At 64.2% G+C, this 55,473-nt stretch carries 56 protein-coding genes and 4 pseudogenes (2 of these 60 only partly in view); 6 read left to right on the top strand and 54 right to left on the bottom strand.

Features of this window, described 5'->3' with window-relative positions; genetic code table 11:
- The 33 genes from ACSFBC_RS25790 to ACSFBC_RS25630 all read right to left on the bottom strand — a co-directional run.
- A protein-coding gene (locus ACSFBC_RS25790; protein ID WP_435513175.1) for a Z1 domain-containing protein crosses the window boundary here: on the bottom strand, window positions 1-1,014 show its 5' portion. 1,002 nt of this gene lie to the left of the window's left edge; 1,014 of the gene's 2,016 nt are visible here — the first part of the coding sequence; the start codon lies at window positions 1,012-1,014; its stop codon lies beyond the left edge, outside the window.
- A 260-nt stretch (window positions 1,015-1,274) separates the two neighbouring features.
- A complete protein-coding gene (locus tag ACSFBC_RS25785) occupies window positions 1,275-2,801 on the bottom strand; it encodes an ATP-binding protein (RefSeq protein WP_435513174.1) in 1,527 nt (508 codons plus the stop codon).
- Between the two features lie 50 nt (window positions 2,802-2,851).
- Window positions 2,852-4,180: a DNA cytosine methyltransferase gene (locus ACSFBC_RS25780; RefSeq protein ID WP_435513173.1), complete on the bottom strand. Its 1,329-nt coding sequence runs from the start codon at window positions 4,178-4,180 to the stop codon at window positions 2,852-2,854.
- Between the two features lie 280 nt (window positions 4,181-4,460).
- A complete protein-coding gene (locus ACSFBC_RS25775) occupies window positions 4,461-4,733 on the bottom strand; it encodes a DUF2274 domain-containing protein (protein WP_435513172.1) in 273 nt (90 codons plus the stop codon).
- The gene (locus tag ACSFBC_RS25770; RefSeq protein ID WP_435513171.1) at window positions 4,730-5,995 is read right to left on the bottom strand and encodes a TraB/TrbI/VirB10 family type IV secretion system protein; all 1,266 of its coding nucleotides are present in this window, start codon (window positions 5,993-5,995) and stop codon (window positions 4,730-4,732) included. The genes ACSFBC_RS25775 and ACSFBC_RS25770 overlap by 4 nt, the downstream gene beginning before the upstream one ends.
- Window positions 5,992-7,020: a P-type conjugative transfer protein TrbG gene (trbG, locus tag ACSFBC_RS25765; protein WP_435513170.1), complete on the bottom strand. Its 1,029-nt coding sequence runs from the start codon at window positions 7,018-7,020 to the stop codon at window positions 5,992-5,994. Before trbG ends, ACSFBC_RS25770 begins: the two co-directional genes overlap by 4 nt.
- A complete protein-coding gene (trbF, locus tag ACSFBC_RS25760; RefSeq protein WP_435513169.1) occupies window positions 7,017-7,724 on the bottom strand; it encodes a conjugal transfer protein TrbF in 708 nt (235 codons plus the stop codon). Before trbF ends, trbG begins: the two co-directional genes overlap by 4 nt.
- Window positions 7,725-7,746: 22 nt before the next feature.
- Window positions 7,747-9,120: a P-type conjugative transfer protein TrbL gene (gene trbL, locus ACSFBC_RS25755; protein ID WP_435513168.1), complete on the bottom strand. Its 1,374-nt coding sequence runs from the start codon at window positions 9,118-9,120 to the stop codon at window positions 7,747-7,749.
- A gap of 4 nt (window positions 9,121-9,124) precedes the next feature.
- A complete protein-coding gene (locus ACSFBC_RS25750) occupies window positions 9,125-9,409 on the bottom strand; it encodes an EexN family lipoprotein (protein ID WP_435513167.1) in 285 nt (94 codons plus the stop codon).
- A 13-nt stretch (window positions 9,410-9,422) separates the two neighbouring features.
- The gene (gene trbJ / locus ACSFBC_RS25745; RefSeq protein WP_435513166.1) at window positions 9,423-10,151 is read right to left on the bottom strand and encodes a P-type conjugative transfer protein TrbJ; all 729 of its coding nucleotides are present in this window, start codon (window positions 10,149-10,151) and stop codon (window positions 9,423-9,425) included.
- Window positions 10,148-12,592: a conjugal transfer protein TrbE gene (gene trbE, locus ACSFBC_RS25740; protein ID WP_435513165.1), complete on the bottom strand. Its 2,445-nt coding sequence runs from the start codon at window positions 12,590-12,592 to the stop codon at window positions 10,148-10,150. Before trbE ends, trbJ begins: the two co-directional genes overlap by 4 nt.
- Before the next feature lie 10 nt (window positions 12,593-12,602).
- A complete protein-coding gene (locus ACSFBC_RS25735; RefSeq protein WP_435513164.1) occupies window positions 12,603-12,869 on the bottom strand; it encodes a VirB3 family type IV secretion system protein in 267 nt (88 codons plus the stop codon).
- On the bottom strand, window positions 12,866-13,225 hold the full coding sequence (locus ACSFBC_RS25730) for a TrbC/VirB2 family type IV secretion system protein (protein WP_435513163.1): 360 nt from the start codon (window positions 13,223-13,225) through the stop codon (window positions 12,866-12,868). Before ACSFBC_RS25730 ends, ACSFBC_RS25735 begins: the two co-directional genes overlap by 4 nt.
- Entirely contained in the window at window positions 13,222-14,259 is a 1,038-nt protein-coding gene (gene trbB / locus ACSFBC_RS25725; protein ID WP_435513162.1) for a P-type conjugative transfer ATPase TrbB, read from the bottom strand. Before trbB ends, ACSFBC_RS25730 begins: the two co-directional genes overlap by 4 nt.
- Window positions 14,256-14,762 (bottom strand): CopG family transcriptional regulator, encoded by a 507-nt coding sequence (locus ACSFBC_RS25720; protein ID WP_435513161.1) that lies wholly within the window; start codon window positions 14,760-14,762, stop codon window positions 14,256-14,258. The genes trbB and ACSFBC_RS25720 overlap by 4 nt, the downstream gene beginning before the upstream one ends.
- The gene (locus tag ACSFBC_RS25715; protein ID WP_435513160.1) at window positions 14,759-16,792 is read right to left on the bottom strand and encodes a conjugal transfer protein TraG; all 2,034 of its coding nucleotides are present in this window, start codon (window positions 16,790-16,792) and stop codon (window positions 14,759-14,761) included. The genes ACSFBC_RS25720 and ACSFBC_RS25715 overlap by 4 nt, the downstream gene beginning before the upstream one ends.
- Before the next feature lie 285 nt (window positions 16,793-17,077).
- A complete protein-coding gene (locus ACSFBC_RS25710) occupies window positions 17,078-17,965 on the bottom strand; it encodes a LysR family transcriptional regulator (RefSeq protein ID WP_435513159.1) in 888 nt (295 codons plus the stop codon).
- Between the two features lie 375 nt (window positions 17,966-18,340).
- Complete coding sequence (locus ACSFBC_RS25705) at window positions 18,341-19,135, bottom strand: SDR family NAD(P)-dependent oxidoreductase (protein WP_435513158.1); 795 nt, start codon at window positions 19,133-19,135, stop codon at window positions 18,341-18,343.
- Between the two features lie 19 nt (window positions 19,136-19,154).
- Window positions 19,155-20,147 (bottom strand): Bug family tripartite tricarboxylate transporter substrate binding protein, encoded by a 993-nt coding sequence (locus ACSFBC_RS25700; RefSeq protein ID WP_435513157.1) that lies wholly within the window; start codon window positions 20,145-20,147, stop codon window positions 19,155-19,157.
- Window positions 20,148-20,183: 36 nt separating this feature from the next.
- Window positions 20,184-20,969 carry an SDR family oxidoreductase gene (locus ACSFBC_RS25695; RefSeq protein ID WP_435513156.1) on the bottom strand — a complete coding sequence of 262 codons (786 nt, stop codon included), beginning with the start codon at window positions 20,967-20,969 and terminating at the stop codon, window positions 20,184-20,186.
- Window positions 20,970-21,002: 33 nt separating this feature from the next.
- Window positions 21,003-21,926 carry a 3,5-dioxohexanoate:acetyl-CoA acetone transferase gene (kce, locus tag ACSFBC_RS25690; RefSeq protein WP_435513155.1) on the bottom strand — a complete coding sequence of 308 codons (924 nt, stop codon included), beginning with the start codon at window positions 21,924-21,926 and terminating at the stop codon, window positions 21,003-21,005.
- A gap of 9 nt (window positions 21,927-21,935) precedes the next feature.
- On the bottom strand, window positions 21,936-22,871 hold the full coding sequence (locus ACSFBC_RS25685; RefSeq protein ID WP_435513154.1) for a 3-hydroxyacyl-CoA dehydrogenase family protein: 936 nt from the start codon (window positions 22,869-22,871) through the stop codon (window positions 21,936-21,938).
- Entirely contained in the window at window positions 22,868-23,404 is a 537-nt protein-coding gene (locus ACSFBC_RS25680) for a carboxymuconolactone decarboxylase family protein (protein WP_435513153.1), read from the bottom strand. Before ACSFBC_RS25680 ends, ACSFBC_RS25685 begins: the two co-directional genes overlap by 4 nt.
- Window positions 23,405-23,424: 20 nt before the next feature.
- Entirely contained in the window at window positions 23,425-24,402 is a 978-nt protein-coding gene (locus tag ACSFBC_RS25675; protein WP_435513152.1) for a Bug family tripartite tricarboxylate transporter substrate binding protein, read from the bottom strand.
- Window positions 24,403-24,445: 43 nt separating this feature from the next.
- Window positions 24,446-25,666 carry a Rieske 2Fe-2S domain-containing protein gene (locus tag ACSFBC_RS25670; RefSeq protein WP_435513151.1) on the bottom strand — a complete coding sequence of 407 codons (1,221 nt, stop codon included), beginning with the start codon at window positions 25,664-25,666 and terminating at the stop codon, window positions 24,446-24,448.
- Window positions 25,667-25,695: 29 nt separating this feature from the next.
- The gene (locus ACSFBC_RS25665; RefSeq protein ID WP_435513150.1) at window positions 25,696-26,526 is read right to left on the bottom strand and encodes an SDR family NAD(P)-dependent oxidoreductase; all 831 of its coding nucleotides are present in this window, start codon (window positions 26,524-26,526) and stop codon (window positions 25,696-25,698) included.
- A gap of 2 nt (window positions 26,527-26,528) precedes the next feature.
- The gene (locus tag ACSFBC_RS25660) at window positions 26,529-27,599 is read right to left on the bottom strand and encodes a DODA-type extradiol aromatic ring-opening family dioxygenase (protein WP_435513149.1); all 1,071 of its coding nucleotides are present in this window, start codon (window positions 27,597-27,599) and stop codon (window positions 26,529-26,531) included.
- Between the two features lies 1 nt (window position 27,600).
- Window positions 27,601-28,593 carry an amidohydrolase family protein gene (locus tag ACSFBC_RS25655; RefSeq protein ID WP_435513148.1) on the bottom strand — a complete coding sequence of 331 codons (993 nt, stop codon included), beginning with the start codon at window positions 28,591-28,593 and terminating at the stop codon, window positions 27,601-27,603.
- 20 nt (window positions 28,594-28,613) lie between these two features.
- Complete coding sequence (locus tag ACSFBC_RS25650) at window positions 28,614-29,249, bottom strand: RraA family protein (protein WP_435513147.1); 636 nt, start codon at window positions 29,247-29,249, stop codon at window positions 28,614-28,616.
- Window positions 29,246-29,902: an RraA family protein gene (locus ACSFBC_RS25645; protein ID WP_435513146.1), complete on the bottom strand. Its 657-nt coding sequence runs from the start codon at window positions 29,900-29,902 to the stop codon at window positions 29,246-29,248. Before ACSFBC_RS25645 ends, ACSFBC_RS25650 begins: the two co-directional genes overlap by 4 nt.
- Window positions 29,903-29,908: 6 nt before the next feature.
- The gene (locus ACSFBC_RS25640; protein WP_435513145.1) at window positions 29,909-30,577 is read right to left on the bottom strand and encodes an RraA family protein; all 669 of its coding nucleotides are present in this window, start codon (window positions 30,575-30,577) and stop codon (window positions 29,909-29,911) included.
- Window positions 30,574-30,993, bottom strand: coding sequence for a RidA family protein (locus tag ACSFBC_RS25635; protein ID WP_435513144.1), 420 nt, complete (start codon window positions 30,991-30,993; stop codon window positions 30,574-30,576). The genes ACSFBC_RS25640 and ACSFBC_RS25635 overlap by 4 nt, the downstream gene beginning before the upstream one ends.
- 13 nt (window positions 30,994-31,006) lie before the next feature.
- A complete protein-coding gene (locus ACSFBC_RS25630; RefSeq protein WP_435513143.1) occupies window positions 31,007-32,005 on the bottom strand; it encodes a PDR/VanB family oxidoreductase in 999 nt (332 codons plus the stop codon).
- Between the two features lie 97 nt (window positions 32,006-32,102).
- On the opposite strand from ACSFBC_RS25630, the gene ACSFBC_RS25625 reads away from it, so the two are divergent.
- Together ACSFBC_RS25625 and ACSFBC_RS25620 are read left to right on the top strand one after the other, a co-directional pair.
- Window positions 32,103-32,690, top strand: coding sequence for a GntR family transcriptional regulator (locus ACSFBC_RS25625; protein ID WP_435513142.1), 588 nt, complete (start codon window positions 32,103-32,105; stop codon window positions 32,688-32,690).
- 180 nt (window positions 32,691-32,870) lie between these two features.
- A pseudogene (locus ACSFBC_RS25620) lies at window positions 32,871-33,583 on the top strand (Gfo/Idh/MocA family oxidoreductase); the annotation flags it as partial.
- Here ACSFBC_RS25620 and ACSFBC_RS25615 read toward each other — a convergent pair.
- From ACSFBC_RS25615 to ACSFBC_RS25550, 14 genes and pseudogenes are all read right to left on the bottom strand, one after another.
- Window positions 33,574-33,829 (bottom strand): annotated as a pseudogene (locus tag ACSFBC_RS25615) (hypothetical protein); the annotation flags it as partial. The pseudogenes ACSFBC_RS25620 and ACSFBC_RS25615 overlap by 10 nt on opposite strands.
- Window positions 33,830-33,864: 35 nt before the next feature.
- Window positions 33,865-34,695: an alpha/beta hydrolase gene (locus ACSFBC_RS25610; RefSeq protein ID WP_435513141.1), complete on the bottom strand. Its 831-nt coding sequence runs from the start codon at window positions 34,693-34,695 to the stop codon at window positions 33,865-33,867.
- Between the two features lie 77 nt (window positions 34,696-34,772).
- The gene (locus ACSFBC_RS25605; protein ID WP_435513140.1) at window positions 34,773-36,068 is read right to left on the bottom strand and encodes a Rieske 2Fe-2S domain-containing protein; all 1,296 of its coding nucleotides are present in this window, start codon (window positions 36,066-36,068) and stop codon (window positions 34,773-34,775) included.
- A gap of 77 nt (window positions 36,069-36,145) precedes the next feature.
- Window positions 36,146-37,114 carry a PDR/VanB family oxidoreductase gene (locus tag ACSFBC_RS25600; RefSeq protein WP_435513139.1) on the bottom strand — a complete coding sequence of 323 codons (969 nt, stop codon included), beginning with the start codon at window positions 37,112-37,114 and terminating at the stop codon, window positions 36,146-36,148.
- Window positions 37,115-37,232: 118 nt separating this feature from the next.
- Window positions 37,233-37,988: an SDR family NAD(P)-dependent oxidoreductase gene (locus ACSFBC_RS25595; protein ID WP_435513138.1), complete on the bottom strand. Its 756-nt coding sequence runs from the start codon at window positions 37,986-37,988 to the stop codon at window positions 37,233-37,235.
- Window positions 37,985-38,707 (bottom strand): ABC transporter ATP-binding protein, encoded by a 723-nt coding sequence (locus tag ACSFBC_RS25590; RefSeq protein WP_435513137.1) that lies wholly within the window; start codon window positions 38,705-38,707, stop codon window positions 37,985-37,987. Before ACSFBC_RS25590 ends, ACSFBC_RS25595 begins: the two co-directional genes overlap by 4 nt.
- Window positions 38,700-39,488: an ABC transporter ATP-binding protein gene (locus ACSFBC_RS25585; RefSeq protein ID WP_435513136.1), complete on the bottom strand. Its 789-nt coding sequence runs from the start codon at window positions 39,486-39,488 to the stop codon at window positions 38,700-38,702. Before ACSFBC_RS25585 ends, ACSFBC_RS25590 begins: the two co-directional genes overlap by 8 nt.
- Window positions 39,485-40,471 carry a branched-chain amino acid ABC transporter permease gene (locus tag ACSFBC_RS25580; protein ID WP_435513135.1) on the bottom strand — a complete coding sequence of 329 codons (987 nt, stop codon included), beginning with the start codon at window positions 40,469-40,471 and terminating at the stop codon, window positions 39,485-39,487. The genes ACSFBC_RS25585 and ACSFBC_RS25580 overlap by 4 nt, the downstream gene beginning before the upstream one ends.
- A gap of 4 nt (window positions 40,472-40,475) precedes the next feature.
- A complete protein-coding gene (locus tag ACSFBC_RS25575) occupies window positions 40,476-41,345 on the bottom strand; it encodes a branched-chain amino acid ABC transporter permease (RefSeq protein ID WP_435513134.1) in 870 nt (289 codons plus the stop codon).
- Between the two features lie 7 nt (window positions 41,346-41,352).
- Window positions 41,353-42,534 (bottom strand): ABC transporter substrate-binding protein, encoded by a 1,182-nt coding sequence (locus tag ACSFBC_RS25570; protein WP_435513133.1) that lies wholly within the window; start codon window positions 42,532-42,534, stop codon window positions 41,353-41,355.
- Window positions 42,535-42,595: 61 nt separating this feature from the next.
- The gene (locus tag ACSFBC_RS25565) at window positions 42,596-43,399 is read right to left on the bottom strand and encodes an SDR family NAD(P)-dependent oxidoreductase (protein ID WP_435513132.1); all 804 of its coding nucleotides are present in this window, start codon (window positions 43,397-43,399) and stop codon (window positions 42,596-42,598) included.
- A 21-nt stretch (window positions 43,400-43,420) separates the two neighbouring features.
- Complete coding sequence (locus ACSFBC_RS25560; RefSeq protein WP_435513131.1) at window positions 43,421-43,780, bottom strand: hypothetical protein; 360 nt, start codon at window positions 43,778-43,780, stop codon at window positions 43,421-43,423.
- Entirely contained in the window at window positions 43,777-45,015 is a 1,239-nt protein-coding gene (locus ACSFBC_RS25555) for an aromatic ring-hydroxylating oxygenase subunit alpha (protein ID WP_435513130.1), read from the bottom strand. Before ACSFBC_RS25555 ends, ACSFBC_RS25560 begins: the two co-directional genes overlap by 4 nt.
- Window positions 45,015-46,319: a Rieske 2Fe-2S domain-containing protein gene (locus tag ACSFBC_RS25550; protein WP_435513129.1), complete on the bottom strand. Its 1,305-nt coding sequence runs from the start codon at window positions 46,317-46,319 to the stop codon at window positions 45,015-45,017. The genes ACSFBC_RS25555 and ACSFBC_RS25550 overlap by 1 nt, the downstream gene beginning before the upstream one ends.
- Window positions 46,320-46,479: 160 nt before the next feature.
- Here ACSFBC_RS25550 and ACSFBC_RS25545 point away from each other — a divergent pair, with 160 nt between their 5' ends.
- The gene (locus ACSFBC_RS25545; protein WP_435513128.1) at window positions 46,480-47,037 is read left to right on the top strand and encodes a MarR family winged helix-turn-helix transcriptional regulator; all 558 of its coding nucleotides are present in this window, start codon (window positions 46,480-46,482) and stop codon (window positions 47,035-47,037) included.
- Between the two features lie 60 nt (window positions 47,038-47,097).
- Entirely contained in the window at window positions 47,098-47,415 is a 318-nt protein-coding gene (locus ACSFBC_RS25540; RefSeq protein ID WP_435513127.1) for a DUF1330 domain-containing protein, read from the top strand.
- 46 nt (window positions 47,416-47,461) lie between these two features.
- On the opposite strand, the gene ACSFBC_RS25535 is transcribed toward ACSFBC_RS25540, so the two are convergent.
- Complete coding sequence (locus ACSFBC_RS25535; RefSeq protein WP_435513126.1) at window positions 47,462-48,139, bottom strand: NAD(P)-dependent oxidoreductase; 678 nt, start codon at window positions 48,137-48,139, stop codon at window positions 47,462-47,464.
- Between the two features lie 285 nt (window positions 48,140-48,424).
- Between ACSFBC_RS25535 and ACSFBC_RS25530 the strand changes: the two are divergent.
- Together ACSFBC_RS25530 and ACSFBC_RS25525 are read left to right on the top strand one after the other, a co-directional pair.
- A pseudogene (locus ACSFBC_RS25530) lies at window positions 48,425-49,962 on the top strand (IS3 family transposase).
- A gap of 118 nt (window positions 49,963-50,080) precedes the next feature.
- Window positions 50,081-50,188 (top strand): annotated as a pseudogene (locus tag ACSFBC_RS25525) (helix-turn-helix domain-containing protein); the annotation flags it as partial.
- A 65-nt stretch (window positions 50,189-50,253) separates the two neighbouring features.
- Here the strand turns inward: ACSFBC_RS25525 and ACSFBC_RS25520 are convergent.
- The 6 genes from ACSFBC_RS25520 to ACSFBC_RS25495 form a co-directional block, all read right to left on the bottom strand.
- Window positions 50,254-52,224, bottom strand: a complete 1,971-nt coding sequence (locus tag ACSFBC_RS25520) for a DUF3363 domain-containing protein (protein WP_435513125.1) — start codon at window positions 52,222-52,224, stop codon at window positions 50,254-50,256.
- 340 nt (window positions 52,225-52,564) lie between these two features.
- Window positions 52,565-53,077, bottom strand: coding sequence for a S26 family signal peptidase (locus ACSFBC_RS25515; protein ID WP_435513210.1), 513 nt, complete (start codon window positions 53,075-53,077; stop codon window positions 52,565-52,567).
- Between the two features lie 20 nt (window positions 53,078-53,097).
- Window positions 53,098-53,607 carry a DUF2840 domain-containing protein gene (locus tag ACSFBC_RS25510; RefSeq protein WP_435513209.1) on the bottom strand — a complete coding sequence of 170 codons (510 nt, stop codon included), beginning with the start codon at window positions 53,605-53,607 and terminating at the stop codon, window positions 53,098-53,100.
- 77 nt (window positions 53,608-53,684) lie between these two features.
- Entirely contained in the window at window positions 53,685-53,948 is a 264-nt protein-coding gene (locus ACSFBC_RS25505) for a chromosome partitioning protein ParB (protein WP_435513124.1), read from the bottom strand.
- Entirely contained in the window at window positions 53,945-54,586 is a 642-nt protein-coding gene (gene parA / locus ACSFBC_RS25500; protein ID WP_435513123.1) for a ParA family partition ATPase, read from the bottom strand. Before parA ends, ACSFBC_RS25505 begins: the two co-directional genes overlap by 4 nt.
- Window positions 54,587-54,875: 289 nt before the next feature.
- Window positions 54,876-55,473 carry the 3' portion of a replication initiator protein A gene (locus ACSFBC_RS25495; RefSeq protein ID WP_435513122.1) on the bottom strand. 284 nt of this gene lie beyond the right edge of the window, so only the last 598 of its 882 coding nucleotides appear in the window; its start codon lies off the right edge, out of view — the gene reads right to left on this strand; it ends in the stop codon at window positions 54,876-54,878.

Raw genomic sequence — 55,473 nt, 5'->3', positions numbered from 1 at the left:
GCCGTTCACCTCCACGTAGTTCAAATCGTCGAGCACGTCTTCAGCTAGCGCAGCCACGAGTTCTTTCAAAGGCTTTACTGTGGGGTAGGTCTTCTTGAGCAAATCAAACTCGGCCTGGAAGATCGCCGCGACGCTTTGTGGTTTGGTCTCATGCTCTGCCTCCACGCGCTTCTTGAGGCCCTTGAACGCCTTCTCTACCCACGTCTTGTAAACGCGGTGTGATGCGGTAGCCACAGCGGGATGAACCATCATCGATCGGTTCCGATCCTTGGAGGTCAAGCCCTTTTTCCTCGTTAGAGAGTGATGCGCTGCGACCAAGAGGAAATAGCGTAACGCTTTCAATAAGCTCTTTGGCGGACTACGCAGGGGAACGCGCGCGGACGGGACGTCTCCTGATGGGATGTCCTCGATGAGCCGGGGCTCTCCCTTGAAGAAGGCGTGACCGCCCGTGTAGCTGTCACCAGGCGTGACCAACTCAGCAAACGATGCATTGAGAAGATCTGTCTGGGACAACAGCAGGTTGGCCTGAGGCGTAGCTGTGTATTGAAGATATGAGTGATGAGGTAGCGCAGCTCGGAGTTCAAGAATCTTCTCGTACGTCGTGCTCATCGCACTCGGCGCTGCACGGCCAGTGCGGACTCGGGCCGCTTGCGTGTTCAGGCTGGCCTGGTCACTTTCATCGTCGATGATGAGTGCAGGCACGCCCTCGAGTTGCACCAACTTGAGCACAATCGTGAGCTTTTCAAGATGACCCCCGTGCTTGAGCACCGTAACGAGGACAGACTTCTTGGAAGCTTTCTTCCGCCAAGCATCAACCTTGCTTTCAATCTGCGCGCGTTGTGCCTTGGATGGATTCGAAAGGTGGTACCAGTGATCCCCGCCGTCGTCGATGCCCAAGTCCTTCTTGAGTCGGTCCTCGGATTGATCGCGCAGGTTGTTCTTCGTTCCCGCCAAGACGATGACGAGGCCGAAACCATTATCACGAGCGAGCGCGATGACGGTTTCGAAAGACATTGTCTTGCCACTCTGGACATAGCCTACAACCAAGCCAGTCTCCGTTCCGGCCCCTTCAGTCGGTGGGAGGCATCGGCCAAGTATTCGCTGAGCCTCCAGCAGCACGGAGTTCGGGCCTGTTGTCAGGTCCTCGATGCTCGGGCCGTTGGGGTCGCGAGCTTTGCTGTCCAAAAAGTCAGTAGTGAACTCCTTTGGTTCTGGAACCCACCGCAGAGGCGGTCTAACGGACTTGAGCATTTTTATAGTTGTTGCCATGGAGATCAAAAGGGGGCACGTGCGAGCGCGCCTCTCAGCAGGTAGTTGAAGTGGTACAGAACGCTTTCAGGTGGATCTCCTGTTGTGTCTTCCGACAAGACGAGGGAAATGCCTACTGCTGTAGCAACCCGTAAGAACAATTCGACGTTCTCGTTGTTCGCGCCGAGATACTCAACCGAAAAGGGATGCGCGAGGGCCAGGTCGATACCCAAGCGCCGGATCTTGTCTTCATCCGTGGGTTGCGGATTTTCCTGGGCGAGGGAAACCCACTCCTCGCGAGCTGGATCGATCGAAGTTCGCACCGTGATGACCCAGTTGTAGCTGCCATCGTCGAGCGTTACGGTTCTTTCGGACGCCTCCATGCCGGTAATCGGTAGGGCAGCAGGAAGCGCTCCGGGGGCCGCAGGATGCTCCCGCGCTCCAGCCAGAAGCGGTTCGACGTCTTTCTCAAGATGTTGAGCTACTGAGGCAGTAGCAGCGGCTGCACGCGCCTCAATGCTCTTCCTAGAAGGTAATGCCCTGTAGTTCTCAGCTTGAGCAATCAGGTCGAGTGGCTCACTCTCGATTTCACTCTTTAGGTACTCAAGGAAGATGTCTTCGTACTCTTCCCAGCGGAAGCCGTCTTTGGTGTGACTGACCTCGAAACCTTCGACGTGAAGTTCACCGAAAAGTCGCTGATAAGGATAGCTGTTCGTTTGCTTGAAGACAAAGCTCGGACGATAGGTCTCGTCATGGCTGCCCTCGATGAGTCTGTCTCGTCTGAATAGTGCAAACCCTGCATATGGCGTGGAGCCTACTTCGCGGAGGGCCGCAAACCCAGTGACGCGCTGACCTTCGCCAAAGTCCAAGTTGATTTGCTTGATCCATTCCACCGGATCGGCGCCTGCCAAGGGTACGCCCGGTGATGAGTATGGAACCGCTTGAAGTACGGGAGTTGACGCGTACGCGAGCGCCTCGCCATTGAACGTCAACGTCAAGCGACCGTCGCGAAGAAACATCCGATAGATACTCGCGAGATGTTCCTTGATTTTTCCAACGGTTCGACCTTGCGGGACATGATGAAGATTGCGCAGCGTCACAACCGTGAAAGGTGCTGGCGAATCAATCGTCCGGTGAGTCGTGTTCAGGCTCTCAATTCGATTGTCTACGATGTGCCTGATATCGAAAGTAATGGTGCGCTCCACCGCTTCGCCAAGCGCCTTTGTACGCACGCTCCAGTTCTCTGCGAACCAGCACGCGGCACTCTTCATACCCATACCAAACTCAGACAGCCCGTTCCTGTCATTGGGAACTTGAGCCGCACGGAAGGCTCGTGGGAAGTCAGTGGTCGAGATGCCGGCGGCGTTGTCCGTGATGATGATTTGCCCAGGCCCCGAAGTATCCACACGAACATCAACCTTCAGTCGGTAGTCTTCGCCGAAGAGCGCTTTTAACGCATCGTGGTTCGCGGCATAGCTCTGTACCGCGTTGTCGATGAACTCCGCGATCGCAAACCAAGGCTTGTAGTTCAGGTGCCGAAGCACCGACAACATCGTGACCTCCGGCCTAATTCCAATTGGTCCGAGGGTCACAGTGTTCGGCATCAAGCAGCCTCAAGAACGTGTTCGACAACAGCCTCACACTTTGAGGGATGCTCCAACAATGCCCTTGCTACTCGTTCGACAACGCGCGAGTTGACCGCATTGCCAAGCGCATGGAATGCCTGAGTCGTACTCTTCGGTAATTCCTTCAAGTCATCGAGGCTCTGAAGGCGTGCGCACTCTTGGGGAGTCATGTAACGCTTTTGCCAACCGATGATGGGAACCTGCGTGTCCGTCATCGCAATGAGGCTAGGCGCCGTGGTGCGGCGCTTCACACGCACGCCGGAGGCTCGGAACTGGATCACGTACTTCCAGATATCTCGCTCTCCACCTTTGACGTTCCATTCGAACTTCTGGAGGCTAGACGGAAACTTCAGAATTTTCGGCAACCAGGGGGCGATCCAAGCCTTGTTGTCTTCATAAAACTGTCGGTTCTGCCGAATGAAGTCTTGCTTCCACTTCGGAAACCGGAATTCATTTGTTCTCGCGTGGCTGGGCAGCCCATCCCATCGCTCTTCCAGCGAGCGAAGGTAACCAATCTTGGCCCCATGGCTACCCTTAAACCCTTTCAGCCCATCTACGCCCAGGCGCTTGCGTAAAGCCCAAGGAGTCGTGTCTTCGTACGGGTAAGACGCGCCCCACTCCATCGACCAAAGAGGATATGAAGGAAGATCAACATCCGCGGGGCAGGCTTGCAAAAACTCATCCCAGACGTCCAAACACTCCTGCACCTGCGCCGATAGCTTCTTTGCGCTAACCGGATTGTCGTCAAGCACAGTGTCGATTTTTGTCTCGGCATCAGTTGTCTCGGGCCATGCAAATGCACCGAGCGGCTCCCGCGAGCCTACGATGTAGACCCGCTCACGGATCTGCGGTATCCCAAAATTGTGAGGCGAGAACCGCTCGGCAGCAATGTGGTATCCCAAGCCTCTGAGAATTGCTTGGATTTTTTCCCACGTCTGTCCACCATCATGCTTAAGCAGATTTGGGACATTCTCCAACACGAAGAACTTCGGCTGCTTTTTCTCCAAAATCGCAGCAACGTTGTGAAAGAGATTGCCTTGCTCCGTGCACTCGAAGCCAAGTTGTTCGCCTGCTTTTGAGAACGGCTGACACGGAAAACCTGCAGTAAGCACATCGTGATCGGGAACATCCTCCGGCAGCACTTGCCGAATGTCTCCCGCGGGCTTTAAGCCGAAGTTCGTGTAGTAGAGATCACGCAGATGCTCCTTCCACTCCGCCGCGAACACGCATTCGCCTCCAAGTCGGTCAAGCGCAAGGTGAAAACCGCCTAGTCCGGCGAACAGGTCAACAAACTTAAATGGCTGCATCTTGGTTGCGTTAATGGTTGTGCTTCGTGTCCCAAGCGAGCCTTAAACGCCAGGCGCACCTTTTACCAACTCGTACCTTGAGCCCCACAAATTGGCTGTGTTGCTTTTCGTACGCCGCGGCAAACCGAAAATACTGTTTTTTTATACAGGAATCAAGTGAATCCGTCAAGAAAACGATGTAATGGCGCCACACTTCACTTCGGGATACATCTTGCCACAAAGATGCGCCATCTCGGTGCATCTAAGAGAACTGCACGCTGCACTGCTGGGGACGTACGAGCTATTCGCCTGGGATTGTCATTGGAGCCGGCGATAAGTCTTCGGATAGGACAGGGCCGCTGGCGCTCATCGTTTTAAACGCGCGGTCGCGCGCCATGAAGGTCAGCAGCATGTGCGGCACCAGCGCCGCGGCATCGGTCTGCCCACCGTAGGTCTGTGCGTGCAGCGCCGCATAGCGGTCCAGCGTCGCCTTCAGTTCCGCCGACAAGGTGACAGTGAGCTTGACTGACTCGGCCTTGGGCAGCGGCCCGAGCCGCAGCTTGGCAGCGCTCATCGCGTGGTCCCCCGCTGGAAGAACAAGGGCTGGTAGGGCCGCAGGATCAGGTCCTTTTTGACCATCACGCGCATCGGGAACCCAGGCCGGATCGTGAGCGTCGGCTGGACGCTGAGGTTGCGCTTGGTGATCTCCTGCCCGACCTGGTTCACCGTGTCCTGCGCACTTTCACGGCCGGCGATGATCACGCGGTCGCCGGTACCGCCGCTGTTCGTGCGGGTCTCTGGAGCGGCCAGTTCGGCTCCGATACCCAGCAGCGTGGACAGCGCGGCGCCCGCGAGGATGCGCTCCCAATGCCAATCGACGCCATCTTCGAGACCTGCGTAGCCGGCTGGATCGATGCCCGGCAAACGGTCGAGCGCCACCGAAGACGTATCCGGCAGGATCAGCCTCGTCCACACCAGCAGCACGCGCCGCTGTCCGAAGGCCACCTGGCTGTCGTAGCGGCCGATCAGGCGCGAGCCCTGCGGGATCAGCAGGTAGCGGCCCGTGGCGGTGTCGTAGACCGCCTCGGTCACGGTGGCGATCACCTGTCCCGGCAGATCAGAGCTGATGCCCGTCACCAACGCCGCCGGGATGATGGTGCCCGCCATGACTTGGTACGGCGATGCCGGCAGTAGCAGGCCACCGGGGTTGCGCATGGCGGTATCGCCTGTCTTGGCCATGAAGCTTTCTTTCTGGTCCTGTCGGTTCTGCACGTCAGTGGGATCGGTCGGCTGCGCTGCCGCTGCGGGCGCCAGGGCGCCGGCGAGCGCATCGAAAGGCTGAGCGGCGCGTGTCTCGCCAGCAGGCGCGGCCTGGACAGGCTTCGCGCCGGCGCCGCCCGTGCCTCGAAAGAACACCCCTGAACGCGCCGCCTCTTCGGCCGCCAACTGCGCCGCATGCGCCGGGTCGACACCGCCCGGCACACGCGTCTCCATCGGCTGCTGCGACTTCACGATGGTCGGTCCCAGGTCGCCCGGCAGCGGCTCGCCCAGTTGGGGTACGGCAGGCCGTGCCGGTAGCCCGGCGTAGTCCTTGGGCAACTGGTCCAGGCTCTCGGCCTTGGCCACGCGATCGACGTTGTACAGCTCGGCGGCTGCATTGCGCTCGCGCTTGTGCGGCTGCAGCGACCACAGCGTCGCGCCGAGCACCATGGCGGCCAGCCCGCCGGCGATGACTGCCAGCATCCGGCGATTCAGCCGAACCACCGGGCGCGGCGATGCGCGCAACGCCATCGTCTCGGGATCGGCCTTCGGCGGAACAGCGGCGGCTTCGCTCATGATCCGCTGCCCCCACCTGCGCGCACCACGCCGTCGGTGCGCTCGATGCGCACCACCTCGGCCTTGCCGCCCTTGTAGCCGCCCAGGCGCAACTCAGCCGCGCCGAACAGTCGATCCACCACGTAGTACGGCGCGCGGAAGCGGTAGTTCACGAGTTGGCCATCGCCCTGCGGGCCGATCACGAACAGCGGCGGCAGCTCGCCCTGCGCGATGCCGCCAGGGAACTCGATGTAGACCTTCTGACCATCATCGAAGGCGCGCAGCGGCTTCCACGGCGGGCTGTCGCCGCCGATCGCATAGCGGAAGCGAATGTTTTCCAGCGACAGGCCCGCATCGACGGGCGCGGCCGCTTGTGCTTCGCGCGCCTGCTTCTGCAGCGCCAGCATGCGATCTTTCGGGTAGTCCCAGGAAACCGAGGCCATCCAGGCCTGTGGCGTCGAGGTCAACTCGACCAGATAGGTGCGCCGGTTGGTCGTGATGACCATGTTGGTCTTCAGCCCCGTGCGCGTGGGCTTGACCATCACGTTCACGCGCTGCGCCGACCCGGCGCCGCTGGTCGTGTCGCCCACGATCCAACGCACGGTGTCGCCAGCCGAGACGGTCACCAGTTCCTCGCCTTCCTGCAGGGCGACGACTGTGACGCGCCCTGGGCTCGTATAGACCTGGTACAGCGCGCCGTCGGTGAAGGGCCAGACCTGGATCGCATTGATGTAGCCCTCGCGTGAAGGCGCGATGCGGGCCTCGTCGTTGGCCTTGGACACGCGCAGCTTCTCGTCGGTGGGCTCGGGTGCCGGCGGTAGGGCATCTGCCGCTGGCAGCGCCTTCATCTGCGCCGGCAGCGGCAAGGGCTTGGCGACCTCCACCACTTCGATCGGCGCGGGTGGATCGGGAACGCGCTGCGCCTGTACCGGTTCGTCCAGCGTGATCGTGGGCGGCGGCTTGCCCTGCGTCGCGCAGCCGGAGAAACCGGCGATCAGCATTACCGGCAGTACGTAAAGGCGCAAATGGGAGATCGGTTGGTTCATGGCTTCTTTACTCCTTCGTTTGCATCGAGTTCACGGCTCCACGACAGCCCGTTGACGTAGATGCCCAGGGGGTTCTTGCGCAACCGTTCCTCGGTGCGCGGCGGCTGCAGCACGATGGACAGCACCGCGGTCCAGCGCTCGGTGGTGGCCGGTGCGCCGTTGACGTAGGCCCGCTCGATCCAGCGCATCTGGAACGACGAATCGCTGGCGCGCACGACACTGGTGACTTCCACCGCCACCGAGTTCTGGCCGATTCGCGAGAACGGATCGTTGGTGCGCGCGTAGTCGTTGAGCGTGGCGGCGCCCCGGTCGGTGGCGTAGTCGTAGGCTTCGAGCCAGTTGCGCCGCACGACGATGGGGTCGATGGAGAGGGACCGCACATCGTTGATGAAGCGCGCAAGGTGGTGCGCGATCTGCGCATCGCCCGGCCGGTACGACGTGGCGGCCTCGCCGACTGTGCGCACCTGACCCGCCTGGTCGACCTCGATCACATAGGGGGTGACGATGGACTGCGCGGAGCGCCAGACGAGGCCGCCGGCCATCAGCAGCGCCAGCGTGAGGCAGCCGAAGGCCATCAGGCGCCAGTTCTTCGCCTGCACGCGGGCCGAGCCGATTCGCTCGTCCCACACCTGCGCGGCGGCCTGGTAGGGGGTGACGGGCGCTGGCGTATCGGCGTAGCGCACCAGGGGTCGTTTGAATCTCATGAAAGGTTCTCCTTGGCTGTCCTTAACCGTCATCCCGCAGACTGGGGCTGGCACCGCTGCCACCGCTGTCACCCGAGCGCAGCGTGTGGGCGGCAGCGGTCGCGCCGTGTGTGATGCGCTGGTGACGTTGGAGCCGCTGCGCCCAGGCGGGCGGCGCCGTGGATGCAACCGGCGCATCGGTCGCCGCCGCGCTGGCCGTGGAAGCGGCAGACGGAGGCGCGGCCGCCTCGGCAACGAAGTTCGCGACGCGCTCGCGAACGGCCTTGGCGCCCGACGCAACGCGATCACCGACTGCTCCGGCGCTGCTGCGCGCGACATTGGCCAGGCCCGCGCCAGCAGCGCGCAGGCCGCTGCCTCCCGAAGCCGCAGCACCGGCTTCATAAGCCGAGCGAGCGCCACCGGCGAGCGTGCTGGCCGAGCGGCCTGCAGCCGCTGCGCCGCCGATCACGCCGCGCGCCGCCCCAGGCGCCATCCGCGCACCGGCCGCGACCGCCGCGCCTGCGCCCGCAACGGCGGCGCCACCGGCAACCGCGAGCCCTGCTCCGCCGACCAGCGTCCCAGCCGCCGCGCCAGCACTGAGTTGCGGTGCACCGGACACCAGTCCGGTGGCGATACCCGGCCCGAAGATGCCCAAGCCGAACAGCGCGAGCGAGGCGAGCATGATGGTGAGCGCGTGGTCGATGCTCGGCTCGGTGCCCGGCGGCGTCGTGAACTCGCCGAACAGACCCGTGCCGATGCCGACGATTACGGCCAGCACCAGCACCTTGATGCCAGACGACACCACGTTGCCCAGCACCCGTTCGGCGAGGAACGACGTCTTGTTCCACAGCGCGAAGGGCACCAGCACGAAGCCGGCGAGCGTCGTCAGCTTGAACTCGATCAGCGTCACGAAGAGCTGGACCGAGAGCACGAAGAAGCTCACGATGACCACGAGCCAGGCCAAGCCCAGCACCGCGATCAAGTCGAGATTGGCGAACACCTCTGGGAAGCCCGTCAGGTCGCCTATCTGCGTCATGATCGGCCGCGCGGCATCGATGCCGACCTGCGCGAGCCGGCCCGGCTGCAGCAGCTGTGCCTGCGTCAGCGCAGAGCCCGAGGCGGTCAGGCCCAGGCCCGCGAACGAGCGGAAGACAACGCCCGCCAGCGTATTGAAGTTGCCGATGATGTAGGCGAAGGCTCCAACGTAGAGCACCTTCTTGATCAGCTTGGCGATCACCTCGTCCCCGCCACCGCCACCGGCGTGGCTCATCGCCCAGAACAGGCCGGCAAGCGTCATGTCGATCAGCACCAGCGTGGCCGTCAGGAATGCGACCTCGCCGCCGAGCAGGCCGAAGCCCGAATCGATGTAGCGCGAGAAGACGTCCAGGAAGCGGTCGATGACGCCCACGTCGTTCATGACGTCATTTCTTGGGCGCCGACTCTGCGGCCGGCGGCGCTGGAGCCGTCACCGGATCGGCGGCATAGGGGGAGCGGCCGCCGTCAAGGAAGCGCCGCCGCGTGGCCTCGGCCACGGCATTGCACTGCGCATCGCCGACCTTGGCATGGTCCGCCTTGCATGCCTCGCGCAATTCCCGCAGGCGCTCGGGGCTGGCGACCAGGGATTCGACGCTCTCGATGGGCAGAGGCTTCTTCTCGCAGGCAGCCAGCGCGACCGCGCAAAGGCAGAGGAGCAGTATTCTTCGCATGGAGGTGTTCCTTTCAGTTGCCGTAGAAGATGACGTTGGCGGGCGTGTACGGCGTGCCCTCGCCGTGGAAGCGCCGGCGCACCTCGCGGGCGCGCTCCTGCACGGCGACCTGGCGTGCCTGTTCCAGCGCAGCGGCACGGTCCTGGGTGATCTGCAGTTGCTGCGCCTGCATCGCCTGGCGCGACTGCAACGCGAGCAGCTGGTTCGTCGCCTGCGTCGCCTGCAACGCGCCCACGGCCGACTGGCTGCGGTTCACAAGATCCGTCAGCGTGCGTTCGTCGGCGGCGAAGTTCTGCACCGCCTGCGACTGGACCTTGGTGGCAGTGCGCAGCGCTTCGAGGGAGTGGGACCACCGCTTGCGCGCATCCAGCGCCATCTGCATGCCCGAGGTCGCGGCGCCGTACGAGTCTGAGTAGAGGCTTCGGAACTCGGTCTCCATCTGCGAGACATTGAAGGCGAGCCCCTGTGCCTGCTGGATCAGGTGGTTGGTCGCCGAGAGCGTGGCGCGCAGTTCGGACAGAGCGCTGAAGTCCAGGCTGGTCAGGTTCTTCCCCTGGTTCATCAGCGACTGCGCCTGGTTCTGCAGCTGCTTGATCTGGTTGTTGATCTGCTCGAGCGTGTTGGCCGCCGTCAGGATGTTCTGCGCGAGGTTGGTCGGGTCGATCACCACCCATTGCGCGTGTGCGCCGGGTGCCAGCCCGGTGAGCAGGGCCGCAGCGGCGGCCAGCAAGATCTTCTTCATGGATGAATCTCCTGAGGTGAAGGAAACGATGGGATGAGGTCAGCGGCCCACTCCAGACCGCAGTGGCGAAGCCAATGGACCCCGAACTCCTGTGTGCCGTGCGCGGCGAGCACGGCATCGATGTCGCGCTGGTGCTCGGGAGTCGAGGCGCCCGCGAAAGCGAGCGCCACCGGCCCGAGGTCCAGGTCGAACACACGGTTGCCCAGACGCGCCTGGTAGTAGTAGTCCTGTTTGGGCTGCGCCTGCGCGACGATCTCGATCTGCCGTGCGTTGAGTCCGAAGCTCTCGTAGATCGTGCGGATCTGCGGCTCCGCGGCCTGCGGGTTGGGCAGTAAGATGCGGCTTGCACAACTCTCCACGATCGCCGGCGCGATGGCCGAGCCCTGGATGTCCGCCAGGCTCTGCGTGGCGAAGACGACGCTGACGTTCTTCTTCCTCAGCGTCTTGAGCCATTGACGGATGCGCGCGGCGAACACCGGGTCGTCCAGGAACAGCCAGGCTTCGTCGAGTATCAGGAGCGTGGGCGCGCCATCCAGCCGCTCCTCGAAACGCGCGAACAGGTAGCGCAGCACCGCCAACGCAGCGGCCTTGCTGTGCATCAGCTCCTCCATCTCGAAACCCTGCACGTCCGCGCTCCCCAGCCGGTCGTGGTCGGCGTCCAGCAAGCCGCCGTGCGTCCCACCCAGCACATAGGGCGCGAGGGCCTGCCGCAGCGCGTTGGACTGCAGCAGCACCGACAGGCCCGTCAGGGTACGCTGCTCCACCGGTGCACTGGCCAGGCTGCCGAGCGCGGACCAGACCGCTTCGCGTTCGTCCGGCCCGACGGTCATGCCCTCCTGAATCAGCCGACCCTCAATCCACTCGGCAGCCCAGGTGCGGTAGCCCTGGCGTTCGATACGGGCCAGAGGCTGGAAGGCGATGGCGTTCTCGCCACTCGACTCGTCGGCCCGGCCCAGGTCGTAATGCTCACCGCCCAGGCCCAGGACGGTCGCGCGAATCGACCGCCCCCAGTCGAACGCGAAGATGCGTGAATCCGGGTAGCGGCGGAATTGGAGCGCCATCGTCGCCAGCAGCACCGACTTGCCCATGCCGATGGGGCCGACGACCAGCGTGTTGCCCACGTCGCCGATATGTGTCACGAGCCGGAACGGCGTCGCACCATCGGTGCGCGTCACGATCAGCGGCGGACCGTCCAGGTGCGCATTGCGCTCCTGCCCCGCCCAGACGGCGGACACCGGCATCATGTGCGCCAATCCCAACGTGGAGACGATCGGCTGTCGCACGTTGGCGTAGGCGTTGCCGGGGATGGAGGACAGCCAGGCCTCGACGGCATTCAGCGTCTCTGGGATGGTCACAAAGCCTCGCCCCTGGATCGCCCGCTCCACCTGCCGCAGCTTCTCATCGGCGGCGGCAGCATCGGCGTCCATCACCACCACCGTGGCGGTGAGATAGCCGAAGGCAACCTGGTCGCTGCCCAGTTCCTGCAGCGCCGCATCCGCATCCGCCGCTTTGTTGCTGGCGTCCGTGTCGACCAGTACGCTCTCCTGCTGGAAGATCGTCTCGCGCAGCAGCGCCACGATGTTCTTACGCTTGGCGAACCACTGGCGGCGCAGGCGCGTGAGCTCCTTCTCCGCCTCGGCCTTTTCCATGCACAGGAAGCGCGTGGACCAGCGGTAGGCGAAGCCGAGCCGGTTCAGGTCGTCCAGGATGCCCGGCCAGGTCGAGGTCGGGAAGCCACGCACGGTCAGCACGCGTAAGTGCTGATCGCCCAGCATGGGCGCGAGGCCGCCTACGAGCGGCGCATCGGCCAGCAGCGCATCCAGATGGATGGGCACCTCCGGCACGGCCACCGGATGGCGGCGGGTGGACACCGTGGCATGGAGGTATGTCAGCGTCTCTGCATCGTCCAGCCGGGCGATCTCTGGCATCACGCCGTCGAGAAGATCGAGCACCCGATCGGTCTCGGCGACGAAGGCGGTCAGGCGATCCCGCCAGTCCACCCCTTCGCTCGCCCGGTTCTCATAGAGCATTCGTGCCGCGCGCGCACGGGACTCCTCGGGCGGCAGGTACTGCAGCGTCAGGTGGTAGCGGCTCTCGAAGTGGCTGGAGGATTGTTCGAACGCGGCGCGACGTTCCTCCTCCACCAGCCAGGACAGCGCGTCGGGGAAGTCGGAGCGGGGATAGCCGGCAGCCGGTAGGCGCTCCGCCTCGATGAACAGGGCCCAGCCCGAGCTCAGCCGGCGCAGCGCGTTGTTGAGGCGTGCGGTGATGGACACTAGTTCACCTTGCGTCGCACTGTCCAGATCGGGGCCCCGGAAGCGCGCCGTGCGCTGGAAAGAGCCATCCTTGTTCAGCACCACGCCCGGCGCGACCAGCGCGGCCCAGGGCAGCCAATCAGCCAGCAGCGCGGGACGCTTGCGGTATTCAGCGAGATTCAGCACGGCATGCCCCCTACACGTCCAGCAGCGATCGCTGCTTCATGTGCCGCGCGAAAACCTGCACGAATTGCGGATCCACACGCGCACCCCACACTGCGAGCGAATGACCGACGAGCCACAGCAGGAGGCCGGGAATCCAGAGCTGCAGCCCGAGGCCGACGGCGGCTGCAAGCGTGCCATTAGCGATCGCCACGGTGCGCGGTGCGCCGCCCATCAAGATGGGCTCCGTCAACGAACGGTGCAGCGGCACCTCGAAGCCTGGTGCGTCATTCACGTTCATGCCAGCACCGCCCCGCCGCTGAACGAGAAGAACGACAGGAAGAAGCTTGACGCGGCGAACGCGATCGACAGGCCGAAGACGATCTGCACCAGCTTGCGGAAGCCGCCGCTCGTGTCACCGAAGGCGAGTGTCAAGCCGGTGGCGATGATGATGATCACCGCGACGATGCGGGCCACCGGCCCCTGGATCGACTCGAGGATGGACTGCAGCGGCGCCTCCCAGGGCATGTTCGAGCCGGCCGCGTAGGCGGGCAGCGCGAAGGCCAGCAGCAGCGCGGCCAGGAGCACAGTTTGCAGCGCCAGGCGAAAGCGTCCGGTGTGCAGAGACGGGTTTACGGAAATGCGCGAAGTCGTCATGACGGTTCTCCTGGAAGTGACGGCAGTGAGGGGAGCGAAGGCAATGGCGCGGACGCCAGTTCGTGGTTGAGCTGGTAGCCGTGCGCGCCGAGGCCGACGACGCTCGCGATGGCCTCCACACGGCGTGTGCGGCCACGGCCGGAGATGAAGACGATGACGTTGATGGTCTCGGCGATCAGCGCGCGCGGCACGTTCATCGACACCTCCTGCACGAGCTGTTCGAGACGCGTGAGCGCGCCCATCGCGGAGCCCGCATGCAAGGTGGCAATGCCGCCCGGGTGGCCAGTGCCCCAGGCCTTGAGCAGGTCCAGCGCCTCGGGACCGCGGACCTCGCCGACGACGATGCGGTCGGGGCGAAGGCGCAGCGTGGAGCGCACGAGTTCGGTCATGCTGACCACGCCAGGCCGCGTGCGCAGCGGCACATGGTCGTCTGCCGTGCACTGCAGCTCCACCGTGTCTTCCAGCACGATCACGCGATCGCCCGTGGCAGCCACCTCATCGAGCAACGCGTTGGCGAGCGTGGTCTTGCCGGTGCTGGTACCGCCGGCGATCAGGATGTTCTGGCGGTCGCGCACGGCCGCGCGCAGGAATGCCGCCTGGTCAGCGGTGAGGATGCCATCAACCACGTAGTCTTCCAGGCGTATCACCGCGACGGCGCGCTTGCGCAGCGCAAACACCGGTCCTGGTGTGACCGGCGGCAGCGCGCCCTCGAAGCGCTCGCCGGTCTCGGGCAGTTCGGCGGTCAGCAGGGGCTTGTCCGCATGCACCTCGGCGCGCACGTGCGCCGCGATCAACCGGATGATGCGTTCGCCGTCGGCGGGCGACAGCGTGACGCCCATCGGCGCACGGCCGCTGCCGAGGCGGTCCAGCCACAATGAGCCATCCGGGTTGAGCAGCACTTCGACCACATCGGGGTCGGCCAGCGCCTGCGCGATCTCCGGGCCCATCGCTGTGCGCAGCATGCGGATGCGACGGTCCAGCGCCAGCGAGGCCGGCGCGGCAGATTTGTTCGGCTCACGCGGCGCGCCGGTCATGAAGCCGCCTCCGGTTTGCTGTCGGCCGGGGTCGCTGGCCGATCATCTCCGGGGGTGTTCCCCACAGGATCACTCAATCCGAAGAACTGGCTGTCCTCGGGCTGGATCTCCTCGTACACGTCCTTGACCAGGCTGCGTCCACGCAGGAGGTGACGGCCGAGCTGTTCGATGAACTGCTCAAAGCGGAGGCGCCCCTGCGCGCGGGCCGCCTCCTGATGCGCCTCGGGCACGGGCGTGCTGACGGTCAGGAAGTAGCGCACATACAGCGCCACCGTCTCGATCAGGATGTTCTGGTCGCGTTCGAGCTTGTCGTACTGGCGCGAGAGGCGGTCCAGCCGCTTTGCGATGGCGGCCTCGCGTTGATCGCCACTGTCGGGCGAGAGGAACGAAGACAGCGCAGCAGCAATGATCGAAGACTTGGACAGACCCTTCATTGCGGCCAGCTCGTCCAGCCGACGCGCGTGGTCGCGCTCGAGGAAGATGTTCAGGCGAGCGCGGCTCATAGGGCGATCCCGTCGTCAGGGTCCAGCGCGGCCAGCCGCGCGGCGCGCTGCAGGCGCGGGTCCAGCTGCGTCGGCAGGAGCAGCGGAGAGTCATCGTCATCGAGCAGGCCAAGATAGACAGCGCTGTGCTCGGGCTGCGGGAAAAACACCGTCTCTCCCAACTCGGGCTGATGCTGGCGACCACCGTCGTCGACGGTACCGCCCTGACCTGCCAGCGCCATGTCCAGAATCGGCGCGGCAAGCGGCGCAAGGCCGCTCCAGTCATCCGGGCGCGGCGCCGGGGCGTCTGCATAGCGCCCGCCTGATGCAACAAGCGGCGCGGGCTTCACGCGCGTCGCGAAGTTGCGGTCAAGGTAGTAGCGGATCTTACGCGCCTTGATCGGCGGATGGCCCGAGACCATCACCACCGCATCGTCGGGCGGCAACTGCATCACCTCGCCGGGCGTCAGGAGGGCGCGCGCCGTCTCCTGGCGCGAGACCATCAGGTGTCCAAGCCACGGCGCGAGCCGATGGCCGGCATAGTTGCGTTGCACGCGCAACTCGGTGGCCGTGCCCAGCGCGTCGGAGATGCGCTTGGCGGTGCGCTCATCGTTGGTCGCGAAGGCAACGCGTACGTGGCAGTTGTCCAGGATCGAATGGTTCTGGCCGTAGGCCTTGTCGATCTGGTTGAGCGACTGCGCGATCAGGAAGGCACGCAGGCCGTAGCCCGCCATGAAGGCCAGCGCCGATTCGAAGAAATCCAGACGCCCGAGCGCCGGAAACTCGTCGAGCATCAGCAGCAGCTTGTGCTTGCGCTCGATCCCGTCGGACCCGTCAAGCGATTCCGTCAGACGCCGACCGACCTGGTTGAGGATCAGGCGGATGAGCGGCTTGGTGCGGCTGATGTCCGAAGGCGGCACCACGAGGTACAGCGACACCGGGTGCTTGGCCGAGATCAGGTCGGCGATGCGCCAGTTGCAGCGGGACGTGACCTTGGCGACTGTCGGATCGCGATACAGGCCGAGAAAACTCATCGCCGTGGACAGCACGCCCGAGCGTTCGTTCTCGCTCTTGTTCAGCACCTCGCGGGCGGCCGAGGCGACCACGGGATGCGGCGTGTCCTCAAAGTGCCTGGTCGTCATCATCCGGTGCAGCGTCACCTCGAACGGGTATGCCGGGTCGGACAGAAAGTTTGCGACGCCACGCAGCGTCCTGTCCTCACCAGCGTAGAGCACGTGCAGGATGGCGCCGACCAGCAGCGCGTGGCTGGTCTTCTCCCAGTGATTGCGCCGTTCCAGCGCACCCTCGGGATCGACGAGGATGTCGGCGATGTTCTGCACATCGCGCACCTCGTGCACGCCGCGCCGCACCTCCAGCAGCGGGTTGTAGGCCGCCGACTTGGCATCGGTCGGATTGAACAGCAGGCAGTGCGAAAAGCGTGAACGCCAGCCTGCGGTGAGCGTCCAGTTCTCACCCTTAATGTCGTGGATCACGGCGGAGCCGGGCCACGACAGCAGTGTCGGCACCACCAAGCCAACACCCTTGCCTGAGCGCGTAGGCGCGAAAGCCATCACGTGCTCGGGTCCGTCATGGCGCAGGTAGTTGTCGTCCAAGCGGCCGAGGAAAACGCCGGCCCCACCGGTCAGCTCTGCCTTGCGGACGTCCTCCGCCTCGGCCCATCTGGCGGAACCGTACGTGGTGACGCGACGGGCCAGCCGCGAGCGCCAGACCGCCATGCCGACGGCCACCCCTGTGGCAAGCAGGCCGCTGGACGCGGCGATGGCGCCCCCGCGCACGAACACGTCCGGCGCATAGACGTCATACCAGTACCACCACTCGAACAGCTTCCAGGGCTCGTAGATTGGGAAGCCCGCGACGTCCGCCCATGCTGGCCCGAGTCGTCGCTGATGCCCGAGCGCCTGTGCGGTCCACTGCGTAGCGCCCCAGACGCCGCCAACGGCCACGCCCAGGACAGCCGCCACCTGCCCAAACAAGATGCCCGTCTGGACGCTGGGCGTCCCGCTTTCTCCAACTCCGGATCTAACTTCCATGCCGTACGTTCCCTTCTCTGCTCTCCATCGCGCCGCGCGAATGCGCGCCCACGGTGCGCATCGCACGAGTCTGGAATCGAAGGGCTGTGCAGTACACCCGCGAGGGCGTAGCTCAGCAAAGGCTGGCGGGTCTGTCGCGAGAAGACGGAGTTGGCTGGCTGGATTCCAAGAGGCTGGAGACGCAAAATCCCAAGCGTTTCAGGTCAGGAGCATCCATCGCTTGAACTCTCGCGTCCAAGGCCGATTCGGCGATGAACGGTTCACGATCCCCGCGGCCTGTAACTTTCATGAGAAAGTGCGGACATGGACGAGGAAACGCTGCAGCGATTCGGTGATGCCAAAGCGCTGGTGCTTGTGAAGCACGAAGGTGGTGATCTGTTCTTTCTCTGCCAGCGGAACTGCGAGCACGTCGTCACGCTGCAGCGCCCATGTATGCCCGGCATCAGCCAGGCCGACGCCAGCACCAGCAGCGATTCGAGTCACATATCCCGACAGTGTGCTCGCGGCGCCCGCGAGCGTGACCTGCTCGGCGTGCTTACGCACGATCCGTTGCATCTGTTCAAGGAGGCCAGGCAGACGCTCCTCGTTGCAGGACAGCAGGGGAAAGGCAAGCAGCTCCGGCAGAGCTATCGCAGAACGCTGCGCAAGTTCATGACCACGTGGCAGCAGCGCCATGACGTGGTAGCTCCATGCGGGCATATGTGCGATAGCTTCATCATCCCGCACGCCAAAGGAGAATCCCACATCGACCTCCTCGTGCCTGAGCGCGTTGGCCAGCTCCCCGGCCCGCATCTCCGCGATCTCAAGAGGCACCTCGGGTGCGACAAGCCGCCAGCGGTTGATGCACTCGGATAATCTGGGCTGCGCAATGCCATCGGCAACGCCAATGCTGAGTGGCGCCTGGTACAGGGCATGGGTGTGCCGCACCGTTCGCTTGACGCGCTCCAACCGGACGAGGAGCTTGCGACATTCCGTCAGCAGCTTCATTCCAGCTGGCGTGAGTTGAAGCCTGCGTGGCAGACGGACGAACAACGGGACACCCAGTTCCTCCTCGAGATCCCGGATAGCCCGCGACAACGGGCTTTGGTCGACGCGGATGCGTTCGGCGGCGCGCCGGAAGTTCAGTTCCTCGGCAACCGCGATGAAGTAACGTAAATGTCTCAACTCAATCATGCACACCCCACCCTCAAGCCGGCCGGACAGCACGCGGCAAGACTCGCCACAAAAAGTTCAGCCGGTGTAGCGGCCCCAATGTAGAGCCATGAAAGAGCAATCGGCACTCCGTCTTCAAACACCCCACTCAATGTCTGTCCGCAGCCTTGTCTTTCACCCGTGCGGAGCCGTTTTCCCTCGCGCTTGCGCTATCTGCCATGTCGCAGCGAGCCAAATCGACCAGCCTATAGCCTACGCGATCACGTAAGTCTTGCACTCCCCGTTGTACCTTCGCCGCAGGCCATGCGGATTCGGAACATGACCCGTCGCATTCCCAGGTCGGAGCAGCCATTTAAGAGAGCGCAGATCATAGAATTGAATTTTGGACGGAGGACCTTACTTGGTCGTTGCCGTCAGGCCACCGTCAACGACCAACTCCACCCCCGTGATGTACCGCGCCTCATCACTCGCAAGGAAAAGCGCAGCGTGGGCAACGTCCCAGCTGTCACCCATGCGGCCCATAGGCACTTGCTGGTTCCGAGTAGCCGCAAAGGCCTCGAAGTCGCCTCCGGCATACTTGTCCGCGAGCCGTCGCACGAGCGGCGTGTCCATGAGGCCCGGAACCACGCAGTTCAGGCGTACTCCGGAACCCGCGTGCGCGACCGCGCTCACGCGTGTGAGATGCATAAGCGCGGCCTTGGCCGCCGCGTAAGCAACCTGTGACTTTCCGACATACCGCAGTCCAGCAATCGACGAGATGTTGACCACAGCGCCGGCTCCCTGTGCAAGCATGAGTGGAAGAACATGATGGCACAAGAGAAATGCGCTCTTGAGATTCACATCCATCTGCTCGTCCCAGGTCTCTTCGGAGGTGCTGGCCAGATCGCCCGGCTCCGAGCGCCCGACGTTGTTTACCAGCACGTCGATCCGACCGTAGGCTTCGAGGCAGGCCGCTACGGCCGCGTGCACCTCCTTCTCTCGTGTGACATCCGCCTCCTGTACCCGGATCATTCCGCCTTCCGATTCGATGACTCCGCGCGTCACCTCCGCCGCCTCAAGCGATCGGTCGATTCCATAGACCTTTGCGCCCTGCCGCGCAAAGAGCGCCGCAATGGCCTTGCCGTTACCCCATCCGGGGCCCGACGCACCGCAGCCGGTGACCAGCGCAACCTTTCCAGCTAGATTCAACATGCGAGCTCCTGCGAACGTTTCACTTGCGGGCATAACCATACTTACTGAGCAGCGCGCGCTGTTCCTTCTGCGCGCGTTCGGCGAACGTCCTGAACTCGCCCGCAGGCATGAACCAATAGCGGGCGGACGATTCCTCCAACAGCTTCTGGAAGGCGGGTCGCTCGCTTGCAAGCCTGAAGGCTTCCTGCAACTGCGCGACGATGGGTTGCGGCAGCCCGGCGGGGCCGGCAATGCCTACCGGGCTCTCGATGAGCGTCGCATAGCCGAGTTCCTTCATGGTTGGCACCTCAGGCCACAGCTTTGATCGCTGTGCAGTCGCGAGTGCGAGAAGCCGCACCTTGCCATTTCGCATCTGCGGCGCGGCGCTGATGAGCGTGTCAATGGCGAAGCTGAGTTCCCCTCCAAGCAGCGCTACCATGCAGTCGCTGCTGGCGCGGTAGGGCACGGGGACCCAATCTGCTTTCTCCTTGGCCGCGACCTCCGATCCGAAGATGTGCGCACTGTTGCCAAGTCCGGCCGGGCACCCATACGATACCTTGTTAGGGTTCGCGCGGGCCCAGTTCAGCAGGTCCTGCCAAGTCTTGAACGGCGAGTCCGCGGGCACTACAACGCCGAAGTTGATTTCCGCCAACGAGCAGATCCAGGTGAAATCCCGCACGCCTTCGTAACCCACGTCCTGCGTGATCGGTTGGCGAATTGTGTTGAGCCCGACCACGGCGAGCGTGTAGCCATCAGGTGCCGCGTTCTTGAGCGCGAGAAAGGCTGGCGTTCCGCCCGCGCCGGACTTGTTGTCGGTGAACATCGGCTGTCCGAGCAGTTTCTCCACCTCGAAGGCGGCAGCGCGGCCAATGGCGTCGAAGGAACTCCCGGGCGGACTTCCGTTGAGCAGCTTGATCGGCTTAGCGGGATAGTGTGCCTCGGCGTGCACTCTAAAGGCGCTGGCTTGAAGCGCGGTGAACGCACCAATCGCCATCAGTGCCTTCCGGCGACGCATTTGCATGAGATCTCTCATGTCGATTTCTCCTTTTTATTCTGGTTTTAGCGGGGGCTAGACGATCAGCGGTGTGGCGGCACCATCTACCGACAGTGACACGCCCGAGATATACGCTGCGCGGTCCGAAGACAGGAACAGCACCGCGTTGGCGATGTCGTCAGGCGAGGCCATGCGGCCCAGAGGAAAGCGGGCCCTAGCCTGCGCGAGCGCTTCGTTGACCGTGATGCCTTTGGCGCGGGCCTCGGCCTCGAGCCCCTCCTGAAACCGGTCAGTCTGGGTAAGGGCCGGATTGACAACATTGATGCGCACACCACTGGCCGCATACGCACCGGCAAGCGCGGCACTCGAAAGCATCAACGCCGCATTGGCCGAACCGCCGCCGATGTGGGTCGAAGTGGCTACCTTGCCTCCCATGCCAACGATGTTCACGATTGCGCCGCTGCCGCGTGTTCCCATTCGTTTGACGAGCGGGTCCAAGACGTTCACGTACGAGAAGAACTTGGCAGTCATTGCAGCCGCGTAAGCCTGCGGTGTAAGTTCACCAAAGGGAGTGCGCTTGGCGGCTCCGGCTGAGTTAACGAGAACGTCGATGCCGCCGTGCTTCAACCAGACCTCTTCGACCATGGCCGCCGCCGCTTCGACATCGGCGACGTCGCAACAAAGGCCATCGACCTTCGTGGCCGCGTTCAGCACAGCAATGGAGGCGTCAAGGTTGGCAGAGTTGCGTCCCACTACTGTCACGCGGGCGCCCTCGGCGAGAAAGGCCTTGGCGCAGGCGTACCCGATCCCTCGCGAGCCGCCGGTGATGAGAACGTGCTTGTTCGATAGTCCCAGATCCATGTCTACTCCTCGTTGGGGGTTAGCGCATATGCGCTAGAAACGGACGCGCTGGGCGCCCTTGAGTTGCAGGATTTCTCGCGCCTCGTCAGGCGTCGCAACCTCATGGCCCAGGCTTTCGATGAGCTGTCTCGCCTGCAGCACCTGCGCCGCGTTGCTTTCGGCCAGCTTTCCGCGCCCAAGCCAGAGGCTGTCCTCGAGGCCCACGCGCACGTTGCCACCCATTGCCACGCTGAGCGCGGCGATCCTCATCTGGTGGCGGCCAGCCCCCAGCACCGACCAACGCAGATCGTTGCCGAAAAGCCGATCGGCTGTACGCTTCATGTGCGCAACATCCTCGTCATGCACGCCTATCCCGCCCAAGATTCCGAACACAGATTGAACGAAGTAAGGCGGTTTCACCTTTTCCTTCTCGACGAAGTGCGCGAGGTTGTAGAGGTGTCCGATGTCGTAGCACTCGAACTCGAAGCGTGTGTCGTTGGCTGCGCATTGCGCGAGCGCGTAATCGATATCCTGGAACGTGTTGCGGAATACGAGGTCGCGGCTGTTCTCGAGTTGCTCACGTTCCCATTCGTGCTTGAACTCAGTGAAGCGGTCGAGCATAGGAAAGAGCCCGAAATTGAACGAACCCACGTTGAGCGACGCGACCTCGGGGGCGAACGTCATGGCGGGAAGGATCCGCTCGTCGATATTCATAAAAGGGGAGCCGCCGGACGTCAGATTCAGGACCGCGTCGGTCCGCGCCTTGATCTGCGGCAGGAAGCGTGCGAAGGCTTCGGGCGTTTGATCCGGCTTGCCCGTTGCCGGATCGCGCGCATGCAAGTGAATGATTGCGGCGCCCGCTTCGGCGGCACCGAGGGAGGCCTCGATGATCTCCTCGGGCGTCACTGGCAGGTGTGGCGACATCGAGGGCGTATGGATCGCGCCGGTGACGGCGCATGTGATGATGACTTTGGCCATGGTGGGTCCTCAGTGCTTCCCGATGCCGGGGCGCGGGTCGGTGTCCAGTAGCCGCGCTCCAGCGATCAGCTTGTCTTCATATCGAGCCTTGGTTTCGGCAACGCTGCTTTCGGTCCAGGACCAATAGCCTTGCAGGGTCTTGGCTCCAAATCGTCCAGCTGCGACATGCTCTGCGAGCCCGCGGCTGGGCGTCGCCTCGTTACAGAGGCTTGGGTAGATCGCAGCGGCAGCAGCCAACTGTGTTTCCAGACCCGCGAGTTCCTTCTGCATGATCGGCCCAGCAGCAACGTAGCGAAAGCCGAAGCCATAGCGGACAGCGGCGTCCACATCCTCGGGTGTAGCAAGACCGCGATCGATGAGGGAGAACGCTTCACGCATCAAGGCGTGCTGGATGCGGTTGGCAAGGAAGCCGGGCAGATCCTCGTTGATCTGCACCGGCACGCGGCCGACCAAAGTAAAAATATCCCGCAGCTTTCCGATGGTCTCCGTCGACGTCTCCTTGCCCTTGGCGAGTTCGACAAGGGGCACGAGATGCGCCGGAAGGAAAAAGTGAGAGTTGGCCATCCGCTCTGCGGTCGTGCATCCGCTTGCAATCGCGCTGATCGGTAGGCCGCTGCTGTTCGAGCCGATTGAAATGTGTGGCGGTACGAGCCGGTCCAACTGAGTGAAGAGCGCTTGTTTGAGTTCGAGCTGCTCGGGCGCACACTCCACGACCAAGCGCACAGCAGTCCAGTCGATTTCTTCTAGCGATGCGCACGGCTGCACCGCCTCGGGATTAAGGTTGCCACCAAGTTGTGCTACTGAAGAAGCGCTGCGTGCAAGGCCTTTTATCCAAACCTCGCGATGCGGCTCAACGCAGCGAACCTGCCAGCTTGCGTTTGCGAAGATGGCCGCTATGTCCGCGCCCATCAGGCCGAAGCCAACGATCACGACGCCATCGGTCATTCGAAAATCCCTGCGGTACTGAGGAACATCGCCAGCGTGCTGTAGTAGCCGCAGACGGTCAACAGTTCCAGCACACCCTGGTTGCCGTAGTCGGCCTGCATCGAAGCGAAGCGCGTATCCCCCACATCGCCCGAATCAAGCGCGGCGCGACAGAAGTCAACGACAGCGGTGAACCGATCCTCGGGCAGGGTGGCCATGGCATCAGCATGGATGGCGTCGACGATGGACCGCGGCACGCCGGCCTTCAACGCCAGATCGGAATGGATCTTCCATTCGAAGCCGGACTGCCATCGATGTGCAACAGTGATGACCGCGCATTCGAGGATCTCTTTGGGCAACGAGCTCTCAAAGCGCAGGTATTCGCCAACTTTCTGGATCCGCCGCGCGAGCTCGGGTGCGTGTAGCAGTGGGATGAATGGCCCGATCACTGCCTTGCGCGGTCCGGACTGAATTTCCTCGGCCACTTGGCGCTGCAGCGGGGAAGCGTTCTGAAGATCGATTTCAGGAAAGCGCGTGTAGTAGTTTGAAGGCATGAAGGAACTCTTGGGATGGTTTAGCGCTTGCGGGCCAGGCCGAGCTTTGTAAGGATGGCCTTTTGACGGTCGTTTTCTGCGATGGCGTATCGCCGGTACTCTTGAGGATCCATGTAGCGCTGAACTTGGCCTGCGGCGATGATCGCGGCGCGCACCTCGCGGTCATCGAGCGCCTTCTTGAAACCGCCGTGCAGGACCTTCACAATCGCCGGGTCCATGCCGGGCGGCCCGACCAGACCCCAGGGCGAATCTAGGCTCACCGCGTAGCCCAGTTCCTTCAGGCTCGGCACGTTCGGAAAAAGCGGCATGCGCTGCTCGGTGACCACAGCCAGCAATCGCTCCTTGCCCGCCTGCACCATGGGGCCGAAAGCGCCCGAGCCATCCATCGCGAAGGTGATCTGGTTGCCGAGCAGCGCCTGCTGCAGATCCGCGCTCCCCTTGTAGGGGATGAGCGTCATGTCCAGCTTGTCCTTCTCCGAGACCGCCACCATCGCTTGGTGGCCTGTATTTCCCGGGCCCGCCGGCGCACCGTAGGTTGCTTTGCCAGGGTTGGCCTTCGCGTATTCAACCAGGTCGGCGAAGGTCTTGAAGGGCGTATCCGCATTCACCACTACGCCATACGTCACGTTTGTGAGTCCGACGATGTAGGTCGTATCTCGCAGCGGGTCGTAGGTGGATTCGACCTGGATCGGCGTCGTGAACGCGGCGACGGTCGAGATTGAAAGCGTGTAGCCATCCGGGGCCGCGTTCTTTGCCGCCAGCAGGCTGATTGTCGATCCACCCCCCGGGCGATTCTCGATGATGATCGATTGGCCCAGGTGTTTGCTCGCGGCCTGGGCAATCTGCCGCAAGATCACGTCGGTGGTCCCGCCAGCCGGGTATCCCAGCAGTATCCGGATCGGCCTCTCGGGGAAGCCAGCCGCCCACACGGGAAGCAGCGAAGGCAAAGCGATGGCGCAGCACGAAGCTGCAATCTTCAACAGATTGCGACGTTTCACGGTTGTCTCCTAAATTGTGTCTGGCGCTTCTCGGCGCTACGGTTCAGCGCAGCGCGCGCCAGTCGGCGCCTTCGGGGATGGTGTCGGCGACTGGTCGCACCACCGAATAGTCGATCGCGTCGGAGTGCGCGAGTGGTGTCCGCTCGCCCTGCTCATAGGCTCGCACAGCAGCAATCAGTTGGCGGCGCAGGCGCACGATCGCGAGGTCACCCGCATTGAGGTGTTCCTTCGTGCGGTCGACGATGGGCCCCATACTGAGACCGACTGCGAAATCCTCGGTTGTGATGTTGGTGAAGCCGGTGAGGCTGCCACGTTTCATGAGTGCGCGATCCTGGCCCCAGACATCGTCCGCCCCGCCGGGCGGCTGCGGCGGCCAGTCGTTCGAATCGCTGTGGCGAGTGAAGTAGTGCGATGTAAGTGGCTTGAAGGGGTTGTAGCGAACCATGAAATGCAGGTTCGACACGTCGTCGCAGGGCACCGTCATGATCAGTGTGCGGTCGCCGTCGGGGGTGTCGCCGGGGCAGATAAAACCCATCCAAGGCGCAACGAACACGTTCACGCGTGTGTATGTGGTGCCGCCGTCGAGACCGCGGTGTGCGGCATAGCGGAACCCATAGGGCTGTTCGTCGATTTCGTAGCGCGGCGCGGTCTTCTTTGCCGCTTCCTTGGCGCCGCCCTTGCCCTGCGCGAGCGTGCCGATCCATTCTTCGTGCAGCACCATCACGTGGGCAGAGTCCATCGTGCCTTCCAACCCCTGAAGCCAGTTGTAGCCAAGCTTCTGCCGCGTGGCCAGGTACTGGTCAGTTGGCAGTGCGCCGAACTCGAAGGCCGGGAAGGCTGGAGCCTCGCCGACACCGAGCCACAACCATACGATGCCGCCGGCTTCGTGGGTGGGATGGTGATTGATCTTCATCTTTTTGCAGAATGCCTGCTCGTCGCCGGGCTCAGTCGGACAGGCCACCATCTGGCCATCGACGTTGAACTTCCAACCGTGATAGATGCAGCGCAGGGCATCGTCCTCGTTTCGGCCGAGCGCGAGGGAAGCCCCGCGATGCGGACACCCTTCGTCAAAGCACCCAACGCGGCCCGAATGGCCGCGAAATACCACATAGGGGTTGCCGATGAGCGCGATGCGCTCGGGCGCTCCACCCGCTTCCAGCTTGGCCGACAGGACCGCGGGCACCCAGAAGTTCTCGCGCAGGTAGCGGCCCATGGGCGCAGTGCCCGAAACGCGCGTGAGCAGTTCGTTGTCTTCAGCTCTCATTTTTTAATCTCCGTGGGATAAAGCAGGATTCAGTCGCAGCGAGCGCTCATCGCGCCGTCGACCACGAGTTCGGTGCCGTTGACGAAGCGTGCCTCGTCGCTGGCGAGAAAGAGCACCGCGGCGGCTGTATCGCGGCCATCTCCAAAGAAGCCAGCCGGGATGCGACGGATGCGCTGGTCGAGCAACGCCTGAAGATCCCCGCTCGTGCGACCAGCCGCCAGTCCTGCGACCAGGGGCGTATGCAGCTGGCCGGGGACGACCGAGTTCACGCGAATGCCGCGCGCCGCATGCTGCACGGCCACGACGCGCGAGAACTGAATCACGCCGGCCTTGGTCGCCGCGTAGGCCACCTGGGCATTGCCCGTCCAGCGGATGCCCGAAGTCGAGGCGACATTGACGATCGCACCGCTTTGGAGGTTGAGCATTCCGGGCAGCACGTGTTTGCACATCAGGAAGACGCTCTTGAGGTTGAGATCGACTTGAGAATCCCAGACGCTCTCCTCCATCTCGACGGGCCCGCCGGGAGCCGGGCCGCCCACGTTATTGACCAGGACGTCGATCTTCCCAAGTTGGCTCGTCACTGCAGCCACCATGTCTGCGACTGCGCCAGACGAGGTCACATCACAGACCACGGGATGAATCCTTGCGGCCGCTTCGCCGGCGGCCTCCAAGGTCTCCCTCATGCTCGCCATGTCGCGGTCGACTGCGATGACCTGAGCCTCTTCGCTCGCGAGCGCAACGGCGATCGCACGGCCGTTGCCCCAGCCAGCTCCGACGCTACCGGCGCCAGTGACGATTGCCACCTTGCCCGCAAAGCGCGGTGAGCGCGGGACGCCGAGATGGACGCTGGAATCGGCCATCGTCATTCCTCTACTTGCGAGCTGGCGAGGCGAGGCGCGGAGACCATATCGCTCGCGGAAACCTTGGCTTCGTCCCCGTGCGGACGCCACAGCACGAACGCTGCCCCGACACCCGTGCCGGCCGGTGTACGGTACAGCGGTTCGTAGGCATGCCAGGCAATCTGCGCGCCTTCCATGGCGCCAGCGGCCATGACCCAATTAAGGATCTCGCTCGACCCTGCATTGAGTTCGCCAGGGCGGATGGCGGCGAGCGTCTTTCCGTCACCGTCGGCGAAGGCATTGAGTACGCGGCGATCGAGTTCCTCATCGACCACGAAATGACTGAGGCCACCCGAAGCCACGATCGCCACTCGCAAGTCCTGCGGCGCGAGGCTAATCGCCTTGCCAAGCGCGCGGCCCATCTCGAGAGTGCGCTTAGCGGTCGGAACATTCGGCGGGTAATAAGTGTTGAGCAGCACCGGGACGATCGGGATGCGCCGATTCTTGAAAAGGCGCTTCACGATGAAACCATACGCATGGCCAAAGCCGGCGTTGTCATCATCGTCGACCGAGGCGACGCAGGTCACGTCGATCTCGGCCTCCATCAGCCCCTCGATCAATGCGGTCGCGAAATCAGGCGAGCCGGGCACGCGATGGTTTTCATCCATCAGGTAACCACGGCCCATGCGCCGCACCCAGTCAGGAGATTCCTCGTCGCCATACTTGCCGTTCATCACGACTTCGTCGCCGTGAAAGAGGGCGACGACCGGACGGTTGGCTGCAGTGAAAAGTTCTGTCTGGTCATCCCCGATGATCACGACGACATCGGGCCGGGCGTCCTCTAGGGCATCAGCGAGACGGTCTAGCGCAGCGTGGCAGCGGCGGGCCTTTTCCTGCAACACATCAGGGGTCACCACTTCGGACCACACCGGACCCACTTCGGCTAGCAGTTGCTCGTAGCTCAACCAGCGCCCGTCAGAAAGGTTGAGGCGCGGATTCGCATAGTCGACCGCCGCGCGGTGCATCCACTGCTCGGCCCCGAGCGTGAGCAACGGCGTGTGCGACGCCCCGATCCCAAGAACGATCTGTGCCATCTCAATCCTTCCTGAAGCGCGAGTAAAGACGCGTGCAGTTGCATTCAAAGACGTTCGCCTTGTCCTCGCTCGAGAGAAAGTCGATCGATTCGATCACAGGCTTGAGGTCATCGATGTCTATTCCGGAAACGGGGTCGCGCGCGCTGCCGGTGCCGGGTTTCTCGGTCGCAAACAGCACCCGGTCGACGCCGACGGTCTTGAAGAGCAACTCGAGTGCGTTCTTGTCATAGGTCGTGGTGTCGAAGTGCAGCTTCTTGAGTTCATCGTCAAAGTAGCTGCCGCCGTTGCGGATGGACCAAGCTCGAAACCGTCCCATCTGGTAAGGAATCGCGCCACCGCCGTGCGGAAAGATCAGCTTGAGCTTCGGGAAATGCTTGAGCAGTTCCTCCTGGATCACCGAAATGATGCCGATGCTTTCCTCGTTGATGAACTTGAGGGTGTAGCTCTCACGTGGGCTGCAACTGCCGGCCGAGTGAATCAGCGCTGGAATGTCGAGACGGCAGAGCTCTTCGTAGAGCGGATACCAGAACGGATCGCCCAGGCCCGGTGGCGGGGGCCCATCTCCTTCGGTCGGATCGGGATTGAGCAGGCAGCCGATGAAGCCTTGCTCCTCAACGCGAAAGCGCAGCTCATCAAGGTAGTTGACGGGGCTTTCGTCGCGGAACTGCGGCAGTGCTGCCACCGCGCGGAAGCGACTCGGGAACATCTGCACTGTTCGGTAGACAAGATCGTTGGTGTGCTGCACCCAGAGTTTTGGAACCAGCGCCGGCTTCACCGAGTGCATCTGCATGTAGGGCCGCGGCGAGAGGAACTGAATGTCGGTGCCCACCGCGTCCATGATCTTGATGATCGACTCGGCCGCCGTGCGCACGGACGTGTCGGGCACTTGGCCGGAATTTTTGAGTCGCGGGTTGCCGCGGTTGGCCACGAGTTCGGCCATGAATTTGTAGCTCTCGGGCGGCACCACGATGTGCGCGTGCGAATCGATGATCATGCGGTTCTACCTTGGTGATTTCAGAATTGATAAAGCTCGAGGGTTCGCTCACCGGCGCGCAGGCGCTCAATGATGTGGGCCTCTTTCTCGGTGCGCTGCTCGGCCGCCGTCACGATCGTCTCGGCCTGCGCATGCGGGATGCACACGAGCCCGTCCGCATCGCCCACGACGAGGTCCCCCGGATGCACCGTGAGCAGCGGGAAGCGCAGCGGCTGGTTAACAAAGCCCAGCGCTCCATGGTCCTTGCCCGTCCCGCGGATACACAGGCCGCGCGCGAAGATCGGAAAACCGATGGAACCCAGCACGTCCGCGTCGCGTACGCAGCCGTTGATGATCAGACCACTCAAGTTGCGCACTTGGGCAGCCACGCTCATGATCTCGCCCCAGTAGCCGTAGGCGTCGCTCTCCGGGGCTTGAACCACGAGCACGTCGCCTGGCTGGGCCTCGTAGATCGCCCGATGGAGCCAGAGGTTGTCCCCGGGCGGCGATTGCACCGTGCAGGCGCGCCCTGCGAGACCCTTGCCGGGAATAATCTGACGGATCTCGTGTGGCAGCACGCCGATACGCCCGCCGGCCTCGTGCAGCGTGGACGCCGCGAGCTTGCCTGCCCGCGCAATCAGGTCGGGCCTCAATGGCGAAAGCGGGGCTGTGTTCATCGGGCTGCCTCACGGGTTTGAAGTTGGTGATAGCCGAACTTGGTGCGCGCTTCGCGAAGCGACAGTCCACCGCGAACGGCGCCGCGGATCGCGTTCTCGGTCTCCTGGATATGTTCGGCCACCGCAAGCACCTCGTCTTCGAGCGCCTTCGGAATCACGACGACGCCGTCCGCATCGCCTCGCAAGAGATCGCCGGGACAAACTCTGGCCCCGCCGATCGAGACCGGCACCTGCGTGGCCTCGACCTGCACGCGGTCCTTGCCAGTGCGCATCCAGTGACCACGGCTGTAGACCGGATAGTTCAGCTCCAGGCAGAGCGCCGCATCGCGGTTGATGCCGTCGATCACCGTACCCGCAATGCCCTTGCGATGCGCCAGTTCAGTCAGAATGTCGCCCCAGACGGTTGCATCGGTACGACCGCGGTTGTCGAGGACAACCACCGTGCCGGGCTCCAGATCGTCGAGATAGTCGCCCACCGTTCCGGCCGGTTTAGCCGCGGGCCCGTATTGCAGCGTCCAGGCGCGGCCGGCCAAGCGGAACTGCGGCGACACGGGCATGACGGCATGGCACTGGCCAACGACTCCAAGCCGGTCTAGCGCGTCGCTCAGGGTGGCAGTGTCGAGCTTCGACAGTCGTTCGATGTTCGGGTCCATGTTGCCTCAGTTGAGTAGGTGTTCGTAGTCGGCGCCCATCACCTCCCCGATGGGCTTGCCGGACAGCACGGCCTTTGCCATGAGCGCCTCCTTGGTAGCGATACGCTCGGCAGCGGTCAGCACTCGGTCGGCTTCTCCGGCCTGGATGAAGGCAACGCCGCTGCCGTCCGCGATCGCGAGATCGCCCGGATGCACCGTGATGCCGCCGATCTCTATCGGCTGATTGGTATGCAGTTGCTGCACGCGGCCGCGCGCCGTCAATGCTGTCGTTCCGCGCCCGTAGACTGGGAGCACGTACTCGCGCGCCTCGTCGATGTCTCGGACATCGCCGTCTGCGATCACGCCTGCGATCCCGCGTACGCTCGCACCCAGCGAAAGGATTCCGCCCCAACAGCCTGCCGCCGAGCCCGACGCTTGCTTGATCACGATGATGTCGCCCGGCAGCGCGGCTTCAATTGCTTCGGTGCCGAGGTGCGTGATCTTGCGAGGTGCGCCCTGCGGGGGAGTTCCTGCGGGCACCAGTTCGACCGTGATGACACGTCCGGCGATGCGCCGCGGTGTGGAAAGCTGGTGGAATCCGAGCACGACACCCTTCAGCTTGAGGCTGTCCATGGCGTCCGACACTGCGCAGCAATCCAGCCGACGCAGGCGGGTGACGAAATCGTCGTTGGTCATTGCCGCCCCCCGCTCAACACGGCGATGGCTTCGAGTTGGAGCTCAATGCCATGCTGCAGCGCGTACACAAACACATGGCGGGCGGGGCGACTTTCGGGATCGGGGAAACAGCTGAGCCAATGCTCGTTGAGGTGGCCGCGCGCGCTGTCATCCCTCACGTAGACCGTCAGCCGCACAACATCGTCGAGGCTGCCGCCGGCCTGCGCTAGCACGCTGCGCAGATTCTCGAACGCATGGCGTGCTTGCTCGGCCGTGCCCGATGCGAGCTTCGATGTCGCGGGGTCAATCCCCGCAATGCCGGATGTATAGAGGAAATCGCCCACGCGGCAGCCCATCGGTATGGGTGCGTTGCCATGGGAGACACCCTCGATGTGGATTGAGCGTCGACGGATGGTTTGTGCAGGGGAAGTGGACATGGATGTCATTGCGTCAGAGATCAAGCGTGAGTTCGGGATCCAGGCAGCGCGACACGCAGACCATCATTCGGTCGCCCTTCTCGCGTTCGCTTGCCGTCAATACATGGTCAAGATGCAACGGACGTCCGCGAAGCACGCGCGTCTCGCAAGTGCCGCAGATACCATCCCCACATGAGTTCGGCACCTCAATGCCGGCCGCCTCCACAGCGCTGAGGATCGAGCGGTCTGGAGGCACGCGCAGTGAGATGCCAGCTTTGGCAAGGTGCACGATCAGTTCGCCGGAAGTCACCGTGTCTGCGCCAGCCGAAATGGGTGGCGCTTCGAACCACTCCACGTGAAGCGTGGCTGGGTCCCGCAAGCGGCCAGCAGCTTCGAAGGCGGCCATCATTGGAGCGGGACCGCAGCAGTACAGATGGTCGTCACGCTCGGCTTGGCGCACGACTTCCTCAAGGTTGAGTGGGGTCACGCCTGCGCAGCCATTGAAGACCGTCACCACCTCGCCGCCGGGCAAGCTCAGCAGTTGATCTAAGAAGGCGGCGCGCGCGGGCGTACGTACGCAGTAGTACAGGCGCCAGCGCAATCCCAAGCGCGACAGCCGCCGGGCCATGGCCAGTAGTGGAGTGACGCCGATGCCGCCGGCGATCAGCACACTCATGGGGGCGTGCTCGCAGAGCGAGAAATGGTTGCGGGGCAGGCTGGATAGCACCGCGGCGCCGACGCCGAGGGCCTCGTGAACGTAGCGCGAACCGCCCCGGCTCTGAGGATGTAGGCCCACGCCAATTACATAACGATCAGTCTCCGTCGGATCGTTCAGCAGAGAGTAGTGACGTCGCAGTCCCATCGGCAAATCCGGAGCTGCAAACATGAGTTCGAGGTGGCTTCCGGCGGTGAAGGTTGGCAAGGGCTCGCCGCCTGCGGAGACAAGAACGACAGATTTGACGCCCGGGGTCTCATCTCGAACAGAGTGGACCCGCAGTACGAGCGGGAGATCGTTGGCAATCGTTGGCAACATGATTGCATAGTATATTGGCGCCAATTATGTCGTGTATAGTGGTTTATCCTTACTTTGCTTGATTACTATGCTGGAAGCCTCCCCCACTAGCAGCGCAGTGCTCATCGCCACCGCTCGTCTGAGGGATCTGGTTCTGCTCGGAGAACTCGCGCCCGGCGAGCAGGTTCGCCAAGAGCAGATTGCAGAGCTACTGGGTGTGGGTCGCGCCCCTTTGCGGGAGGCCCTGAATGTCCTGGCGAAGCACGGTCCGCTCGTGCACAAGCCGAACCAAGGCTATTTCGTAGCCAAACGGCTTCCCATTGAGCACGCGCAGATCCGCCGGATGCTCGAACTTCTCGAGAACGAACTCATGGGGTCGCTTGATTGGCCCGACGAGAAAACACTGGCCCGTCTGGAGCAATTGCATGAGGCGATGTGCGGCTATGTCGAGGCTGAGCCTTGGGCACCCATGCTCAAGCTCAATCGACAATTCCACTTCGAGATTTTCGGCCTTTCACCCTTCAAGCTGATACTCCAACAGGTCGACCAGTTATGGGCGGTGGCGGAGCCTTATCAGGCTGCGAAGCTTTCTAGCGTCGAGGCGCGGCTACGCACAGTCGATGAGCATCGCCGCCTTATTGAGGCGCTCCGAGCTCAGGATCGCATGGCGGGCGTGGGTGTGCTTGATGCGCACCGCCTAGCCTGACTGCCGAAAGTAAATCTCTCTAAATCCTGGACATGTTGAACACAGATGGTCCGAAAAACGGGCCCGACCCGTGCTGGGACTGCGCACCGGGCCATCCGGGAAAGTAAGGGCCACGAGTCGCGGCATTCGGGCAAGATTGCTGGCGAATACCACCTTGCGACCGCGCAGAAAACTACGGACATGGACTTGAAAGTAGCCCTCGCTGGCGCCGGCGCCTTCGGCATCAAGCACCTTGACGGCATCAAGAACATCCTTGGCGTCGAAGTCGTCTCCCTGATTGGTCGCGAGTTCGACAAGACCCGGGAGACCGCCGCGCAATACGGCATCCAGCACGTTACCACCGAGTTGGCCGACAGCCTGGCGCTAAATGAAGTGGATGCAGTCATCCTCTGCACGCCGACGCAGATGCACGCCAAGCAAGTCACGGCCTGCCTTGAGGCCGGCACGCACGTGCAGGTGGAGATCCCGCTTTGCGGTGTGCTCAAGGACGGCAGGAAAATCCTGGCCCTGCAAAAGGCGGCCGGTAAGTTGGTGATGGTTGGCCACACGCGCCGCTTCAACCCCAGCCACCAGTACGTGCACCGGAAGGTCAAGGCCGGCGAGTTCAATATCCAGCAGATGAATGTGCAAACCTACTTCTTTCGCCGCACCAACATCAACGGATTGGGTCAAGCGCGCAGCTGGACGGACCACTTGCTGTGGCATCACGCGGCGCACACAGTCGACCTGTTCGCCTACCAGTGCGGCACCCGATCGTGAAGGCCAACGCGATCCAGGGCCCTGTCCATCCAGACCTCAAGATTGCAATGGACATGAGCATCCAGCTTCAGGCTGCCAACGGGGCGATTTGCACGCTCAGCCGTTCGTTCAACAATGACGGCCCGCTGGCGACGCGAGTTGTGCCGACCGTCAGTGCGTGCACCATCTTCAGATCGTCGAACGGAACGATCCCGCGAATTAGCAAGGCCGAGATTCGCGTCTGCTTCATGAGTGGAATCACGGTGCTCAGGTGCTCCTCGTCGGAGTACGCCAGCCGGCACGCGCGGAGCCTGCCGAGCCTATGTGCGGGAACCCGTAGTTGACCGGGCTCCAGCCAAGCCATCGCCATGCGCGACCTCGATAAGAGGCACGCCAGCCGAATAGTGTTTCTGAGAGCTTTCTGCGGGATGGGGAATCAGCAGAGCGACCCCCGAAGGAAACGCAGGATCTCGGATCCGACATCCATTTGCGGCGAACCGAGGCTCTGGACGGTCGAGACGTGGTTGTGGCCGCGGAAATACTGAAAGTCCGGACTGCGACCGTTGGCCAGCGTGACGGCACGGGCGAGCGCGTAGGTGTGCTGGCCGATCCAGCCGGGGTCGAGCTCCGCCACGCCCAGCCAGAGCGGCACTTGCAGAGGCTGCACATGCGTGAGCGGCGAGCGACTTGCGTAGAGCGCCACGTCGTCGCCGAAATAGGCGCGCGGGCCGGCAGGCAACGGTGCCTCCGCGCTGTAGAACCCGCTCATGAGCATGACGGCGTCGACGGCGACCGCCGCAGTGCCGCGTGCCGCATCGTCAAACAGCCAGCTTGCTACGTGACTCGCGCCCGCTGACTGGCCGAGTACGGCAATCGGTGCTGCGCCGCCGCCCAGCGTCTCGCGATTGGCCTGCACCCATTCAAGCACTGCCTGAACGTCGACAGCGCCGGCTGGCCAAGCATGCTCAGGTGCCAATCGATAATTGGGCAGCACTGCCGCGACCCCGTGGCGCGCCAGCCAGCGCCCGATGTTGCGGTAGAACACGCCGTCGCCATTCTTGTCCCCGGCAACGAAGCCGCCGCCGTGCACGAACACCACCACGGCCCAGGGCGGGCCCGCCGGCCGGTACATGTCAAGGCGGTGCCGTGCATGCGCTCCGTACGTGACATCGGCCTGCTCAACGCCGGCTTCGGACAAGTCGAGATGCGGACGGTAGATCGCGCGTGTCGAAGCCAAGACGTCCGCATCAAATTTGGCGCCAAGCACTCGTACTTGCTGCGCAATGTGGGCCGCTGTATCTGTAGTTCGTGCCATAAGGCTCTCCTTGAAGTCGTGTTGTCAGACTAGGCCGTTGCGGCCGCGTTCAGCCCGGCGCAAGGATCAGCCCGCGGCGATGCAATGGGAGCAAGTCCTGCCAGGCGTCGCCGTCCTCCAACTCGGCATCGCACGCACTGACGCCGCGCAGGTCGACGCCCACGCCGACCGGCGGCTGGTTGTTCATCACCCGTTTGACGGAATCCAGCAGGGTGCGACGAACGCGCATCACCGCCTGGTCCGCAGGGACCAAGTGCTCCTTGGACCGGTCCATAGAAAGAGCCTTGCGATAGCGCGATGGCGGCATCCTCGACCTCCACGCCGCGCAGCCCCGTCCAGTTCTCCTTCATCTGCTGGCGGTCCTGGCCGAAGGCGTCGGCCCACGTGGCGGTGTAGAGACAGGTTTTGCGGTCGTAGTAGCGCACGTCGGCCAGGCCCAGCAGTTCGACGATCCTGTCCTCGGACACCCGTTGCGTGCCGTGGACGATGATGTAGGTGCTGGTATTCGTGTCGTCGCTCGGGACTTCCAGCACGGTGAAGAGAAACGCGGGCGCCGGGATCACCCGGCCGTAGGGCACGATGAACGGCACCACGCGCGCATTCTTCACGCCTGGCTTGGCGGTCTTGCGCAGCGCCACGTATTGAAAGCCGAAGGCTGTGTCCTCGATCTTCAGCACGGGCTCGAGATCGTTCGACGATGGAGCGGCCGGGTTGACGAGGTCCTGGTTCGGAGCGAAGCCGCCTTCCTTCCAGCCCGGACGCGCCATGTTGGTGTGCAGCACGCCGACGTGGGATGAGTCCTCTCCGCCTTCGACCAGTTGCAGGTAATTGCACGACACGTTGATGCGCAGCACGACGCGATGCGCCGGCTCGCTCTCCATGAACGCGTAGCGGGAGAATTCCGGCTGGTGTTCCTTCGGACCGACGTACGCCCAGATGAGGCCACCTTCTTCGCGCGCCGGGAACGCCGGCGCCTTCATGCGGGCGCGGTACTTCGGGTCCGAGTTGTTCGGCGTCTCCAGCACGCTTCCGCTCACGTCGAACTTCCAGCCGTGATAGAGGCAGCGAATGCCACCCTCTTCAACCCGACCGAGCGCGAGCGAAGCGCCGCGGTGCATGCACAGCTCCTCCATCACTCCGACGCGCCCCTCGGTGTCGCGGAAGGCAACGAAGTCCTCACCGAGCAAGGGCACGCGCAATGGTGCGTCGTCGCGCTCCAGCTGGGCGGAGGTGCACACCGGGTGCCAGTAGCGACGCATCATGTCGCCCATGGCGGTGCCGGGGCCCACGCGGCAGAGGAGGGCATTGTCTTGGCTGTTCAACATTTCGTGACTCAGGTTGCGCCGTTCATGGCGCGGTAAGGGTGGCGTGAAGACCAGCGCGAGCTCGCGGGTGGGGGAAGTCAGAGATCGAGCACCAGCCGCGGCGTCTTCGCCCGGGAGCAGCAGGGCGTGAAGCAGTCGTTGCGCGCGTGTTCGGCGTCGGTGAAGTAGAGGTCGCGATGGTCCGGAACGCCGCGCAGCACCGTGGTGATGCAGGTGCCGCACACGCCTTGCTCGCAAGAAAGTGACAGGTCGAGACCGGCACGAAGCAGCGCCTGCGCTGCACTCTCTTCGGTCGCGACACGGATCACTTTGCCGCTGCGACCGAGCTCGATCTCGAACGGACCATCGGCCGAGTGATCGATTGGAGCGGCTGCAAAGTACTCGCGGTGCAAGTGTTCGTCGTCCCAGCCGAGGGCGCGCGCGGTATTCAGCACGTGGTCCATGAAGCCGGTCGGCCCGCAAACATAGAGGTGCTTGTCGGCGGCCGGTGCGCCGATGGTGCCAGCCGCCGCCAGCCGCTGCTCCGGAGGACCGTCGTCCACATGCAGCCTCACGTGCGGCTGCAGGTCGGCTTCGCTGAGCCGGTCCAGGAACGCCATGCGCGACAGCGTCCGGCCGCAGTAGTGCAGTTCGAACGGGCGTTGGTCACGCGCCAGCTGCTGCGCCATGCAGAGGATTGGCGTCACCCCGATGCCGCCTGCCAGCAGGATCGAATTGCCGCCGCCGGAGTCCAGGTGGAAATGGTTGCGCGGCGCGCTGATGGTGAGGATATCGCCTTCCTGCACATGGTCGATCAGGCTGGTCGAACCGCCGCGGGACTGCGGGTCGCGCAGCACGCTCACGCGGTACTGCCCGTGGCTGCCCGGCAGGTCGTGGAGCGAATACTGCCGGGTCAGCCCGCCCAGGACATGCACGTCGATGTGCGCGCCCGGCTCGAACCCGGGCAGTTCGGATTTATCTGCGGTTGCGAACGCGAAGCCCCAGACTTCCTCGGCCATCTTCTGCTTGGCCGCGACCCTTACCCTCAGGAGCGTTTCCGTGGTCATGCGGCGACCTCGCCTGTGGAAGGCTGCGGCAGGTCACGCGCGGTGCGCCCGTCGACAGCGCCGTGGCTGCCGGCCATGGTGCCCGAGTCAATCCGATGATTCAGCATGGAGTGTTTACCTAGTGGTAGACGGAGCCGCCGTCCACGGCCAGGATCTGTCCGGAGATGAAGGAAGCGTCGTCGCTGGCCAGGAAGGCGACGGCACCGACAATGTCGGCGGGCCAGCCATCGCGGGGAAGCGCCCGCGTGTCGATGGCCGCCTGGCGATACGCGTCGAGAAACTGCTTGTTGGCCAACACCCCTTCGCTGAGCGTGTAACCCGGGGACACCGCGTTCACCGTGACGAATGCCGGACCCAACTCCCGTGCCAGCGCGCGTGTCATCGTGATGACGGCGCCCTTGCTGGCGACGTAGTCCAGCATGAACGGCGCCCCCTTGAAGGCAGTTCCTGAAGTAACGTTGACAATGCGCCCGTACTGCTGCTTGCGCATGTGGGACGACACGGCGCGGGCGCAGAGGAATGGCCCCATTGCATTTACGTCCTGCATCCGCCGCCATTCCGCAACGGAGATCTCCTCGAAGGGGCGCAAACGCATCCCGGAGGCAATGGCTGCATTGTTCACCAGGATGTCGATGCGACCGAACTCTGCCAGGGTCGATTCGACCATGCGCAGCACCGCGGTTTCCTCCGCGACGTCGGTGCGTACCGGGAGCGCGCGCCCGCCGGCCTCCTGGATGGCGCGGGCCACCTCCCCGGCGTCGTTGAGGTCGGCGAGGGTGACCGCCGCACCTTCCGCGGCGAGCCGCTCGGCAATCACCCGGCCGATGCCGGTCTCTGCGCCGGTCACGATGGCAACCTTGTCTGTGAATCTCATTGGCTGGTGCTTCTGGTGTGGTGAGTCGCACCCAACCCCATGAGGGACGCGACTTGATCTTCATTGCCGACCAATCCCCGGGACGCGCCTTCGAAGATGACCCGGCCTCGATCCATGACGATGCAGCGGTCGGACAGGTCGAGCGCGATGTCGACCCGCTGTTCGACCAGCAGCAGCGCGAGCGAACCGGCACTCACGATCTTGCGGATGCTCTTCACCAGGTGCTCGACGATGATCGGCGCGAGTCCTTCAAAAGGCTCGTCCATCAGCAGTACCCGCGGGTTGCCCAGCAAGGCGCGCGCAATGGCAAGCATCTGCTGCTCGCCGCCCGACAACTGGTTGCCGTAACTTCCGAGCCGCTCGCCAAGGCGCGGGAAGAGGTCCACCACGCGCTCGGTAGTCCACTCTCCCGGCCGTGCGGCAATCCGCAGGTGCTCCGCCACTGTGAGGCTTGGGAACACTTCTCGACCCTGCGGCACGTAGCCCAGGCCCCGGCGCGCCCGCACGTGCGGGGCGCATTGCGAGATGTCGGAGCCCCCAAGCAGGATGCTTCCGCTGCGGCGCTGCGCGCGGCCCACCACGAGTTCGAACAGGGTGCTCTTACCGACGCCGTTGCGCCCGACGATGGCAACGGTCCGACCTGGGGTTAGCTTGAGGCTGAGTTCTTCCACCACTAGCGTTGGTCCCCAGCCGCCGCTCAGCTTGCGGAGTTCAAACATGTGCGGCGCTCCCCTCGAAGCGCTTCTTGCCGGAAGCCCCCAGATACACGGCCTGCACTTCGGGGTGCGCCATCACTTCCCTGGGCCTGCCCGACATGAGCAGCGCTCCATTGACCAAGACGGCCACTTCCGACGCAAAGCGCCGCACCATCTCCATGTCATGCTCGATCATGAGTACCGCGATCTCCGGCGGGAGGCTGTCGATGGCGCCGTGCAGGAGGTCCAGCTCGTTGCTGGGAATGCCGGCGGCAGGTTCGTCCAGCAACAGCACCCTGGGTCGCAGCGCCAGGGCGAGCGCGATCTCCACCAGTCGCTGCCGGCCATAGGCAATTTCGGTCACCTTTCGATGCCTGTCATCCTGCAGCTTCAACTGCTCCAGCAGGCCCTCCGTGCGCTGCAGTAAGTCGTGCTCGCCACCGGCGGGCCGCCACAGTTGAAAGCTGCGGCCGGCTGCCTGCGTGACGGCGATGAAGACGTTCTCGAAGACCGTCAGCTGCGCGAACAGGCTGGAGATCTGGAAGGTCCGTACCAGTCCCTTGCGCGTGCGGACGGCCGCGGACACCCCGGTGATTTCATCGCCGAACAGGCGCAACTGGCCGGCGTCCGGCTTCAACACTCCCGTCAGAATATTGACCAGTGTGGTCTTGCCCGCGCCGTTCGGCCCGATCAGCGCGGTGCGTGCGCCGACCGGGAGTGTCAGGCTGACGTCCTGCGTGACGTGCAGCGCGCCAAACCGCTTTTGAATTCCGCTGACCTGCAGCGCCGCAACGGGAGCATTCATGAGGAACGCTCCGTCCGCCGCAGCTTGCGCACCACTGCCTGCCCGACGCCGAGCAGCCCGCCCCGGCCGAACAGCACCACGGCGATGAGCAGCACGCCGATGATCAGCATCCAGTAGTAGGGGTTCCACTGGGAGGAGAAGTGCTTCAACAGCATATATGCCGGGGCGCCGATGAACGCGCCGTACAAGGTGCCGACGCCACCCAGCACGAGCATCACCAGCACGTCCACTGATGTGTCCAATGCCAGCACGCCAACGCCGACGAACGCATTGGCTTGCGTGAACAGGGCTCCCGCCATGCCGGCGCCGGCGCCGCTGATCACGTAGGCGAGTGTCAAGTGCGGGAGCACGCGATTCCCGATCAGCCGCATGCGCGCCGGGTTCGCCCGGATGCCCTGCAGGGTCACTCCGAATGGCGAGGCCGCGACCCGTTTGAAGAGTACGAACAGCACCACCAGCCATGCCAGCGTATACAGGTAGCCCGTGCTGCCGCCCAGCCCCCACTCGAACCTGCCCAGGATGGGAGCGAACTGAATGCCTGCCAGGCCGTCGTCACCGCCCGTGACGCCGGTGGCCTTGTGGGCAGCCTCGAACACCAGCACTCCGAGGGCCAGTGTGACCATGAGCAGCGGTAGCCCAGTGAGCCGCAACAGGAACGGCCCCACGATGGCGGCCAAGGCAGCGGCAGCGACGCCCGCGACCAGCACCACGCTTATCGGCTCGGTCCAGCCCGCCAGTGACAGCCAACCTGCCGTAAAGGCGCCCAGGCCGAAAAACACCGCGTGGCCGAAGGAAAGCACGCCGCTGAACCCGAGCAGCAGGTCGTACGTCAGCACCAGCAGCACCATGATCAACACCGAAGTGCCCAGCGCCAGGTACTGGGGGAAGAGGAAATAGCACGACAGTGAAGCGGCTACCCACACGCACTCACCGACGCGCCAACGGTGCCGGGCGAGGATGGAATCGGAAGGGACGGTTTTCATGGTCTCAGGTGGTTCGTGCACGGGCCAGCAGTCCATCCTGCCGCCACACCATCAGGCCAATGAGCAGCAGGTAGATGAGGAAAGCACCAGACTGCGGGAAAAGGTAGCGGCCCGCGGTTTCCACCAGGCCTACGATCGCCGCGACTATGATCGATGCGGTGATCTGACCGTCGCCGGCCAGCGCGACGATCACCAGGACGAGGACGAGGTACTTCAGCGGCCACATGGGTTCCATCGGCAGCATCGGCGCCGCCAAAATCCCGCCAAGCGCCGCCAACCCGCAGCCAAGCGCGAACGTGGCAGAAAACACAAGAGGAACGTTCATGCCCATCGCCTGCGCCATGCCGCGGTTGTCAACCGCAGCGCGCAGGCGCGCACCGGCACTGGTGCGTTCGAACACCCACCACAGTACGCCTATGATCCCGAGGCAGAGCGCCGCTGCGACGATGCGGTACACCTCAAATTCCCGGATGCCGAGGTCGAAGTTGCCCTTCAGGTAGGTTGGCAAGACCAGCGATGTGACGTTCGGGCCGAACCACATGGTCAGCAGCGCGATCACCACGAAGTTGAACCCGATGGTCACCAGCACCTGGTCAAGGTCACTGCGCTTGTAAAGGTGCACATACAGCAGTCGTTCGGCCGCGACCCCAAGCGCGGCCACGGCGAGCACCGCAGCTGGCACTGCTAGCGCATAGGGCCACCCCTGCTGTTGCATCAGGCCGATCGCCAGGTAGCCCCCCACCGCGGCGAACGCCCCATGCGCGAGGTTGATGACCCGCATCAGGCCCATCGTGACGACCAGGCCGAGTGCGATTAGGCACAGGACCAGGCCGTACGACAGTCCGTACAGCAGGATGAAGGCGGCGACGTCCACGGTCGCCTCAGTTCATTGGTGTAGGCTTGACTTGCTCCCACGTCTTGACGACCCGGTTGCGCTTGGTGCCGTCACTGCCCTTCACCACTTCGCGCAGATAGTAGTTCTGCACGAGTTCGCGCGTGGAATCGATGGTGACCGGACCCCGCGGACTCTTCCAGGAATAACCCGGCAGCGATTTCACGGCTGCCTCACCGCTGAACGGTTTGCCCGCCTGGTCGCGGATCATCTTGTACGCGAGGTGCATGGCGTCGTACGCGCCGATGTTGAACACGCTGGGGCGAGCATTCGGACCCACGTTCTTCAGCAGCCAGTTGGCAACTGCAGTGCTCTCCGCCGCTTTGGCATTCGCATCGACGTAGATGATCGACTTGAAACCGACGATGGAGTCGTCGAACAGCGGCAGATCGCCATCTTCTGCTTCGCCCTGGCCGATGATCAGCACCTTCTGGGTCAGGCCGCGCGCAGCCAGCGCCTTGCTGAAGCCCACCGACGCCGATCCTGGCGGGATGAACACCTGCAGCACGTCTGGGCCGGCGTTCGCGATCCGTTCAGCGACAGGTGCGAAGTCGGTGGTGTTCAGCGGGATGCGCAAGTTGCCGACCATCTGCCCGCCTTCCGCCGTGAACTTGGCAATGAAGGCCTGCTCCACGATGTGGCCAGGGCCGTAGTCGCCGACGGCGACAAACCCCTTGGACTTGCCCGACTGCCGGGCATAACTTGCAGCCAGTTCTGCCGGGAGGTTGATCGGCTGGCCCATGCGCACGAAGTAGGGCGACATCTTCATCAGCGCAGGAGTAGCGGCGTTGATGATGAACAGAGGTACCTTGGCGGCATTGGCCACGAGGGCGGTCGCAGCGACTTCCGGGCTGAGGTAGAAGCCGGCCAGCATGGCGACCTTGTCCTTCACGACGAGCTCCTCCGCGAGACGCTTGGCCAGCGTGGGGTCGGCACCCGCGCTGTCTCGATAGATGATCTCGACTTTCCGCCCGCCGACCGTGCTGCCGTTCAGGGCCATGAAGGCCTCCGCACCATGGCGGAAGGATTGCCCGGGTACCGCAAAGGGCCCGGTAAACGGCCCCACGAAGCCGATCTTGATCGTCTCCTGGGCGGAAGCGGTGATAGGGGCGGCCAGCAGGGCGGCACAAGCGGCAAGGCCGGCCAACAGGCGTGAGAGGCGCGATGTCATGTAGTCTCCTCGGTGGGTGGTCGGGCCGGCACTGGAGCCGGACTTGAAAGGCGTTGTTCGATCAGGGCGTGTTCGCGGGCTTGAACTTGACGTCGGGAAACGCGCCCATCGCGCTTGCCCCGCCGTCGACCGGCATGACCACGCCGGTCATGTGCGAACTCAGGTCGCAGGACAGGAAAAGCAGGGTGGCCGCGATCTCGGCAGGCGTGGCGGCACGGCCGATGGGAATGACCTTGGCGATAGCGGTCCAGGCCTCGTCGTCGAGCCGCTGGTTCAACCTCGGCGTACGCACGTACCCAGGGGCGACGGCGTTGATGCGGACGCCACGCGAGGCGTATTCGACTCCGGCACACCGCACCAGGTGATGCAGCGCTGCCTTGGCCGAGCCGTAGGCCGTCTGGTTCGGTACTGCCCGGTCGCCGCCCATGGAGCCCACCACGGTGATCGACCCGCCGCCATCGGCGGCCATCATCTCGCCGGCAATCTGGATGGAGAGGAAGGCATGGCGCAGCACGATGTCGAACTGCTGCGTCCAGGCCTCGTCGGTGAAAGCCGCCAGCGGGCGGATGCCGGACACGCCGATGATGTCGACGACGGCGTGCACCCGGCCGAATTCCTTCCTGGCTGTCGCGAAAACGCGCTCCATGTCCGGCCGCGACGTCACGTCGGCGGCGCAGGGCACGCCATCCACCGCGTCGGCGATGTTGCGGGCCAACTGCTCGTCGCGGTCCACACAGAGCACCCGTGCGCCTGCTTGGGCCAGCGCGTGCGTGACCTGTTCGCCAATGCCTTGCCCCGCCCCCAGCACCACGCAGCCGCGCCCGTCCAGCCGGGTCAACGAAAGGAAATCCACTTGGTCGTTCATGCTTTCTCCTTGTGCAGCCGCTCAGTCGGCCCTGTTGCTGGGCCCGACATAGGCGATACGATTCGCCGGGAAGGCGTCGTCCAGGTCCTGGCTTTTCCAGCGCAGTTCGACCGGATGCGAAGCCTCGAACCAAGCCAGCGCGAGGAAGAACAGGTTCCGGTCGCTGGCGTCGGCTGATCGCGCATCGGCGCCCGGCACGCCGGCGAGGTGCTGGAGCACGGCGTCCATCCGCGGGTAGATCGCGTCATAGAACTTCCGAAGTTGCGGAAGCGGCGTGGCAAGTCGCTTGGCGTAGCGAGCCGGCTCCGTCGGCAAGGCCCAATCGGGCACCAGTTCCTGCAAGTCATCGAAGCCTTGCGGCAGCTCGTCGAGGTCGTTCACGTCTGGGTCTCCAGCATCGCCTTGCGGACCCGGAAGTGATGGGCCAGCGCCATCTCCTGCCGGGACAGGATCACGTTTTCCATAGCGCCGGTGGCAAGCGCTTCCTGCTGCGCTTCCAGCAAGCTCAGGTCCTCCCGGACGACCTCGCGCTCGCGTTGGCGGAACAGCTCCTGGCTGGCCCGCTCGGCGAGGTTGCGCGGTTCGTAGACGAAGGTCTCGTTCGTCACGATGGTGCGGCTCGCGCTCACCGGCTGGAAGGTGAGTTCGATGCGATAGTGCTGCCCCAACAGCATGACCATGTTGGGGAACACCTCGATCACGTCGAACAGCCAGTGCTCGGCGCGCGAGGGGTTCACCGCCGGCGGCAAAGTGTCGTTCTGGAAGCAGGCGGCAGGCAGCAGCCGGCGCCCGTAACGCCATGCCAGTTCCTCCGCCGGGGCGAGGACATGGCCAGGGTTGGCGGGTGCGGAATAGCGGGTGTGTCGCTTCATGAACTGCATGAAGGGGCGGTGCCGCTGCGGATTCGAAGCGCCGCCTTGGTAGTCCCCCGCGGTGTTTCGGTGGATGTAGAGCGTGTGATACCCCTCGGTGAAGGCATTCACGCCCAGGTTCCAGTTCGCCTCGATCTCGAAGCTGTGGCTGGACAGCTTGTGCTGCAACTGGAAGTAGTCTTCATACCCGTCCGCGAGTTCATCCATCCAGGTATGCAGGGACTCCTGCGGCTCGTCGTCGAAGTTCAGAAAGACGAGGCCGTTCCAGGTCTGACAGTGAACCGGGAGCAAGCCCAATGCGCCTTTTTCCAGGCAAGGGAACTGTCCCGCATCGGTCACTCCGCGCAACGCTCCCGTCGTGTCCCAACTCCAGCCATGAAAACTACAGGCAAAGCCTCGGCCAGTGCCTTGCGCGCCCGCCGGCGCCAGGCGATTGCCCCGATGGCGGCAGATGTTGTGGAAGGCGCGGATGACCCCATCACTCCCATGCACGACGATCACGGACGCGCGGGGCACATGGAACTCTCGCACGATGAAGTTGCCGGGCGACGGGACATCCTCCACATGGCCGGCTGGCAGCCAGGACTTGCCGAAAATCTCTCGTCGCTCGCGATCGAACTCGGTTGGCGAAATGATCCGCGCCAGCGGTATCACCATTTCGTCTGCAGCCGCCGCCTTACCAGCGATGGCGGTGACAACGGGAGGCTGAGGCTGCGAACCCGCGGCCGGCATGGCTGCACTCATCATGCCTCCGTCGCGGCCTGGCCGGCGTGCACACGCTGGTGCTCCGGAACGAGCGACTGCCAGGGCTGACCGTCCTTGATCACGCCGTTGCGCCCGTGAATGCGCCGGGGGTCAATGCGCAGCCCGACCGGCTCGCGCCCTTCCTGTACCTGCCGGGCCACGCCGAGCAAGGTCTTGTACAGCCTCACGATGGCCACGTCGCCGGGCGAGAGCATCTCCTTGCTCCGGTCCCGGATCTCGCCGGCGGAGACCAGCATGGCCGAATCCTCGGGGAAGAAGATCGGCAAACCCGAGTAGGCACCGTTGCGCATTGCGTCGCGGTCCTGTAGGAAGTTGTTCAGGCGGTTCGGCTTGCCGGGAAGGTGCCAGGTGTCATAGTGCAATCCGGCCTTGTGCTGTGTGTCCTCGTCCAGACCGACAAAGCGCAGTTGCTCACCCCGGTGTGGCTCGTGGGCGATGTTCTTCTCGCCGCTCCACCAGACGAAGTGGTGCAGTGTTCGGTGGTCGTCGATGGGCACGATCATGCCGACGAAGTCACCGTTGGCGTTCAGTACGTGAAAGGGCGCCACGTAACTGGTAACGCGCGCCACGGTGCCTGCCTCCGGCCCTCCGGGCGCCGGTCGCATGGCGACGTAGTGGAATCCGAAGGACGTGTCTTCCACCTCGATCTTCGGGTCCGCGGCGGCAGTCACGGTGCTGACAGTGGCGGCGAAGTCGATGTCGGACTTGCGCTTGAACGCGTCCTGGTGCAAGACCGTGAGGTGCGCTGAATCCAGCAGCGCCTCCTGGACCTGCACGAAGTTGCAGGGCACGACGAAGGTGACCGTGAGCAGGCGCTCCGGCGGCTGGTCGAAATAGTGCCAGTGCGGAAACTCCGGCTCCAGTTCCGCAGGACCAAGGTAGGCCCAGATCATCCCGCCTGCTTCGCGCACGGGGAAGGCGCGCGCCTTGAAGCGTGAGCAAAAGCGTGGGTCCGACACTGTGGGCGTCTCGACGACAGTACCGCTCACCGAGAACTTCCAGCCATGGAAGAGGCAGCGGATGCCGTCGGCCTCGACGCGTCCGAGCGCGAGGGAGGCCGACCGGTGCGGACAGTTCTCATCGAGCAGGCCGACCTTGCCTGTGCCGTCACGAAACGCGACGTAGCGCTCCCCGAACACCTCCACCTTCACCGGATCGCCGCCCGGGGCTGGCGGCAGTTGGTAGGAAGAAAGCACGGGGACCCAGTAGCGGCGCAGGGCGTCGCCCATGGGGGTGCCGGGACCGACCCGGCACATCGTCTCGTTGTCCTTGCGGGAAAGCATCGTGGTCTCCTTGTGCCGGAACACTCCGGCGAGCGTTAAATCTTCCTAGGAAGAAAACTAATTTTCCACGGAAGATACGGACCGCGGAGCGGCTTGTCAAGGGCGCTTTCCCGCAGTCCGTGCCGTACACTGGCGGCATGTACATGTGGGAGGTCCAGGGATGGGTAGTGAAGACAGCGACCGCTCCGTCTCGGGCTTGGTCGAGCAATGGCACAAGGAGCGGCCAGACCTGGACCTGACAGCGTTTCGCCTGGTCTCGGCGATCATGCAGTTGGCCCAGATCCTCGAGGCAGAGTTCCGCGCCCTGGCTCATGCGAAATTCAACATCGGCTCCGGGGACCTGCGCATCCTGATGGCGCTGCGTCGCGCCGGCGAGCCGTATGCCCTCCGGCCAACCGACCTCTTCCAGTCACTGCTGGTGAGTTCAGGCGCTGTGACCAAGCAGGTGGAGCGACTGGTGGCCACGGGCTACGTCCACCGAGTACTGGCGCGAACGGGCAAGCGCCGGCAGTTGATCGCACTCACGCCGAAGGGATTGCGCGCTGCCGACTACGCACAGGACGCCATCGCAACTTCCCTGGCCGGTGTGGCACCCACGTTTGGCTCCATGGATCCAGGGCAGGTGGACACCACCCTGCATTGCCTGGAGCAGATCCTGGAGGTTGCAACCCTGGCGCAAGCGCTCCGCCCCATCGAGTCGAGGGAAGACGAAAACTAGCTTGCGCCCAGCGCGTCGACAGGCTATTCTTCCACGGAAGAATAAACCTGGAGAAGTGCCATGGCAGATGGGGCGGTGATGGTAGTGGTGGAAGTTCGATCCATCTCGGATCCGGAGCATTTCAAGGCCTACCAGGCGGGTGCACGCGAGCAGATCACGCGCTGGGGCGGACGTGTGGCGGCGCGCGGCAGCGCGCCAGTAGCCGGAGAGCACTCGTTCGCTCCGTTGATGATCCAGGAATGGCCCTCTGCGAAAGCTTTCTTGGCTTGGCAGGAGAGCGAGGAGTACCGCCCTCTGCGGGAGATTCGCCGGGCCTGCGCGGACCTTCGAATGGCGATGGTCCCGATGGTGGACGTCGCCCCTTTGCCCCCACCATGATGCCCGCCCACGGGCAATGCCGGACCTCGGAAGCGCGCCGAGATCCCTAGACGCGGTGCCAGCGCTCGGCCACCTCGCGGTTGCGACAGCTATCGGGAAGCTCGCCGCCCAGCAGCTTCAGCGCGTTGCTCACGGTGGTGCGCGGGATCGCGACTCCCATCTCCTGTGTGTGCCCCACCGTATGCTGGGTGAGGATAACGTTCGATAGTTCGCGCAACGGATGCGAGGCCGGCAGCGGTTCCACCTGGAACACATCGAGCGCTGCCGCTGCGATGTGCCCAGACTTCAACGCATCGACGAGGTCAACCTCCTCAATCAGGCCGCCCCGGGCTGCGTTGATTAGGATGACACCGGGCTTGAGCCTGCGGATAGTCTCCGCGTTCAGCAGGCGGCGCGTGCCGGCGTCCAGGCTGGTCATCAGGACGACGACGTCACTGGTTGCGAGCAGCTCGTGGAGGCCGACCTGTCGCACTCCCGCCAGGTCCGCCGATTCCGCACGCGTATGCATCTGCAGGTCGACCTCCCAGGCCGCGAGCCGGTGCACAATCTGCCGCGCGATTCCGCCGGAACCCACGATGCCGACCTTGCGCGCCTTGAGCATGCTGCGGGGAGGCATTGCGCTTGCCAAAGCGCCCCGCATCTGCGCCTCAGTTTCGCGCAGCCGATAGAGCAGCACCAGCAGCAGCAGCAGCAGCAGCAGCAGCATGATGGTTGCTTCGGCCATGCTTTCCCGGTTTTCGGGAACCTCGCCATTGACCACTGGAATGCCGCGAAGGCTCGCCTCCGGCACGTCGATCCAATCATAGCCAAGATGGAGAAACGATCCCGCGGAGCTGCGGCATCGCGTCCAGTTCTCTCGCGCCGCACGGCACGGCAATGCACACCAGGACCTGGGTCTCCGCGATCCAAGGCACATCTAACAGCTGTTCGGTGACGCTGGATTTAGCCTTCTGGTCCACATGCGCCAGTGGGGATGCGGACAAAGACTTGGACTACCTGAAAGTAGTTCATGTATTCCTACGAAGATCGAATCCGAGCAGTCGAGCTCTATATCAAACTCGGCAAGCGGGTCGCCGAGACCATTCACCATTTGGGCTATCCAACAGAGAACGCTCTCAAGAACTGGCACCGGGCGTACGAGAAGGGCTCGGACCTACCGCGCGGCTATGCGCGCACAAAGCCCAAATACTCACCGGCGCAGCAGACGCTGGCCATCGAGCATTACCTCACGCACGGGCGCTGCATTGCGGCAACCACCAAGACGCTGGGCTATCCGTCGCGTGACTCTCTGCGGGCCTGGATTCAGGCGGTGCATCCTCAGTTGTGCTCGCCGGGCGTGGCCCGACCTGACACGTCACCACGCCCGCCCGAGCTGAAGCAGGCTGCAGTGATCGCCCTGTGCACCCGAGAAGAAAGCGCACAAGCGGTCGCACAAAGACTGGGCGTTTGCAGGCCGACGCTGTACAACTGGAAGAATCAGCTACTCGGCCCCGAGATACCCGCATCCATGACAAGCAAGCGCGAACCGCCCCAGCCAGATGAGCGCGAAGAACTGCAGCGACAGGTCGACGCACTCCGACGCGACTTGCACCGCCTGCAGCTGGAGAACGACCTCCTGAACAAGGCGAATGAACTCATAAAAAAAGACGGGGGCATCGACCTGAAAAGCCTGAGCAATCGGGAAAAGGCACAGCTGGTTGATGCCCTGAAACAGACCTACCCGGTGCTCGAGCTCCTTGAAACGCTGGGCCTGGCAAGAAGCTCGTACTTCTATCATCGCGCCCAGGCGCAAGTCGCAGATAAGTACGCCCAGGTGCGCGGCACCATGGCGGACATCTTCGAGCGCAATCACCGCTGCTATGGCTATCGCCGCATGCGGGCCTCACTGAGCAGCCAGTGCGTGCACATTTGTGAGAAGGTGGTGCTGCGCTTGATGAAGCAGGAGCGCTTGGTCGCCGCGACGCCCAAGCGGCGTCGGTATGGCTCCTATCTGGGAGAGATCAGTCCAGCGCCAGAAAACCTCGTCAACCGCGACTTCACCGCTGGTGCTCCCAACGAGAAATGGCTCACCGACATCTCGGAGTTCCACATTCCGGCAGGCAAGGTGTATTTGTCGCTTGCGATCGACTGCTTCGATGGCAAGGTGGTCAGTTGGACGATCGGCATGCGCCCGGACGCGCAACTCGTGAACACGATGCTGGATGCCGCGATCGAGACGATCGACATCAGCAGCAACCGGCCTGTTGTGCATTCGGATCGCGGTGCCCACTATCGATGGCCGGGATGGCTGCACGCATCGCGGATGCCGAGCTGACGCGTTCGATGTCCCGCAAAGGCTGTTCGCCCGACAATGCGGCCTGCGAGGGCTTCTTCGGTCGATTGAAGACCGAATGGTTCTATCCTGGAAACTGGCAGTAGACGATCGTTGAGCAGTTCACGCAGGCCTTGGACTCTTACATCCGCTGGTACAACGAGAAGCGCATCAAGATGTCCTTGGGCGCGCGCAGCCCTCTTGACAACCGACGAAGCTTGGGGCTCATGGCATAAACAGTCCAAGTTTTTAGCCGTATCCCCTTTTTTTTGGGTAGTGCCGAAGTAAAAATGAGCCAGGTGTTCAACCTACCCTGCTGTTTATTTAAGCAGTGGGGTTCGAGGAGTGATCACCATGGACATGATTGGCAGGATCCGACGGCTGCACGTGAGGGACAAGCTGTCAGAGCGCGAGATCGCGCGCCTGACAGGGCTGTCGCGCAACACGGTATCCAAGTGGCTGCGCGCACCAGACGAGGATCGCGGGTGGCACAGAGCCATGACCGCCCACTACTGTTCTGAATCACCTCAATAGAGGCCCATGCCTCGCTTGTTCCCGAGTTCCCACGTCGCGCTCCCACCTCGTGCTATGGCACTCATCTGCTGCCCTAGGCGCTGCTCGATCACCTGCTTCCATGGCACAAGGGTGAAGCCAAGGCCGTCGTCGAGCATCGCGAAGCGTCCGCTGGCTAGCAGCAGGTTGCGGCGATAGACGCCGGACACCCGCTCGCCGTCCACTGCTGGCCGGTACCGTAGTTTCGTTTCGCCAGCGATTCGGCGCGCAACCGCTTCAAGGTCGCGCTGGCGCAAGGTCCCCAAAAAGTTTCGCGCGAGCACCATGCGCGAGCCGCGACGCTCGGCCAGACCCTGTTCGATCAGGAAGTCGGAGCGCTGCCGCAGCGCCTCTCGCAACTCGCCGCCGAAGCCCTTGTTGACAACCCGAACCGCGTCTCCGATTAACTGCCGGTCCAGCCAAGTCGCACCGATCACCCGTGTCTGCCGTTCGATCGGCAGATGCGACTGCAGCGTCACGCGTCCACCGGCCAGGCGCTGCGCGTCGTGCTGTCGCGCCCGCTCAGGCAGGTCAGTCGGTACGCGCCAGATGCCGTTGGCCACGCGCTCAACCAGGCCGACGCGGCGCAGTGCTTCGAGCCGCCGCACGTGCGCTGCCACGATCTCCTGCGGATCGCTGCCGCGCCTCGGCTGAGCGCACAGCACGGCCAAATGCTGCGCGGTGCGGTACAGGTCACCTTCGACGAGCCCCGAGATGGTCTTGTCCACCGCACGCTCCGCGGTCGCGCCGCGCGCTTCAACGACGGCGCCGACGGGGAACTGTCCGAGTTCCGTGCCGGCCGGCAGCGCGACGTAATGCGCCCGGCCATCAATGCCATCGAGCACCAGGTAGCTGCGCTCCTGCAACTCATCGACCAGGCCCTTGCCGACCACCCGGCCCACCACCGGCTGTGCGGCCTCGCCCGGCGCGAACACCGCCATCTCGCGCTGCTGCGAGCCGAGCGCCCGCTGCATGGTCCGCACGATGTCGCCGCGCTCGCCCATGGCGCACAGCGTGGGCTCGATGTTCGGCCGCAGCCGCCAACGGTTGATGCCGTCTGGTTCGGCCAGGCCCATTGCCGTGAGCCGCTGCAGGCGGCCGATCAGCAGCGTGCGCGGCTGGCGGGTGGCGTCGCCAGCCACCAGCTCCACCACGCCGTCGCGCCAGTGCTGCGCGTGCTGCTGCAGGGCGCGGTCCAGGCTGGTCCAGCGCTCCTGGTCCACCTCGCGCAGCAGGCCCTCGCGAATCTCGCGCTCGGTGCGCGGCCCGAGCCATTCGGTCGCCAGCTCGCTGGCGCGCAGCCGCATGCCGTGGGCGATGTAGTCGCGCGCGATGATGAGGTCGTGGCCGGTCTGGTCGCGCCCGCGCAGAACGACATGCGTGTGCGGGTTGTCGGTGTTCCAGTGATCGACGGCCACCCAGTCGAGGGATGAGCCCAGGTCGCCCTCCATGCGCGTCATCAGGTGGCGCGTGTAGCCGCGCAAGTCTTCGAGCTGCTGCGCGTCCTCCGGCGAGACGATGAAGCGGAATTGGTGACGGTCGCCCCGGCCGCGTTCCTCGAACTCGGCCAGGTCCGCGTGGTCGGTCGTCCGGCCATACGAGTGGCCCTTGCCGCCGTCGCGGTCTACGCCCTCGCGCTCAACGTAGCGCAGGTGCGCTTCCATAGAACGAGCGCCGGCCTGTTTGAGCACCACATACCGGGCCTTAATGACGACGCGGCGCGCGCCGGGACCGAGCTTCCGGCCGGCGGTCTGCGCCGCGACGTGGCCGCGTCCGAGCTTGGCGGCACTGCGCGCGCCGCCGCGCGACGGCTTGGTCGAAGGCTTCGCGCCGGCCTTGTTCGCCCCGCGCAACACGCGGTTGACGAAGCGCTGGCCACTATTGGGCTGGCGCCCCTTCGGCGGCCCCGGACGGACCCGGAAGCGGTTGTCGTCGCTCAATGTCATCGCGCAGGCTCCGTGGCAGCGAGGCGCATTGCAGCGCAGGCAGCACGTGGGAACACCAGCGCTGGCGCGCACTTCCCGCCGCTTGCGGCACCTGGCCGGCCGAAGGCCGTGCCGCCGCACCCCCCGTGCAGACAAGGCCAGAAGCACCCGAGCGTGCCGCCCCCTTCTATCTTGCCCTCCGCCCGTCTCCCGATTCCTGCCGATCGCTGGTGGGACCGACCCCAACGGCCGGGCGGCGATCGCCTGCACGGACGAGGCGCGCGAGCCGCAGGCGGCGCGGCAAGACGCGTGCATGCCGCCTGCACTTGGATCGGCAGCGTCGATGCACGGATGGCGGCAGTCATGGCGCGCCCCAAATCCACATCGGCTGCGCGCGGCCGAGCACGGACGCCGCGTCGATGGGACCGAAATACCGGCTGTCGAATGATGCCGGGTACGTCGTGCTGAGCAGGAACAGCTCGCCGGCGCGCAGCGTGCGGCAGTGCAACCACAGCGGCAGGCCACGGCCCAGGCCATCGGCCTCGCGCGCGAGCGCCACCGGCACGTCATCGACGTAGACGGTGCGCTGCGCCATGCACACCCGTTGCGGCGCCGTCGCGCCGATGCGCTTGAGCAGCGGAATGCGCTCGGGCAGGTAGCCGCGCTGCGCCGCGAGCGCGGCTACCTCGCCCGGCAGGCGGGCCAGCACGATGTCGCCGACGCGCAGCGCATCGGCCATCGTTCCCGCCGGGTCGATGCGATACCAGCCGCGCGGCACGCTGTCGCTGGAGTTGTAGACCCAGCGCGCAGCGGGTGCGAGCAGCGCCGGTGCGGCGAGCGCAGCGATGCCGAGGGCTGCACACAGCGCGAGCATCAGGCGAGGCGCGCGCGGGCTCACCGCAAGTCCTCCCCGCGCAACCAGGCCGCATGCCGCTCGGCGCCATAGGCCGGCAGCGGTTTGTGTGCCGCGAGGCGGTTGCCAAGCGTGAGCCAATACGCGGGCGCAGCCTGCGTCGGGTCGATGGCGAGCGCTTCGATGGCGTCGATTTGTTGCAGCACCGCCTGCACGCTCGCTTCGCCTTCGGCGCACAGTAACAGTTGCGCGCCGGGACGAACGCCGGCGATGCGCTGCATGCGCTCGCCCGGTGTGCGGGCCTGCAGCACGATGACCTGCCAGCGCGTCGTGCCGTAGTCGTTGGATTCCCAGCGCACACGGCAGAAGACCGCGCCGGGCGCGAAGCTCGCACAGCGCCGCCAGCGGTCCAGACGCAGTTCACGCAGCGGCTGGCCGAAGCGCAGGTACAGGTTGATCCGATGTTCGACGTAGGCGAGTGAGACGCGGGTGAGCGGCGGATCCCCCACGTCAGCGGCCAATGTCACAGACAGGCGCAGCGGCGAGTCCATCGGCGTGTCCACAGACACGCCCGATGGCACGATCGCCGGCGAGGCTTCGGGCGGGCGATTAGTCGATGGCGACGCGTTCATGGCCGTTGCTCCGGGAATTCGCGCGCCAGCAGCGCGCGCAGCATGTCGGCCACCGTGATGCCGCGCGTGAACGCAGCGACCTTGATGCGCCCGCGCAGCGCAGGCGTCACGTCCAGCGTCAGGCGGGCGGTGTAGACTTTGCCACGCGCGAGTGCGTCGAGATCGTTGGCTTCACCGACACGCACCCAGGCTTCGGCCTGCGGGTTGGTCGGCGGCCGTGCGCCAATAGGTACGCGCTGCACGCGCTTGCCGTTCTTCATGGCGGACCGCTCCGCAGCACTTCGGCTGCCAGCGCGGCGATCTCGCGCGCGGCCGGACCATCGTCGTCCAGCTCGCGCACGAGCCGACCAGCGGTCACACTGTCGGCGAACGCGATGCGCTGGCGCACCTCAGACGATAGCGCGGGCAGCGGCTGGTCGGCAAGCGCGCCACGCGCTTCGCGGCCGATCACGGTGGTGCTGACGCGCCGGTTGATGACGAAGGCCGCGCGGAGCGCCGGCCGGAACACCTGCGCTTCGCGGATCAGCGAGACCATCTCCGCGCTGGCCCACACGTCGTAAGGACTGGGCTGCACCGGGATCAGCACAAGGTCGGCGGCGAGCAGCGCGGAGCGCGCCAGCGCCGCGATGCGAGGCGGACCGTCGATGACGACGTGATCGGCGCGGCGCGCGAGTTCTGGCGCTTCCTGGTGCAGCGTCTCGCGCGCCAGGCCGACGGCGCCGAACAGGCGCGGCAGGCCGCTCTGGCTGCGCCGCTGCGTCCAGTCCAGAGCCGAGCCCTGGGGATCGGCATCGAGCAACAGAACGTTCTTGCCAAGCAGGGCCAGTTCGCCGGCCAGATGCGTGGCGAGCGTTGTCTTGCCGACCCCGCCCTTCTGGTTGAGCAGCGCGATGATCACGGCGCGCTCCTCGCAAGCGTATTGGCGGGCCTGCCTTGTGCCTTCTTCCTTGCGAGCCGTGCGGCGTCCTTCGCGCGATGCGTGCCGGCTGCGTGCCTTGCGTCGCCGCGGCTTTTCCACAGCGCGCGGCCTCCTTCTATCGTTAGGTTTCTATTGAATACGTTAGATACGTTAGGGGACGCGCAAGCAGTTGTCGCACAAGGATTTCTCGACGATCGGCACGCCTGATAGCACGAGCGCGCTGCGCCCGATAGCACGAGTGCGCGCACGCCTGATAGCACGAGCCCGCTCACTGGCTGTCCACAGGCGATGCACCGTTGCCGAAGCTGCCGCCGGGGCGCAGCGGTGCCGTAGACGGCACGGGACGGAAGGCCAGCACTTCCGGGCCACGGCGCGAGCGCAGGATGGCGAGCCCATAGCCTGGCAGCGGCTGGCGCGCGACGATGCGCCGCAGGTCGCATGCGAAGTCCGCGAAGCGGGCCAGACTGCCTGACTTGCGGTGCAGGTGCATGAAGTCGAAGCGCCAGCCCTCCGGCTGCCAGCCTGCATGCTTGCGCACCAGCCGGTACAGCCACCGCTCGATGCCGCCGGACAGACGGAAGTAGTTCGCGTCGATGGTCAGCACCAGGCTGTCGTCCATCACGCCCCCGTAGAACCAGTCGGGCAGGATCAACTCGATGCCCAGCGGCCTGCCCTGTCCGTCCGCGCGCTCCTTCCACTCGTTGATCCACGAGAAGCGGTGCAGCCGCCGCGCGTTGGGCTGGCGGATGGAGGTGGCCACGCTGGTGGACTGCAGGCGGTCGAGCGCGGCCTTCAGGCGTTGGTAGTCGCGCAGCGAAGTGCCGCGGCCCACGAAGCGCAGGATCTCGTGCGGCGTCGCAACCATC

Source organism: Variovorax frigidus (assembly GCF_051216515.1).
GTDB lineage: Bacteria > Pseudomonadota > Gammaproteobacteria > Burkholderiales > Burkholderiaceae_C > Variovorax.
The sequence above is the reverse complement of the archived record's forward strand: the minus strand, read 5'-3'. Positions and strand labels throughout refer to the sequence as shown.

Coding starts and splice junctions, on each gene's coding strand:
- ACSFBC_RS25785 (WP_435513174.1), bottom strand. CDS start 2,801: ATGTTGTCGGTGCTTCGGCACCTGAACTACAAGCCTTGGTTTGCGATC.
- ACSFBC_RS25780 (WP_435513173.1), bottom strand. CDS start 4,180: ATGCAGCCATTTAAGTTTGTTGACCTGTTCGCCGGACTAGGCGGTTTT.
- ACSFBC_RS25775 (WP_435513172.1), bottom strand. CDS start 4,733: ATGAGCGCTGCCAAGCTGCGGCTCGGGCCGCTGCCCAAGGCCGAGTCA.
- ACSFBC_RS25770 (WP_435513171.1), bottom strand. CDS start 5,995: ATGAGCGAAGCCGCCGCTGTTCCGCCGAAGGCCGATCCCGAGACGATG.
- trbG (WP_435513170.1), bottom strand. CDS start 7,020: ATGAACCAACCGATCTCCCATTTGCGCCTTTACGTACTGCCGGTAATG.
- trbF (WP_435513169.1), bottom strand. CDS start 7,724: ATGAGATTCAAACGACCCCTGGTGCGCTACGCCGATACGCCAGCGCCC.
- trbL (WP_435513168.1), bottom strand. CDS start 9,120: ATGAACGACGTGGGCGTCATCGACCGCTTCCTGGACGTCTTCTCGCGC.
- ACSFBC_RS25750 (WP_435513167.1), bottom strand. CDS start 9,409: ATGCGAAGAATACTGCTCCTCTGCCTTTGCGCGGTCGCGCTGGCTGCC.
- trbJ (WP_435513166.1), bottom strand. CDS start 10,151: ATGAAGAAGATCTTGCTGGCCGCCGCTGCGGCCCTGCTCACCGGGCTG.
- ACSFBC_RS25735 (WP_435513164.1), bottom strand. CDS start 12,869: ATGAACGTGAATGACGCACCAGGCTTCGAGGTGCCGCTGCACCGTTCG.
- ACSFBC_RS25730 (WP_435513163.1), bottom strand. CDS start 13,225: ATGACGACTTCGCGCATTTCCGTAAACCCGTCTCTGCACACCGGACGC.
- trbB (WP_435513162.1), bottom strand. CDS start 14,259: ATGACCGGCGCGCCGCGTGAGCCGAACAAATCTGCCGCGCCGGCCTCG.
- ACSFBC_RS25720 (WP_435513161.1), bottom strand. CDS start 14,762: ATGAGCCGCGCTCGCCTGAACATCTTCCTCGAGCGCGACCACGCGCGT.
- ACSFBC_RS25715 (WP_435513160.1), bottom strand. CDS start 16,792: ATGGAAGTTAGATCCGGAGTTGGAGAAAGCGGGACGCCCAGCGTCCAG.
- ACSFBC_RS25710 (WP_435513159.1), bottom strand. CDS start 17,965: ATGATTGAGTTGAGACATTTACGTTACTTCATCGCGGTTGCCGAGGAA.
- ACSFBC_RS25705 (WP_435513158.1), bottom strand. CDS start 19,135: ATGTTGAATCTAGCTGGAAAGGTTGCGCTGGTCACCGGCTGCGGTGCG.
- ACSFBC_RS25700 (WP_435513157.1), bottom strand. CDS start 20,147: ATGAGAGATCTCATGCAAATGCGTCGCCGGAAGGCACTGATGGCGATT.
- ACSFBC_RS25695 (WP_435513156.1), bottom strand. CDS start 20,969: ATGGATCTGGGACTATCGAACAAGCACGTTCTCATCACCGGCGGCTCG.
- kce (WP_435513155.1), bottom strand. CDS start 21,926: ATGGCCAAAGTCATCATCACATGCGCCGTCACCGGCGCGATCCATACG.
- ACSFBC_RS25685 (WP_435513154.1), bottom strand. CDS start 22,871: ATGACCGATGGCGTCGTGATCGTTGGCTTCGGCCTGATGGGCGCGGAC.
- ACSFBC_RS25680 (WP_435513153.1), bottom strand. CDS start 23,404: ATGCCTTCAAACTACTACACGCGCTTTCCTGAAATCGATCTTCAGAAC.
- ACSFBC_RS25670 (WP_435513151.1), bottom strand. CDS start 25,666: ATGAGAGCTGAAGACAACGAACTGCTCACGCGCGTTTCGGGCACTGCG.
- ACSFBC_RS25665 (WP_435513150.1), bottom strand. CDS start 26,526: ATGGCCGATTCCAGCGTCCATCTCGGCGTCCCGCGCTCACCGCGCTTT.
- ACSFBC_RS25660 (WP_435513149.1), bottom strand. CDS start 27,599: ATGGCACAGATCGTTCTTGGGATCGGGGCGTCGCACACGCCGTTGCTC.
- ACSFBC_RS25655 (WP_435513148.1), bottom strand. CDS start 28,593: ATGATCATCGATTCGCACGCGCACATCGTGGTGCCGCCCGAGAGCTAC.
- ACSFBC_RS25650 (WP_435513147.1), bottom strand. CDS start 29,249: ATGAACACAGCCCCGCTTTCGCCATTGAGGCCCGACCTGATTGCGCGG.
- ACSFBC_RS25645 (WP_435513146.1), bottom strand. CDS start 29,902: ATGGACCCGAACATCGAACGACTGTCGAAGCTCGACACTGCCACCCTG.
- ACSFBC_RS25640 (WP_435513145.1), bottom strand. CDS start 30,577: ATGACCAACGACGATTTCGTCACCCGCCTGCGTCGGCTGGATTGCTGC.
- ACSFBC_RS25635 (WP_435513144.1), bottom strand. CDS start 30,993: ATGTCCACTTCCCCTGCACAAACCATCCGTCGACGCTCAATCCACATC.
- ACSFBC_RS25630 (WP_435513143.1), bottom strand. CDS start 32,005: ATGTTGCCAACGATTGCCAACGATCTCCCGCTCGTACTGCGGGTCCAC.
- ACSFBC_RS25605 (WP_435513140.1), bottom strand. CDS start 36,068: ATGTTGAACAGCCAAGACAATGCCCTCCTCTGCCGCGTGGGCCCCGGC.
- ACSFBC_RS25600 (WP_435513139.1), bottom strand. CDS start 37,114: ATGACCACGGAAACGCTCCTGAGGGTAAGGGTCGCGGCCAAGCAGAAG.
- ACSFBC_RS25595 (WP_435513138.1), bottom strand. CDS start 37,988: ATGAGATTCACAGACAAGGTTGCCATCGTGACCGGCGCAGAGACCGGC.
- ACSFBC_RS25590 (WP_435513137.1), bottom strand. CDS start 38,707: ATGTTTGAACTCCGCAAGCTGAGCGGCGGCTGGGGACCAACGCTAGTG.
- ACSFBC_RS25585 (WP_435513136.1), bottom strand. CDS start 39,488: ATGAATGCTCCCGTTGCGGCGCTGCAGGTCAGCGGAATTCAAAAGCGG.
- ACSFBC_RS25580 (WP_435513135.1), bottom strand. CDS start 40,471: ATGAAAACCGTCCCTTCCGATTCCATCCTCGCCCGGCACCGTTGGCGC.
- ACSFBC_RS25570 (WP_435513133.1), bottom strand. CDS start 42,534: ATGACATCGCGCCTCTCACGCCTGTTGGCCGGCCTTGCCGCTTGTGCC.
- ACSFBC_RS25565 (WP_435513132.1), bottom strand. CDS start 43,399: ATGAACGACCAAGTGGATTTCCTTTCGTTGACCCGGCTGGACGGGCGC.
- ACSFBC_RS25555 (WP_435513130.1), bottom strand. CDS start 45,015: ATGAGTGCAGCCATGCCGGCCGCGGGTTCGCAGCCTCAGCCTCCCGTT.
- ACSFBC_RS25550 (WP_435513129.1), bottom strand. CDS start 46,319: ATGCTTTCCCGCAAGGACAACGAGACGATGTGCCGGGTCGGTCCCGGC.
- ACSFBC_RS25545 (WP_435513128.1), top strand. CDS start 46,480: ATGGGTAGTGAAGACAGCGACCGCTCCGTCTCGGGCTTGGTCGAGCAA.
- ACSFBC_RS25540 (WP_435513127.1), top strand. CDS start 47,098: ATGGCAGATGGGGCGGTGATGGTAGTGGTGGAAGTTCGATCCATCTCG.
- ACSFBC_RS25535 (WP_435513126.1), bottom strand. CDS start 48,139: ATGGCCGAAGCAACCATCATGCTGCTGCTGCTGCTGCTGCTGCTGCTG.
- ACSFBC_RS25520 (WP_435513125.1), bottom strand. CDS start 52,224: ATGACATTGAGCGACGACAACCGCTTCCGGGTCCGTCCGGGGCCGCCG.
- ACSFBC_RS25515 (WP_435513210.1), bottom strand. CDS start 53,077: ATGCTCGCGCTGTGTGCAGCCCTCGGCATCGCTGCGCTCGCCGCACCG.
- ACSFBC_RS25510 (WP_435513209.1), bottom strand. CDS start 53,607: ATGGACTCGCCGCTGCGCCTGTCTGTGACATTGGCCGCTGACGTGGGG.
- ACSFBC_RS25505 (WP_435513124.1), bottom strand. CDS start 53,948: ATGAAGAACGGCAAGCGCGTGCAGCGCGTACCTATTGGCGCACGGCCG.